The following is a 45,314-nucleotide window of genomic DNA, read 5'->3' as shown; positions in this document are numbered from 1 at the left end:
TCGCGACAACTCCTATATATTATCATAGGTGTTTTTCTCTGTCAACAACTTTTTTCATTTTTTGAAAATTGTTTCAGAGTTGTTTTTGTTGTCTCGCAACAACGTTTAATAATTTATCATAGATAGACTTCACCGTCAACCCCTTTTTTCAAAAAATATGGTATAATTTTTTCAATTATGATTAAGGAGGTTTTTATGCGTCTCGAACATTTATTAATGAATCATTTTGATATTTCTCGTAAGCAAATGAAAAAATTAATTTCTTCCGGGGAAGTTCTTATTGATTCTATCCCTGCAACTCATGTAAGTAATAATGTCGATCCACAACTTCAAGTTGTTACAGTTCAAGGGACTCGAATTGAGGACAACTCTCAAAAGTATTATTTGTTAAATAAACCTAAAGGTCTTATCTCTGCCACTACTGATCAGCAACTTCCTACTGTTATTGATTTATTTAAAAATGAAAATGTAGAAGGACTCTATCCTATCGGTCGTTTAGATAGAGATACCGAAGGGCTTTTAATCATCACGAATAACGGTCCATTAGGTTATCGACTATTAAATCCTGTTCAGCACATTGAAAAGGATTATTACGTTGAAGTAAACGGACCTTTAGATGATTCTTGTATTCAAAGATTTCACGATGGTATTGTTTTTCATGATGGGACCATTTGTAAATCTGCTACATTAACTATTCTTGAATCTTCACCTACATTTAGTAAAGCCTCCGTCATTATTTCAGAAGGAAAGTTTCATCAAATTAAAAAAATGTTTTTATGTGTTGGAGTTAAAGTTACTTTTTTAAAAAGAATTCGTTTTGGAGAATTTCTGTTAGATGAATCTCTTTCCCCTGGTGAGTATCGACCTTTCAATTCGTCCGAACTACAACTTTTAAAGCAATATTTTGATTAAATGAAAAAAAGCAAGCGATTTTTCTCGCTTGCCTTTTTTAGTCTAAGTTAGTTACTTGCACTTGAAGTTGCGTCTGCAGCACCATGACTTGGAGTATCTGATGAAGCTCCTGAAGTTGCATCTGCGCTTCCATGAGATCCATGTCCTCCAGCAGCTGGAGCATTTCCACCAACTAAACGTTGACCAGTTGTTTCTAAATACCAATCTAACCATGGTTGGAAGTTAAAGATAATTTCATTAATTCCTGCATATGAACCATCTGGATAGTACATTGCTTTATAGTTATGTGTATTAATTACACCTTCTGGTTGTCCAGGAACAATTGTACGAACGTACTCTTGATCACCATTACGTAATACACCTACAACCCACTCAACGTTTTTCATTCTTGCTGGTGGTAATGAAGCATGCACAGTTCCTAATCTGCTACCCGCTTGAACACGTACACGTTTACCAAACATTGTGCTTGGTTCTTGGTGAGCGTTATTATAATACAAGAATTGGTTGTTATCATCTGCATATGTTAACTCAAATGGCATTGCTTTTAAGAACATATCAATTTGGTTAACCGTTAAGATACCGTGGTCTAATTTAACATAAGTATCTCCTGAAACAGCGCCAACGATTTCTGCTGCTTTTTCTACCCAATCTGGATCGTCTGGGTCAACACCTTGAATAGTTGTTGCGATTGGATTTGTACAGTATAAATCTTCTGGAGCAATTGGTTTTGGTTTTTTCAATTTAGAAACGACCTCCACATATTTTACAAAGTTGTCTAAACAAGATTCTAAGAATTTCACAGTTCCTTCATTTGTGATATTTCCGTTTTCATCGAATGCTTCTTTAGCTTTTCCTAATAAGAATTCATTTCCTGGTAATGTATATGCATTCACACCTGGAGCATCTAAAATTTTACGTAAATGTACTTGCGCACGTGATGTTCCTTGATCGTGGTATGAAGCACCTACAATCATAACAGGTTTATTTTCGAATGGATGTACTTTAAATGATAACCATTCTAAAACGCTTTTTAGTGATGCTGTAATTGTATGATTGTGTTCTGGTGTTGCAATGATAACTCCATCCGCACGAGTAATTTTGTTATATAAATAACGTAATTGGAAACTGTCATCCCATTTTTCATCTTGATTAAATACTGGAACTTCATCGATTTCCAAAACTTCTAATTCAAATTTTAATTTAAATTGACGTTGAATGAATTGTAATAATTTACGGTTATATGATAGTTCAGCGTTTGAACCTACAAGTCCTACAAATTTCATAATGTATATTCCTCTCTTATTATGGTTTAAATATTTTCCCAATCAAAGTTTTCTGCTTCTTTGTGTAATAAATCTTGAGCACTTCTTAATTTTTGAGTGATTTTAACAAATAAACGGAAATCATCAAATAGGGCATCTAATTTTTTAATTGTATCTAAATCAATTAAATCACCTTTTTTATCAAATGCTTGAAGTGAGTGAGATAATAAAAATTCAGATCCTGGCATTACATTTGCTTTTAATTCTGGTGAGTCCAAAATTTGACGTAATTGTAATTGGGCACGTGAAGAACCTAATGTACCATAAGATGCTCCTGTAATCATAACTGGTTTATTTAATAATGGATGAATGCCATAAGATAACCATGCTAATGCGCTCATTAATACTGCTGGAATAGCGTGATCATATTCTGGAGTTCCAATAATTACTCCATCAGCAGCTTCAATTTTAGCAGCAATTTCTTTTACAAGTTCTGGAACTTGTTTGTTAGCTGGTTTATTGAATAATGGTAGATCTTTAATTTCCACTAATTCAATTTCAACTTTTTTTGCAAAATGTTTTTGCATATATTGTAATAAAGTACGGTTTGTAGAACGTTGTGAGTTTGTTCCAACAAGTGCAATAAATTTTGTCATAATAATTCCTTTCTATACATCTCAGATTAAACAAATTGAATTCCAGATGTATACATCATTTTTTGATTTTTTGTAATCACAAATGCTTCCAGTCCAGGTTGTTGTTCGATTTCTTCGATAATGTCATATGGATTTTGTCCAAATAAGCGAGTCGTCCATATTTCGCAATCTACTGATTTTTCTGCTACAATCGTTATGCTAGCAACTTCTGTTTCCATTGGATATCCTGTTTTTCTGTCAAAAATGTGATGATAGGTTTTTCCATCCACTACTAATTGACGTTCATAAATCCCTGAAGTTACAACAGATGCATCCGACACGGCAATAACTGCTACATGCTCGCCTCTATCTAATATAGGATTTTGAATTCCAATTCTCCAAGGTCTTTGAAAATTTGGATTTTCTCCAATCGTAAGAATATTTCCACCTAAATCAATAATCCCTGATTGAACACCTTGTTCTACCAAAAATTGTTTTAATTTATCAGCGATATATCCTTTTGCTAAAGCGCCCAAATCGATTCTCATTCCAACTTTGGCTAAATACACTTCCTGTTTCGAGTCATCTAATATAATATCCTCGGGATTCGTTATTTGTAATAAAGTTTGAATCTCTTCTTTTGAAGGAAGTTTAGCATCTGAAAAACCAATTCTCCACGTTTGAACTAATGGTCCAATCGCAATGTTGAGATGACTATTCGTTGCAATACTATGTTTCTTTCCTAACGCAATTAATTCAAATAATTCTGGATGTACTCGAACTGCTTTCTTTCCAGCTTGTAAATTAATCGCCATTAGTTCTGAATCAGCATCATTTGCACTAAAACGATTTTTATAAAGGTGCAACAGTTGCTCACTCTGTAACAATAAATTCTGTGCGTCCTCATGGAAAATCGTTAATGTAATAGACGCCCCCATTAATCGAAGACTGTGACTAACACTTTGCAAACAATTTCCTCTTTCCTTTTGCATTTACCACTAATATACCAAAACAATGGAGTTTTCTCAAGCTATTTAGCTCATTGACTCACATTGCTTCAAATAAAATAAGTACACATTTTCACAGCTGTTCCTCTAACTAAACAGAAAAACACCGCTATCGACAGTCCTTCAACTATCAATAACGGCGCTACTCTTTATTCATTCATTTTAGTTTGAGTAATAGAATCTAATAAATACTCTGCAAATTGTTCTGCTCCTTGATTATTTGGATGAATCTTATCTTCATAAAACCATTCAGTATGTTTTTTTGCTAATTCATACCAATCAATAATATGTACATTTGCATGGCGAGTTTTCGCTTCATGTAATTGCTGATTCACTTCATTATTCCATTTCACTGGAGCAAATATTGTCACAAAGTATAACTCTCGGTCTTCTCCAAGAATACGAATATATTCATCTATTTGTTTTTGAGAAAAAGTACCATTCGTTCCTAAAACTGTTACAACTCTATCAGACATTTTTCCTTTTGAAATTAAGTCTTGTAAAGTAGCAGGACTAGAATATAATTGTCTTCCGATTTTTCCATCGATAATAGCTTTAGGGAATAATTCTTGAACTTTATCTGCTGCTGCTAATAAAATCGAATCTCCTACAAATGTTACTGGCTCTTGAGCAATTCGTTCTTTCAATTCAATTTCTTTATTTGGATCTACTGTCGTACTTTCTTCTTGAGTTGTCTGTTCAATCAATTCTTGATTTCTTTTAATCACACTTTCCAATTGCTGTGCAACTAAATTTGTTTCCGTTGCAGATTGGAAAAATCCAACAAATGCTAACCCCATTAAAATAATATAAGTAAACGAAAAGGCCATTCCCATGATTTTTTTAACCGGAGGTAACTCCTTCACAGTAAAATGATGAATGCTCATCAAACTAAATGTTTGCCCAAATGGTACTAACCATTTTTTCGTTTCAAATACTTTATAAGTAATTTCAGCTAACACTACAATACATAGCATTTGAGCAACTAAAAGTATAAGATTTGATTCTTCACCACTTAGGAAATAAGGTGCAAACATATGCACAGGATAAAACCATAAATAATAAGAAAAACTTCTTCTTCCAAAAATGGTAAATCCTCTAAATCGCAAGAAATAATTTAATACAGAATTTTCATACAAAATGCTCCATAAAAACACAATAGAAACAATAGAGAATAATTGCATACCATATAGGTATGTTTCATCTTGTACTCCATTATAATTTAGTGCCATCCATCCCATTAAAAAAAGACTAACGAAGCCTAGCACTTGGACGACTAATGAAGCAGCTTTTCTGTTAGGTAAATGAAGAGATAACTGCCCTTCTGTAAAATAACTTAACACTCCTCCTAATAAGAACGAGAAAATTCTAGTTGAAATTGCATAATAGATATACGAAGGATCTCTTTGTATCAAATACATCACAGTCATTACTAGCGCTGAAAGAACACTTAAAATTAATAATATAACACTTTCTTGCATTCGTAATAAGTTTAATCGATTAAATATTTTTCTAATTCCAACAGCTATTAACATCAATTGTAAATAAAGGGATACATACCATAAATGAACAAATGGACTTGGATTAATCGATTGTACAAAGTAAGATTGTTGATTAATAATTTGATAGTAATTATTGAAAAATACTAACGACGATAATGACATCATTCGAATATTTTTTAACTGTTCCGGTAATGCAATAAATAAAAATGCAACCGTCCCAATAATCATAAACAACATTGGAAGCCATAATCGAGATAGTTTTGATGACAGATGCCATTCTACTGGTTTTTTATGGAATAAATGCTTATTATCTCGAAAGGCTAAGTAACCACCGATTACAAAGAATGCATTTACCGCAAAAAAACCACCTGGCAAATAATTTTGAAAAAAATAATATCCTATAATTGCAAGAATCATCATCCCTTTAAAACCATCAAGGGCTGCTACACGTTTATATTTAGAATTTTTTTGAGCTTCTTGCATCACATTTTGTTGAGCCACGTGAAATTTTCCATCCTTTAACTAGTATTCCTCTTCATTATATTCTCTGGAAAATTTTCCGTCAAACCTCTTTTGAAATATTTTTAAGATTTTTAACAAATCATAAAAGAGCTGAAGATTTTTCCTCAGCTCTTTTAATCAATTAGATTTTTTTAACGAATTCTGATTTTAATTTCATCGCACCGAAACCATCAATTTTGCAATCAATATTGTGGTCTCCTTCTACGATACGAATATTTTTCACACGTGTACCTTGCTTAATATCTTTTGGAGCACCTTTAACTTTTAAATCTTTAATAACTGTTACAGTATCTCCATTTTCTAAACGGTTTCCATTTGCATCAATGGCTACTACTCCATCTTCTTCAACTTCTTGTCCTGGCTCCCATTCATGAGCACATTCTGGACAAACTAATAATACACCATCTTCATATGTGTATTCTGAATTACATTTTGGACAATTTGGTAATGACATAATCGTCTCCTTTCTCGTTTTTTGTTTGTATCTATTTTACCTTCTTTTTCGAATCATGTCTAATGGTTTCACTGGTTCTGTTACTTTCATTTTACAAATCATCATTGCATGAGGAGCTGCTTCAATTTCTTCCCCATTTTCATCCCATAAAGTTGTTAATACTTCTTCATGATGACGCATTCCTGGTCCATAAAACTCAATATGGTCTCCAACTTTAAAGTTATTTCTTTGTTGGATCGTTGCAATTTGAGTTTCTGGATCATATTCCAACACTTGACCTACGAATGCATATTGCGGAATTTGACGACGAGCACCAAATAATTGCTCTTCTTCAGTAGGAATTTGATAATAGAATCCTGTTGCCAACTCACGTTGAGCTGCTTTCCATAATTCATCTACCCATTCTTGTTTACATACATAGTTATCTGGATCTTCACAATAACTATCTACTGCCGCACGATATACATTGGCTACTGTTGAAACATAGTGAATAGACTTCATACGTCCTTCAATTTTCAAGCTATCTACTCCAGCTTCAATTAAATCTGGCAAATTGTGAATCATTGATAAGTCAACTGCACTCATAGAGAATTTCTCTTCGATACCTTCTTCACCAGCGCCAACCATATTTTTCTCATTAGCAAATGGCATATCAAACAAACCATATTTCCAACGACATGATTGCGCACATCCACCACGGTTCGCATCACGACGTACCATGTGATTAGACAATACACAACGACCTGAATATGAAATACACATCGCACCATGAATAAATGCTTCAATTTCAACATCCACTTTTTCTTGCATTTCTTGAATTTCTGCCATAGAAACTTCACGTGCTAATACAACACGTTCTAAGCCTTCATCTTTCCAGAAGTTTAATGTTTCCCAGTTTGCTGCAGAAGCTTGTGTCGAAAGGTGAATTGGTAATCCTGGAGCTTCAGAAGCACAAATATCCATTAATGCCATATCACTGACAATCGCTGCATCAATTCCAAGGTCACGAACTGTACGGAAAAATTCACCCGCACCTTTTTCGTCTCCTTCGTGAGTCACCATGTTTGCTGCAATATATACTTTAGCATTATGACTATGCGCAAATTCAACGGCTTCTTTCATTTCTTCGAAATCAAAGTTTCCTGCACGACTTCTTAGTCCGTAAGCTTCTCCTCCTAAGAACACTGCATCTGCACCATATAAAATGGCTGTTTTTAATTTTTCAAGTGTTCCTGCTGGAGCAAGAACTTCTGGTTTTTTCAAAATTTTTCTTCCCATTCGTCTCTCTCCTATTTCACATCTTCTGGATTTAAAATATAAAATCCTGCATCTAAACCACGTTGTTCTGGATGAAGTTCTCTTACTTGCAATTCTAAGCTAGCACTCTTTTCAACTGTCCAAGTACCTGCTTCGATTTCTTTACGAGCATTATCAAATAATTGAACTACTTTAACAAAGTTTTCTCCAGGAGTTAATACTCCGTCAAATTTCCATTGAGGAACACCCATTTCAGCTAATTCTAATAAGTAAGGAGCTAAAGAAACATCATTATTGGCGAAAATATGTGTCCCATTAATATCTTGATAGATTGAATAATGAGAATCTTCATCTGCAGGTTCACTGACAAATAATCCACGTTTTTTCTCAACGCTTTCTTCTTTCTCAATATAGTTAAAATAATTTTGTAATAATGGACGTTTAGAATGATGGATACATGTTGCACCATAAACTAACACTTCAATTGGTACTTCTACTTGACTTGCTAAAATTTCCATTTCCGCTCTTGGAATTTCTCTAGCAATTACTGCACCAACTGCTCCACGTTTAGCCCAGAAATTAACTTGACGACTACTTGTGACTAACACAGCAGCATCGTAATAATAAGGTATAGAGTATTCTGGGTTCTTCATAATTTGAACAACTCCAGGATCTCCTACAGTTATCATATCTACGTTAATTGATTTTAAAAACTGTAAATATTCAGGAACTTTCGCAATTCCTTCATTATGGAAAATCGCATTAACCACTACATTTACTTTTTTTCCATAGCGATGTGCTAATTCTGTTAATTCTTTTTGTTCATCACGTGAAAATGACATTGGTAATCTTAAACCAAATAAGTCTTCACCAAAGCACAAAACATCTACTCCCGCTTCAAGTAATGCTTGCGCTTGTTGGATTGATTCAACTGTTGCAATCAGCTCTATCATTCCAAACGCCTCCTATTCTTTCAATAAAAATATACTGATATAGAGTAGCATAAATTTTAAAATATCGCCACTCAAAACCAGCAATCTAGAATGAGAACAGTTTTCAATTAGATTTTTTATAGAACGAGAACAAAAAAAATCCTCCCAAAAGGGAGGATTGAAAATCAATTTAATAAAAATTATTTTTCGATAGAAGCTACGATTCCAGCACCTACAGTACGTCCACCTTCACGGATAGAGAACTTAGTACCTTCTTCGATCGCAACTGGGTGAATTAATTCAACTTCCATAGTTACGTTGTCACCAGGCATTACCATTTCAGTACCTTCTGGTAACACACAAACACCAGTGATGTCTGTTGTACGGAAGTAGAATTGAGGACGGTAGTTAGAGAAGAATGGAGTGTGACGTCCACCTTCTTCTTTAGTTAATACGTAAACCTCAGCTTTGAATTTTGTATGTGGAGTGATTGTTCCTGGTTTAGAAAGAACTTGTCCACGTTCGATGTTGTCACGTGTAACACCACGTAATAATGTACCAATGTTATCCCCAGCTTCAGCGTAGTCTAACAATTTACGGAACATTTCAACACCTGTAACAGTTGTTTTAGAAGTTTCTTCAGAAATACCAACGATTTCTACTTCGTCACCAACACGAACTTGTCCACGTTCAACACGTCCTGTAGCTACAGTACCACGACCAGTGATTGAGAATACGTCTTCGACTGGCATCATGAATGGTTTGTCAGTGTCACGTTCTGGAGTTGGGATATATTCGTCAACAGCAGCCATTAATTCTAAGATTTTTTCTTCGTAAGCTGCATCGCCTTCTAAAGCGCGTAAAGCAGAACCAGAAACAACTGGAGTGTCATCTCCTGGGAAATCGTATTCTGATAATAAGTCACGAACTTCCATTTCTACTAATTCTAATAATTCTTCATCGTCAACCATGTCAACTTTGTTTAAGAATACAACGATGTAAGGAACACCTACTTGACGTGATAATAAGATGTGTTCACGTGTTTGAGGCATTGGACCGTCAGCTGCAGATACTACTAAGATAGCACCGTCCATTTGAGCAGCACCAGTGATCATGTTTTTAACGTAGTCCGCGTGTCCTGGGCAGTCAACGTGAGCATAGTGACGAGTGTCAGTTTCATACTCAACGTGAGCAGTGTTGATAGTGATACCACGTTCGCGTTCTTCTGGAGCTTTATCGATTGAACCGTAATCTTGAGCTTGTGCGAAACCTTTCTTAGCTAAAACAGTTGTGATAGCTGCAGTTAAAGTTGTTTTACCGTGGTCAACGTGGCCGATTGTACCAATGTTAACGTGTGGTTTTGAGCGGTCAAATTTTTCTTTTGCCATTTTAAATAATTCCTCCTAAATGTTTGAGTATTTTTGTTAGATTCTATAACAGTATCTACCGATTTGAATTATACCAAAGAATACCTATAAAAATCAACTGGTTACGCTAGGTAACCAGTTAACCTAGACTCTTCGATGTTATTGCGTTTATAGCGATTTATTATTCGCCATTTCCGCCATTTTTCTTAATGATTTCTTCTGCAATGCTCTTAGGAACATCTTCGTAGTGGTCGAATGTCATTGAGAACGTACCACGACCTTGTGTTGCAGAACGTAATGTAGTTGCGTAACCGAACATTTCTGATAAAGGAATCATACCTTTAACGATTTGTGCGTTACCTCGAACTTCAGAACCTTCAACGCGTCCACGACGAGCGTTAACGTGACCCATTACATCTCCGAAGTATTCTTCTGGAACTGTAATTTCTACAGCCATCATTGGTTCTAAGATAGATGGTTGTGCTTTCTTAGCAGCAGCTTTCAATGCCATTGAAGCAGCAACTTTGAAGGCAGTTTCTGATGAATCGACATCATGGTAGCTTCCATCATATAATTTAGCTTTGATGTCAACTAATGGATAACCAGCTAATACCCCGTTTTCCATAGCGTCTTTCAATCCTGCTTCTACAGCTGGGATGTATTCACGAGGAACTACCCCACCGACGATAGCATTCTCGAATTCGAATCCAGCGCCTTCTTCGTTAGGAGCAAATTCAATCCATACGTGACCGTATTGACCTTTACCACCTGATTGACGAACGAATTTACCTTCTGCTTGAGTAGAAGCACGGAATGTTTCACGGTAAGATACTTGAGGAGCACCTACGTTAGCTTCAACTTTGAATTCACGACGCATACGGTCTACGATAATGTCTAAGTGTAACTCACCCATACCAGCGATAACTGTTTCACCAGTTTCTTGGTTAGTGTAAGCACGGAATGTTGGGTCTTCTTCAGCAAGTTTTTGTAATGCAATACCCATTTTATCTTGGTCAGCTTTTGATTTTGGTTCAATCGCTACTTCGATAACTGGATCAGGGAATTCCATAGACTCTAAGATAACTTCTGCTTTTTCGTCACATAATGTGTCCCCAGTAGTTGTATCTTTAAGACCTACTGCTGCAGCGATATCTCCTGAGAATACTTCAGGAATTTCTTGACGTGAGTTAGCGTGCATTTGTAAGATACGTCCTACACGTTCACGTTTACCTTTAGTTGAGTTTTTAACGTATGAACCTGATTGTAAAGTACCAGAGTACACACGGAAGAATGTTAAACGACCTACGAATGGGTCAGTCATAACTTTAAATGCTAATGCTGAGAATGGTTCTTCGTCTGAAGAATGACGTTCTACTTCTGCATCAGTGTTAGGATCAATCCCTTTAATAGCTGGTACATCTAATGGTGATGGTAAGTAGTCAACTACTGCATCTAACATTAATTGTACCCCTTTGTTTTTGAAAGCTGATCCACATAATACTGGGTAGAATTCAGCAGCACATGTAGCTTTACGGATAGCTGCTTTTAATTCTTCTTGTGAAATTTCATCGCCTTCTAAATAGCGTTCCATTAATTCTTCATCAGTTTCAGCTACTGCTTCCACTAATTTTTCACGCCATTCTTCTGCTAAATCTTGTAAATCTTCAGGGATATCTGTTTCTTGGATATCAGTACCTAAGTCATTAGTATAGATTTCAGCTTTCATTTTAATTAAATCGATGATACCTGAAAACTCATCTTCAGCACCGATTGGTAATTGAATTGGGTGAGCATTTGCTTGTAAACGTTCATGAATTGTACGTACAGAATATAAGAAGTCTGCACCGATTTTATCCATTTTGTTAGCAAATACGATACGAGGAACACCATATGTTGTAGCTTGACGCCATACAGTTTCTGTTTGAGGTTCAACCCCAGACTGTGCATCAAGTACCGCAACAGCTCCATCTAATACACGTAGAGAACGTTCTACTTCAACTGTGAAGTCCACGTGCCCTGGAGTGTCGATGATGTTGATACGGTGACCTTTCCATTGTGCTGTTGTAGCAGCAGATGTAATAGTGATACCACGTTCTTGTTCTTGTTCCATCCAGTCCATTTGTGAAGCACCTTCGTGAGTTTCACCAATTTTATGGATTTTACCAGTGTAATAAAGTACACGCTCAGTTGTTGTAGTTTTACCTGCGTCAATGTGAGCCATGATACCGATATTACGCGTGTTTTCAAGAGTAAATTCTCTCTTTGCCATCTTCGTTCTACACCTCTTTATTTAATAGTTAATTTATGCATAGATTAAAAAGCCCGAAGGCTTTTTGAATCTTACCAACGATAGTGAGCAAACGCTTTGTTTGCTTCTGCCATTTTATGAGTATCTTCACGTTTTTTAACAGAAGCACCTGAGTTGTTCGCCGCATCCATGATTTCACGAGCTAAACGAACTTCCATAGTGTCTTCACCACGTAAGCGTGAGTAGTTTACTAACCAACGTAAACCTAATGTAGTACGACGGTCTGAACGAACTTCAACTGGTACTTGATAGTTAGAACCACCAACACGGCGAGCTTTAACTTCTAATACTGGCATAATGTTCTTCATAGCTTGATCGAACACTTCCATTGGATCATTTCCAGTTTGTTCTTTAACGATGTCAAATGCATTGTATAAAATTGTTGCTGCTTTACCACGTTTACCATCTACCATTAAACGGTTGATTAAACGAGTAACTAATTTTGAATTATAAATTGGATCAGGCAAAACATCACGTTTTGCGACAGGACCTTTACGAGGCATTTATAATCCTCCTTTCATCATTTTGAGTTATTAATTATTATTTTTATCTTGTTAACCTAAATTATTTTTTAGGACGTTTTGTACCGTATTTAGAACGACCTTGCATACGGTTGTTAACTCCAGCAGTGTCTAATGCACCACGGATGATGTGGTAACGTACCCCTGGTAAGTCTTTTACACGTCCACCACGAATTAATACTACGCTGTGTTCTTGTAAGTTGTGACCGATACCTGGAATGTACGCAGTTACTTCGATTAAGTTTGATAAACGTACACGGGCATATTTACGTAACGCTGAGTTAGGTTTTTTAGGTGTCATAGTACCTACACGAGTACATACACCACGTTTTTGTGGAGAGTTTGTATTCGTTTGTGATTTTTTAAAGCTGTTATATCCTTTACCTAACGCTGGAGAAGCTGATTTCTCAACTGCTGATTTACGAGGTTTACGGACTAATTGGTTAATTGTTGGCATTTAGCTCTTCCTCCTTCCCTATCGGGTTCTTCTTGGTCCACACATCCTGGTGGTCCATTTTTTTGTAAAAATTAAAAGACACATAAATGTCTCTCAGTGGCCTTTTTACCAGTCAGCACGACTGATATGATTTCTAATCAGGAATCAGGTATAAAAGCACCTTTGACATAGTACCATAATTATTCAACTTCGTCAACGGGTGTAGGCTATTTCTTTTTATAGTTTTTGTGTATATTTCGACTGCTCTCTTTTATTCATTTTATACAGACTGCCTATACTTCTTTTACAAAACAATAATGATTTTCCTTTGAAAGTGATGCATCATATCTAAAACCATCTAAATCAAAATTTTGTATTTCAGCTTTTTCTTGAACACGTTGACTCATCATCCACGCTGCCATTTTTCCTCTTGCTTTCTTCGAAATAGTAGAATGTTGTTTTAATACCCCTTCTTTTTTCTCAAAGAATTCAATATCTACCCAATCATATTGTTTTTTATTAAATAACGAAGAAAACTCACTACTTGCTAAGTTGATGATGCACTCTCCTTCTTCAAACGAAGTTACAATTCTTTCTTTCCAATATTTTTTTAGCGTTTCTCCTTCTACTTTCAAACTCATCGTTAAATCTAGACGATATGCCTTCACATATTCTTTTGGACTAATTGCACCATATAACGCTGAAAGAATTCGAATATGTTTCGCTGCATAATCTTGATGCTCTTTCCAATCGGCTACTTGTTTAAAACTGCGAAATGCTAATCCTTGATACAAATCCATCGCATAGTAAGTTATACTTTCTCGAAAGTTTTGGATTTTCAACCAATTTTCTTCTAATAAACTATCACTAACTTTCAGTAATTTCTTCAGTTCTTCCTTCGTATAGCTTTCTAATAAAGATACAATTTTCTGACTGTCCTCCGTTAGCACCCAATCTTTTGACAAAGGTGAATCTGTCGCCATTTCTTTTGCAGGTGACATAATTATTTTCATTAAATCATCCTTTCCTAGTTTTCTGGTTCTATTTTAACCTAAAAAAGGAGCAAGAAACAACTCTCGTAATTTCTTACTCCTTCATTCTTCGTTCTATTAGTTTAATTTCCAAATATCACGGTTGTAGTCTTCAATTGTACGGTCACTTGAGAAGAAACCTGCCATTGCAATGTTTGTAATTACTTTTGCAATCCAATTTTCACGATCGTGATAATCTACTAACATACGTTCTTTTGTTTGGATATAGTCTTCTAAGTCTAATAAAGTCATGAACCAGTCTTTATTGATTAGTTCATTGAATAATCTTTCTAAACGTTCTCTATTTCCTAATGAAACTAGAGAATCACTTACGATAAAGTCTACTAATGGACGAATCGCTTCTCTTTCATAATATGAGTATGAATGGTAATCACTATTTTCATAATGTTTAATAACAGTGTCGCTATCTTCACCAAAGACATAAATGTTTTCATCCCCTACTAATTCGTGGATTTCCACATTCGCTCCGTCTAATGTTCCTAATGTTAACGCACCATTTAACATGAATTTCATATTACCTGTTCCACTTGCTTCTTTTGAAGCTAATGAAATTTGTTCAGAAATATCTGCTGCAGGAATTAAGTGAGTTGCCGCAGTAACATTATAGTTTTCTACCATTACAACTTGTAAGTGTGGACTTACTTCTGGGTCATTCGCAATTAATTCAGATAAACATAAAATTAAATGAATAATGTCTTGTGCAATCACATATGCAGGAGCAGCTTTACCTCCAAAGATAATTGTAATTGGTTTTGCAGGAATGTTACCATTTTTAATATCTAAATATTTGTAAATAACATATAATGCATTCATTTGTTGACGTTTGTATTCATGCATACGTTTAATTTGAACGTCAAAAATTGAATCTTCTTTAACCGTTACACCTTGGTGTTCTTGTAAGAAGTGTTTCAAACGTAATTTATTGTTACGTTTAATACCTTTTAATGTTTCTTGGAATTCTAAATCATGTGTATGAGCTTTTAACGCTTCTAATTTCGTTGCATCATGACGGTATTCTTTTCCAATTGTACGATCTAATAATTTAGCTAATTCTGGGTTTGCATGCATTAACCAACGACGGAATGTAATCCCGTTTGTTTTGTTGTTAAATTTCTCTGGATAAATTTCATAGAAATTCTTCAATTCGCTTTGTTTTAAAATTTCTGTATGCAACGCAGCTACACCATTAACGCTATATCCATAGTGAATATCCATATTCGCCATATGAACACGATTATGTTCATCGATAATCGCTACACTAGTATCATCAAATTGATTTCTTACGCGAGCATCTAATTCTTTAATAATTGGCACTAAGTGTGGCACTACTTGTTCTAAGTAATGTAAAGGCCATTTTTCTAAAGCTTCTGCTAAAATTGTGTGGTTTGTATAAGCTGTCATTGAACGAACAATTTCAACTGCTTCATCAAATTCAATTCCACGTTCGCCTAATAAACGAATTAATTCAGGAATAACCATTGATGGGTGAGTATCATTAATTTGAACAGTAGCGTATTCTGCTAAGTCGTGTAAGTTACTACCTTTAGCAACTGCTTCATCTAATAATAATTGAGCTCCATTACTTACCATGAAGTATTGTTGGTAAATACGTAATAATTCACCTTGCTCATCACTATCATCTGGGTATAAGAATAATGTTAAGTTTTCTGCAATTTTTGTTTTGTCAAATGCGATTGAGTCATCATGAACTAATGATTCATCAATTGTATCTACATCAAATAAATGTAATTGGTTTTTATGAGATTGTTCATACCCTAAAACATCAATATTGAACATTTTTGATTTCAATGTAAAGTTTGCAAATGGCACTTCATATGAAACATCAGTTGGAACTAACCAGCTATATGGAGTTAACCATTGATTTGGTACTGCGTTTTGTTGATTATCTTTGAATTTTTGTTCAAATAAACCAAAGTGATAATTTAATCCAACCCCATCCCCTGGTAAACCAAGAGTTGCAATAGAATCTAAGAAGCAAGCTGCTAAACGACCTAATCCACCGTTTCCTAATGATGGTTCTAATTCAATTTCTTCGATTTCTGCTAAAGTATGACCTTCAGCTTCTAATTCTTCTTTTACTTCGTCATAAATTCCTAAATTGATTAAATTATTTGATAGTAATTTACCAATTAAAAATTCTGCAGAAATGTAATATACTTTTTTCTTTCCTTCATTTAATGATAATGCTGCACTTTTTTCTTTTGTATAATGTAATAAAGCTACATATACTTCTTCTTTCGAACATTCTCCTAATGATTTATGATAATTACTTTCTACATATTGTTTTAATGTTTGCATTTTTATCTCCTTCTATTTGTTAACCCTACAACTGTTCGTTTGAACGATCATATAACTCTGTAATTTCTAATAGGAAGCTTTCTACCTCTGGTGTAATATCTCCCTCTTGCATTCTCCACACCCAGTTTCCACCAAGAGTGCTTGGAATATTCATACGAGCTGTTGTATCTAATTGTAATAAATCTTGCATTGTGGCAATAGTCATTTTACTTACAGAACCATATAAACTTCTTAGCATTGCATAGCTAATTGGTTCATCAGTGCGATTTAAATAACGATTACAGAAATTACGTTCTTCCTCTGAAGCAGACTCATACCAGCCTAATACAGTATCATTATCATGAGTTCCTGTGTAAGAAACTGAATTCACTGGATAATAATGTGGTAAGTCTGTACTGCTTGTTTGAGCTCCCATAAAGCCAAATTCCAAAATTTTCATTCCAGGGAATCCTGTAGCTTCACGTAATTCGATTACAGCCTCATCCATAAATCCTAAGTCTTCCGCAATAATTGGTAAATCGCCAAGTTCATTTTTCACCGCTTCAAATAAGTCAAAACCTGGACCTTTTACCCATTCACCACCAGTAGCATCTGTTGCGCCTGCTGGAATTTCCCAATATGCTGCAAAACCACGGAAATGGTCAATTCTGACAACATCAAACAATTCAAAGCTTGCTTTCAATCGTTTAATCCACCAAGTAAAACCATCTAATTTCATCGCTCTCCAATTGTAAATTGGATTTCCCCATAATTGTCCTAATGGTGAGAATCCATCTGGTGGACATCCTGCTACACAAGCCGCATTGCCTACTTCATCTGTTTTGAAGTAATGTGGTGTTGCCCACATTTCAACGCTGTCTTCTGCAACATAAATTGGCATATCTCCAATAATTTGAATATAATGTTCATTCGCATATTGTTTCAATGCTTTCCATTGTTTATCAAATAAATATTGAGTCACACGGTGATACTCTAATTTATCTGCTAATTTTTCACGATAAGCAGCTAACGCTTCTGGATGACGACGTTTAATGTCTTCGTCAGTCCATTTTGTCCAACTCTTCATGTCAAAGCTTTCTTTAATCGCCATATATTCTGCAAATGGTTCTAACCAGTCTGCTTTTTCTTCCACAAAACGATGGTAATCTGACAAATCTTCTTTTTCTAAGAAACGTTGAACCACTTTTTCTAAAACAGGTCTTCTTCTTTCATAAATTAACGCATAATCAACAGTTGTTACATCATCTCCCCAATTACCCGTTAATTCTTCATTCGTCAATAATCCCTCTTGAACAAATTGATCAAAATCTAAGAAATGTGTATTCCCAGCAAATGCTGAAAATGATTGGTATGGAGAATCTCCATAACTCGTTGTTCCTAATGGTAAGATTTGCCAATAAGTTTGTTTACTACGTACTAGAAAATCAACAAAATCGTAAGCAGATTTCCCAAATGAACCAATTCCATATTTCCCTGGTAAAGATGAAATATGCATTAACACACCAGATTGTCTTTCTGTCATAAGTATTACTCCTCTTTTCTTTATCAATTTTTAGATACGTAGTTTTTTAAATTACGCAACCGTTTGCCTTAATACTATTAGAAAAAAAATAAAAATGCAAGTATTAATTTTAAAAAAATAAAAGTATTATTTACTTAAAAAGCCTAAATCCGATTATTTTTTACCTATTTATATAGTATTGGTATATAAAGCTATTATTATACTAAAATTGTAAACGCTAAATTTTTTTTATTTTTTTGCAAAAAAAGGCTTGCAAACGATTTCTGAAAGGGGTATACTAAAACCAGTTAAGAAATCGTTTGCGTTAACTGAATATATCTCAAGGGAGGAAAAAACAATGGCAAACACATGGCTTAAAAAATCATTCGTTGTCGGCTTAGCTGGTTTAGCATTAGCAGCTTGCGGCAGCAAATCATCAGACTCTTCAAAAGGAGGATCTTCTGAAAGTAAGAAAGAATTCACTTTATATAGTAACAAGAGTGAAATTCAAGATGCTTTAACAGCATACGCTAAAGAATGGGGCGACAAAAACGGAGTTACAGTAAACATTAAAACATGTTCTGGTTCATGTAAAATTTCAGATCAATTAAAAACTGAATTTACTGCTGGGACTGCTCCAGACGTATTCGTAATTGAAGGTCAAGCTGGATACGACTTATGGAAAGACAACCTACAACCACTTAAAGGTGACTGGATTGACAAAACAGAATTCGAATTCAAACAAGGAAACGATGTTTACGGATTCCCAGTAGCTGTTGAAGGTTACGGTTTAGCTTACAATAAAGAAGTATTATCTAAAGCTGGTATTGACCCTGCTTCATTAACTTCATTTGATGCAGTTCAAAAAGCAATGGATACATTAGAAAGCAAAAAAGATGAATTAGGTTTATCTACAGTAGTAGCAACTGCTACTAAAGAAGGTGAAACTTGGATCATGGGTATCCACGACTTCGCTGCTTACTTAAGTTCTGGTTTACCAAACGGAGACCGTACAGTTACTCAACAAGTAGTTAAAGGTGAAACTGACAAAGCTCGTTTATCTAACTATGCTGACTGGGTTGAATTATTATTCAAACATACTGAGAAAAAATTATTAACTGTTGGTACTCAAGAAGATATGGACTCTGCATTTGCTAGTGGTAAAGCAGCATTCTTACACCAAGGTAACTGGAAAGATCCTAACTTAAAACAATTAAACGCTAAATTCGAAATGGGATTCATTCCTTATCAAACTTTAGGAAAAGACAAAAATGCTGATGGATTATTCATCGGTGCTCCATCTTACTATGTAGTTAATAAAGACACTAAAGCTTTAGATTCAATCAACAAATTCTTCTCTGACTTAGTTGATACTAAAGAAGGTCAAGACTACACAGTAAACAAAGCTAACATGATTTCAGCATTCTCTACATCTAAAGAAATGCCAAGCGCTCCATTATCTAAATTCTTAGCTGAATGGGTTGCTGCTAAAAAACCTGTTTACTCATTCGATAACCCATACTTCATGCCTGACAACTTCTTAATGGGTAAATTAGGACCAATCTTTGGACAATACGCTCAAGGTTCAATCGACAAAGCTAAATTCCAAGAATTGATCACAAATCAAATCAAAGAAGTACCAAGCTTACTTCAAAAATAACAATTAAGTATGTAACACAGGCCCACAACTACTTACAACGGTCGTTGTGGGTTTGCTGTTATTAATACCTCAGCAATACATAAAAGGAGGAACCCTAACATGTCTAAGAATAAAAAAGCTCTTAGTCGTGACGATCGCGCAAGACGTACGTTTTACTGGCTTGTGCTACCGGCATTTATCATTTTTGCACTCGTAATTATTGTACCTTTCTTCTTAGGTTTCTATTATTCCCTAACAGACTGGAAGAGTGTTACTCAAACTAAAATTAACTTTGTTGGATTAAAAAACTTTACAGACAGCTTTGCTGATACTCGTTTCCAATATTCATTAATGATTACTGTTATTTTCGCATTATTTAACGTAGTCGTTGTAAACTTCGTATCATTTGGTTTAGCTTTACTAGTGTCTAGTAAAATTAAATTAAGTCAAATCTTCCGTGCAGGTTTCTTTATTCCTAACCTTATCGGGGGACTTGTATTAGGGTATATCTGGCAATTCATTTATAACTCAGTATTCCCTGCTTTAGGTTCAGCTATTGGTAGTCAATTCTTAGTAGAAAATCTATTTTTAGGTGACGTTAAATTAGCTGTACTTGCTTTAATTATCACTAACACATGGCAATATGCTGGTTATATTATGATGATTTACTTTGCTGCATTACAAAATGTACCTTCAAGTTTAGTAGAATCTGCTTCTCTTGATGGAGCTAATGCTTTCCAAAGATTAAAACATATTATTATTCCAATGGTAATGCCTGCATTTACGGTATCACTATTCTTAACAATTACAAACTCATTTAAAATTTTCGATGTAAACTTCTCACTTACTGGTGGTGGACCATCTCTATTATGGCATGATAAAGCTATCCAAAGTACAGAGTTTATTACAATGAACATTTATAACACTGCTTCAGGAGATAACTTAATGGCACAAGGTCAAGCTCGTGCAGTTATTTTATTCTTCATCTTAGTAGTGATTAGTATTGTTCAAACAACAATCACTAAACGGAAGGAGATTGACTTATAATGAAAAACCAAAAAATCGGCTTATTACTTTTAGAAATTTTTGGAGCTGTTTTATTCTTATTATTCTTAAGCCCAATCTTTTTATTAGTGATTAACTCAGCTAAAAGTTCTGCTGAAATCTTAGCTAGTCCATTATCATGGCCTGCAAGTTTCGGTCAACTTTGGACAAATGCGGTAACAATTTGGAACAATCCTTCCATTAAATACCCATCATCATTTTTTGCTTCAACAATTATTACAGTCATTTCATTAGTAACGATTACTCTATTCTCAGCATTAGCTGCTTGGGGATTAGTTCGTTATCGTTCTAAATTATCAACTGTTGTATTCTTTATCTTTGTAGCATCAATGGTAATTCCTTTCCAAGTTGTAATGTATCCATTAGTAACTTGGTTCAAAATTTTAAGTGATACAATTACAAATCCTTTATTCGGATTTAGCTTATTACGTACTTATCCTGGTATCATCTTTGCTTACACTGGATTTGGGATGTCTCTATCTGTATTCATGTTCCACGGCTTCATTAAAGGTGTTCCACTTGAAATCGAAGAAGCTGCTGAATTAGATGGATGTAATAAAATGCAAACATTCTTCTATGTTGTATTACCAATTTTAAAACCAATCTATGTAACAATTTTAATCTTAAATGGTATTTGGATTTGGAATGACTTCTTATTACCATTACTTTTATTAGGTAAAGGAAATGCAATTCAAACACTTCCAATCGCAGTATCTAACTTTGCAGGATCATTTACAAAACAATGGGATATGATTTTAACATCAACTCTATTAATTATGTTACCAGTCATCATCCTATTCTTAATTGCTCAAAAACATATCATGAAAGGTATGGTTGACGGAGCTATCAAATCTTAAGATGATTTTTACTCTGGGCTGGTTAACATTGTTTTCCTGCCCAGATTTTTTTATAACTAAAGAAAAAGGAGGATTTAAATGGCTGTCACTATCAAAGATGTTGCTCGACTGGCTGAAGTATCACCTTCAACTGTTACCCGTGTCATTCAAGATAAATCCAGTATTAGTGAAGCAACTAAAAAAAGAGTGCGCCAAGCAATGGAGACTCTTAATTACCATCCTAATTTCAATGCTCGAAGCTTGGCTAGCAATAAAACTAATGTCATCGGTGTCGTTCTACCAAGAGATACGGATGCATTTTATCAAAACTCTTTCTTCCCAGAAGTTATTCGAGGGATTTCTCAAATTGCCGCAGATCATCATTACTTGATTCAGTTATGTACAGGCAAAGACGACGAACAACGTTTAAAAATTTTAAAAGACACCATTTTAGGGAGACGTGTTGACGGGATTATATTTCTTTACGGGGAAACAGATGATCCATTAGTGGAATTAGCAATTGAACAAGAATTCCCAAGTGTCGTTATCGGAAAATCTTTATCACCTTTTATTTCATTCGTCGATAATAATAATGAAAAAGCTGGTTATGATGCAACAGAATATATGATTCAAGAAGGTTGTTCTTCTATTGCATTTATTAGCGGACGTCATCAATTATTTGTTTCTCAAGACCGTTTAATTGGTTACCAAAAAGCACTTGAACATTATGCTATTCCTATTAAAGAAGGATTAATCTCTCACGTTGGGGAATTTACGAGAGAACGTGGATATCAAACCATGAAGAGTATTATTGAGCGAGAAACAATCGATGGAGTGGTAACAACTGATGCTTTAATTACAGAAGGAGCTCTTAGATACTTAAACGAGAATCAAATTTCTATTCCAGTTCTAACATTTGATTCAAATCCACCACTACTTCCAATGACTGCATATGTTAATATTCATACATTAGAACTTGGTAGAAGCGCCTTTCAAATGTTATTAAAAGTGATTGATTCGTATAACGATAAACAAATGATGTGTTATCGTACATTCGTTGAACATTCTATCATTAGATTATAAAAAGAAAGCAAGCCACCCAAAGCTTGCTTTCTTCTTTTTCTTAAAATAATAATGAAATCAATGTTAAAATGGCTAATCCACCTTGTTTTAATAGAATCATTTTATCACTCGTTACACTAGCATATAATGCTACTAAAATGATATACGCCAATAAAAGAATAAGCCAAGTAATACTCGGCACTACAAAAATTGCAATCAAAATTAAAAATCTAATTAATATATTGATTCCTGTTTTTCTTCACCTTTTTTGTTATAGCGTCCATCTAATAAACTAATATTTAGGCTTTCCAGTACCTTCAATTTTTTCTCTGCTCACAGCAAATATTCGACTTTATGCCCTACTTTTTGAAACAAAAGCCCGTACGTTGTTCCTATGGCGAAAAGTCCTACTATGCATATTTTCAAAATTCCTTCATTCTCGCTTCTATTCTCCATCCGATAATCCAAGCAAGAACCAGAAGATAATTCTCCACAGCACCGATTAAATTTACCATTTGATGCATCTTTAGATAATGGACAAAATGATTGCCGCCAATGCCGATTCCTCCTAGGATTAGAGCAAGTAAAATGGACTTTAAATAGGTCCAATTGTAATTCCTATATGCCGTAATCAATATAACCAAAACGGCAATATTCCAAAATCCAATTTCTCTTTGCCAACCTATAGAAATGCCATATGCAGAGTTCCTTCCCATATATTCCGGAGCAAAAATCTGTAGTATTGCCGCTCCTGATATCGCTATGATAAGAAAGATAAACAATACCCGCAAAAATAGATTCATTTTTTTATGATACATTGACTGTTCCTTATTCATTCCTTTGCCCCCTCTACTAAGACCTTGCTGATAAAATACATGGTTCCTGATTTTGCCCCTAGAGACTTTTCCAGCATATCAATGTATACCTCTACATCTCTTTCACCAAAAAAACCATAATCAAACATATGTTGACTCATAACAAGGAGCATCTTCACTCGCTCTTCAATATGTGTACACAAAAATATCCCCTGTGCTATACCTTCTTTAACAATCTCTGCAAGAATTGGTACTGCCACCTCTACAATTTTCTTGCAAATTTTATCATGCATAATAATATTTTCTTTTCTTTCCAAAACATCAGTGATAACCGCTTCCTCTTTATCAGGACGAAAGGCATTCACAACCGCAACTAACTTTTCCGGTATTGAAAGATCTGCCATAAGGATCTCTTTGGCTGCAGTACTGTTCTTATTTATCATCATTTCAATAACCGCTTCCAGCGTTGCCTCTTTACTTTCAAAATAATAATAGTAAGTTCCTTTTGCTATACCGGCCTTAGCCACAATCTCATCAATACTTGTATTCTCATATCCTTTTTCTATGAACATATGATAGGCAAGATTTAGAAGTTCCTGTTTTCTTTTTTCACCTTTTTTCATTTCTGTCTCCTTTTTTTGACTAATGGTCGGTTTTATTCTAAAACGTTTCTTACTGACTGTCAAGTTTTTTCGACTATTAGTCGATAATTTAAAAGAATCCTTCTACTATTTCAAAAGAAATTAAAAAAACATCTAATTGTTAAACAACTAGATGAAGATCAAAATCTTCCTCCTTGCAGACGTTTAAATAAGGCTCCCATATTCTTGTAATAATTGCCTTTTTAAGGTTAATAAGTGTGGACATTGTAAACAATTCTACCACGTAAAGACAATGCGAAGCTGAGTAATCTTCTGCTCGTGCAGGAATTGAGCTTAATAAGGAGATTTTTTTGAAACAAATGATGTGTTATCGAACATTTGTTGAACATTCTATTATTCGATTATAAAAAGAAAGCAAGCCATTCAAAGCTTGCTTTCTTCTTTTTTCTTAAAATAATAATGTTATCAATGTTAAAATAGCTAATCCGCCTTGTTTCAAGAGAATCATTTTATCACTTGTTAAACTACCATATAATGCTACTAAAATGATATACACTAATAAAAGAATAAGCCAAGTAATACTCGGAACTACAAAAATTGCAATAAGAATTAAAACTCCAATTAATCCATTGTACACTCCTTGATTTTTAAATAATGTAGTTACTGACGGACGTCTTAATTCTTCTTCCTTCATTTTAAAAACTCTTGCGGTATTGAAAGATGTTGTCTCCATTGTTTCCAAGTAGAAAATATAAAAGAATTCCAAAGCTACTAATGTTCCTAAGATTGTTGTTAGAATTGACATAATTCATTCCTCCAAAATATATTATATAATATATTAAACATTACGATATCCATTGTCAATCATTCTGTTTTTTTGATAAAATAGTATCAATTCTAAAACTACAGGAGCTTTTTTATGGAAACTGATACCCCTGAGAGATTATGCTATTTTATTTATTCAACTTAAAAACTCGTAAATAAATACATTACCCCCGTATCATTTAACATACATTCAATTTATTATTTTAGAAATTTTGTGGAAAAATAAAAAACTGATTATTCATGGACATCCTACTACTATTAAGCGCCAACGGAAAGAGATTGCATCATCAATTAGAACAACATTTATAATTTTATTTCTCTAACGAGGAAGGCTTTGATTTCGAAAAAGCAAAAGAAATTTTAGCATTAAACAATCAATTAAAAGAAACTATAGAAAATTTTATTACAAATAAGGAGGAAGACGATAAACTTTATTATGTTAAAAAAAACTGCTGTTAATTTATTAGATGGACCTATTTTACGTTCTATTATTGCCTTTGCAATTCCCATCTTAATTTCAAATCTTTTTCAACAATTGTATAATACTGCAGATATTATGATTGTCGGTCGTTATTTAGGGCCCAATGCTCTTGCGGGTGTTGGTGCGACTGCTGCCATTTTCGAACTTGTTATAGGTTTTGCTCTTGGTGTTGGAAATGGCATGGGTGTTGTCATCGCTCGTTGTTTTGGTGCACAAGATATGACACAATTAAAACGTGCGGTTGCTTCAACCTTAATCATTGGATTAGGACTGAGCTTCTTAGTTTCAACAATCGGTCACTTTGGAATGTATCCTTTATTACAATTTCTAGGGACACCTTCTGAAATCATTGATTTATCTTACCAGTATATTCATATGATTGTTTTATGTGTTGGAGTTACATTCGCTTATAATCTCTGTGCTGGGTTACTTCGTGCCGTTGGGGATAGTCAGGCTGCATTATATTTTTTAATATTTTCTGCTATTGTAAATATTGTGTTAGACATCTTCTTTATTACTCAATTACACTTAGGTGTGCAATCAGCAGGTTTGGCTACCATTATTTCTCAAGGACTTTCTGCTATTCTTTGTTTCTTTTATATTCGAAAAAGAGCAAATTTCTTATTGCCACAGCGAAAACATTTTACTTGGGATAAAGAATTATATCTTGATTTATTAGGACAAGGTCTGGCAATGGGACTAATGACTTCGATTGTTTCTATCGGAACGGTCACATTACAAACTTCGATTAATGCACTTGGAGCAACGATTATTAGTGCTCAAACTTCTGCTAGAAGAATTATGTCATTTTCAATGCTACCTGTTTCAGCGATTGCATCATCCTTAACGACCTTTACTTCTCAAAACTTAGGAGCAAATCGTCCTCACAGAATTCAACGTGGCATTTATTTAGGAAGTATGGTTGCGATTATATGGACAATTTTTGTTGCGATTACATTGTTTTTTGCAAGTCCTGCATTAAATGAACTAATTTCTGGTTCAACTGATCCAGAGTTAATTTCTAATGCGTCACTCTATAATCGAATTAGTGCTACTTTCTATCCAGTACTAGCCGTTTTACTAGTGTTACGTAATAGTTTACAAGGATTAGGACAAAAAGTTACCCCGTTAATTTCAAGTTTCATTGAATTATTTGGAAAAATATTATTTGTTCTATTCATTATTCCATCAACGGGATATATGGGAGTCATATTCTGTGAACCACTTATTTGGGTTCCAATGACGATTCAATTGTATTATTCCTACAAACATCAACCGATTATTCAATCATTAAAAAACGCATCTCATTCATAGAAGAGATGCGTTTTTATATGGTTATTTATCCGGAATTACTTTAAACAAATAATACGTAATAAATACCGTTAATAAAGCTAGACCGATTTTTACATAAATAATTGGGGCAAAATAAATAGAAATCCCCATTAAAATGTAAATATAAATAATAATTTTCTTTTTACGAGATCGTGCAATGGATTTTGTTTCTAAATAATCCGATACATAAATTCGGTATAATTTTGTATTCGCAAACCATTCCTCAAATCTTTTAGAACTTTTTGAAAAACAAAATACTGTTAATAATAAAAATGGTGTCGTTGGTAAAACAGGAAGTACAATTCCTATAATTCCTAACGCTAATGAAATCCATGCTACAACAAAATAAAATCCTCTCATATTTCCTCCTTAATTCATTCGTTCTAATACAGCCACTGTTTCCACATGTTCAGCATTGTCCAAACTTACATATACCCAACATGTTCAAATATTTTAGCCTTGTCATGCACATAAATATACTTTTATAATTAACTCTTACTTTTTTATTTAAAATAATGTAATTTTTTTCTTCCATTAATTCCTCTTAAATCAGTGGCAAGTTTTGTACCTAATATTTCATATACTCTAATGTTGTTTTTCTGATTTGTTCAATATATCTACCTTCCATCCACCGATAGTACCTTTGTCTCCAGCTTTAAAAGTATGATATAAAATACGCATTTTTATCTGCCATTGCGCTTTATAATCAAATAAACTCACAATAAAATCTCTTGAATCCACTATCGGTTCACTCTGACTTAAATTATAATATAACTATCGTTTTACGAGTTTATAGAATTCAGCTCTCCTTTTCTCCACCTGTTTTTCTTTCCCTTTATATATAGCACCTCTATTCCAGTTGTTTTCAATTTTTACATAATCCAATTTATAAACAATTATCTCAAAAATTTTACCATCTATCTCTTGTATCAATTTCATGAATTCTAAAAAATATCTCTCATTAAAATCTAACGCTGTAACAGAATTTATTCTTTCGATAATTTGAGAGATGTTCTCCAAAAGTATTATCTTTGTTTTCTTTACATCCGTTTTATATAATTTCTTTATAGCGTATAAACTAACATCCCACCAATGTTCCGTTAACAAATCTATCTTAATTCCTTTATCAAATGCATCTATACCACATTCAGGTGCCATCATTATTAATGATGAATACATAGTTGAAATTTTATCAAGATTGTTTTCAATGAAAGTTCTTACCAATTTACGATTACCAATGTACAAAATATCACATAATTCTGTTATTTCATGGCTATAACCCCAGCTATCCTTTGCCTTTTCAGTCAATTTATTCAAATCAACAGAATTGATGATTCTTCTCGCTTTTTTTATATCATAATTACCTACAAGGTCCATAATTGGTTGTATAGTATGCCAATCTCTAGGCTGACAATTCACAATAACTTCAGAAAATTCCTTTTCCGGAATCACCGATACTATCAACTCGGCAGATTTCTTTTCCATACTTGTAGTTCTATGCCTACCCAACAAGCTAAAACCACATATATATGCCAAGAATTTAAAGTCAAATAAATAAATTGCCTGTGACATATCTTTTATAAAGTATTCTGAATATACAGGAATCAATTTTTGAACCTTAGTATGGATATACTCTGGATTAGTATGCATTACAGAACAAAGAAAGCATGTTATATCTTCAATATTTGAAATTGAAGCTGACTCACAAAATTTATCGATAGCATCCTCCAACATTTTTCCTACAAGCAAATATTCCTCTTTAGTAAGCGAGCAAGTCAACCGATTATATAAATTTCCCCAAGAATATAGTTTAGGGTTTGTTTCTATTAACATTGATTCCTGTAGACATGCCCAATTAATTCTTCTAGCAATTTTTCTATGCAGATTCATATCTACATTTCTCAAAGTATTTATCAAATTTGAATATGCATATGCCGTTTCATTATCTGAATTTTGAATCCAGTCAAGAAACAACTCATTGTATTTGTAAAAATAATATCTCCCGTTTCTTTCATATTGCAAATCAAAAACTTTTTCAATAAAATAAGCTATTTCCATCCGTTCCTGAGAAGAATTAATACAACTTATATCATCTAAAGTAGAAACTATCATTTTCTCAGTAATGAAAAATTTGCTTGCACTATAAAACAAATTATAACTACTCATGCCATTACACAACCAAACAAGCCCCAGTGGAGAAATTTCTTTTTTAATAAAACTCTCTTCAATAAAACGTAGTAAAATTTTCTTTTTATTTTCTTTACTATCTTTGAAAAATAATGCAATAATCACTTTTGCGCTTTCCATATGAACAATCCTGACATCATCTTCAGAAAGCAAAATCATTTTATTTACTAAGTAATACAAATCTTCTTTACTCCAAATTAACGAAGCATCAAACTTTTTTAATTCGTTACATACCCAACTGAAGTCAACACTGTGATCTAATCTTAATATTTGAAAAACTGCAATCGTTGCTGCCAATAGATTACGGTTATTGTATGAGCAAAATGTTTGATAACGCTCCTTCATGTTTTTCCAGCCACCTCGCAATATATAGTTAAACTGCCAAGGAGTTATTGCATCATTTGCAAGTTTCAAACGTCGTTCAATCGGCTGATCCAAAAAGTTAATTCCAACACTCTTGTCATACTTGTGTACGATTGAACTTATTTTCTCTTTTTTCTTTAAAAAATCAGTGTATATAAGCGCAACTGCTTCTTTATTAGTTAATAATATTGTATCCTGCTTAACAACTGATGAAATTGTCTTTGCTAACAAGACTTTTACATTTAATCCTGCTCGTCTCTTTAATTCATCGACTACCTTTTCCGACAATTGCTGTGCGTCATCAATTAAGTACAAAGATAATTCGCCATTATCTCTAATACCAGTTACATCAATATCTTCTATTGCCTTACATTCATAAACTTTCCAATTATTTTTGTAAAAATCATAAGCCACTTGATAAATACATATAGATTTTCCACAGCCAGTTTCACCTTCCAACACCGTGTAGTCCACAATTGATAATTGTTGTTTTATTTTCTCAACTTGTGGAAAACGAGGACAAGCTTCAACATCTGCTGGAGTTAATCGATATCCCATAATTGCATGTGACAAATCTCGTTGATAAGAAAAATCTAACTCTTTCCAAATTTCTGTATTAACTGGTTCATAAAACGTTTCTTTTGTTTTTTGTAGACCATCAATTATTCTTAATATTTCTTCTATATGTCCACGCGCTTTTTCATGATAAAAACGTAAATTAGCAGCAGTAAAAAATTGATTTGTTTTTCCGATATTGCAGGCTGGACAAGAAGGCAAATAATTTTCAATTGAATCTACAATAAAACCTTTTTCATTTAACTCGATAAGATATTCCCTTACTTCATCATCAATTTTTTCTCGCTGATTAGAAGGAATAATATGATCTATATGCATATCACGTTGCTGAATTGTTCTCCCACAATACACGCACTTTTCTTTATACGACTTAAACATAGCTGCACGTAAATACGAACTATCTTTTCTATATGGGTGAAACATTTCATCAACCTCCAATCAATAACTCTAAACAAGAAATTTCAAATCATTTTTACTTGATACAAATTTTTTAATCATATGAAAATATTTCAACGCTACCTTTATCACCTTTTCTTTGTCGAATACTATTACCCATTTTATAATCACTTTATACAGATATATTTCTTATCTAACTTATCTATAAATCCCATCTCTTTTTCTTCTTCAAAACTTAGAGCAGTTATATCTGCAGGATAAAACGTTTTTTGCTCTATGAATTCTATAATTTCATTTACACTTTTTTGAATATCATAAGAGAAGGTTGAATATAATAACAAAACATCAATATCTTCTGAATATTTATCTGGTTTCAATATGGAACCAAAAATATAAGACTTGTCAAAAAAGCAAAACAAATCTATATTTTTTTTAATTAAATTAATTGCTTCTATTTTATTTAATTTCATTGATATATCCATAAAACTCATCCATTGTAAGTAATTTAACTTCAAAATTATCAGCTAAGTTTAATGCTTCTCTTGATATACAGCATGACCCATTCCAATTATGTAAATTTACAATTACATAATTAGGTTTTGGCGACATGCAAGATAAAAATGTCCTACTTAAGCAATATTCATAAACAAAAACTATGTTAATGTCATTCACTTTAATTTCTCTTAATGAATCTTGGTTAACATATGTAAAATTTATATTTCGAGATCTTAAATATTTCAAAGCAAAATTTAAACTTTCTAATCTAACACCCGTTTTTCTAAAACAACTCTTATCATAATATAGCTGCCTTACTCTAGGAGTATCATCCATAAATATTTTTTCTCTATTTTTCAGTAATATATATGGTCTATCTATCCCTAGCATAACTTCGTCTATTAAATTTTCTTTTCTCAATACTTTTATCAGTTCTTCCATCGACTCTGTGGATGGAAGAATATAATCGGTTACTGGCATGATTCCAAAAATAGAGTTAATTTCCTGTGGAAAAAGCACCTCTCTCAACTTTTCTCCATCATCTCTGGTAATTTTAAATTCATCAACATGAGTTATAAACTTTTGAATCAATTCTAAATTTGAATATTCCTTATACGAATGCTGCTGAAATAAAGTACGATTATTTTCAAATAATAATTTTAGCTTTTCATTGTTTGATAATATTTGAGGCTCAAATTTATCCCATAAAAACTTATTACCACTCAGGTAGTAACTTTTATATATGCTATAGTTCTCACTCAAAAGAGGAACAACTTTTTCTTTAAGTTGATCAAAAGAGCTCAGTTCTACAGAAAAAAAATTTTCTAATTCATTTCTTCTAATCTCTTTCCATTGCTTAACAATGTTTTCATCTATAAAACCAGTTTTATCAAATATCTTATGACAATTAGGGCATAAGACTATCAAGTTTTCATATGAATTATCTTCTGTTTCACAATATGCACCGATATGTGCTTTTTCCATGATATCACTATTCTTTATAAATAATTCTGCTCGACAATCTGGATTCATACATCTTCCCATAGATTCTGCCCATAATCTACGTTTTACATTTTCAACAATTGCTTTTCTATTCATTTTCTAACCTCAGTTTATTTATATGGAAATTTGTCGCCAAAATTTATTTAATCATATGAAAATACTTCAATGCATCCAAAATAGCTTTTTCTTTTTCAATTGGGCACTGTAGAACTTTCTGATTCTCGTTCTTTGAAATATTATAGTGTTCCCTAACTTCTAAACCATGCTTTTTCTTAGCTTGTGCAATATACAAAGTAGATACTTTAAACCCAAACTTTTCCAAAACATAGTTTTGAATTTGTTTATAGGTTGCTTTACTCTCGGCACTTGTTAATTCCATATCATCTATCGGAAGTTCTACACTAATATATTTCTTTGAATCTAGTTTGGAAAGCAACACAATTGTCTCAATCGCTGTCGTCATTGGGAACATATCCACTGGTTGAGCATATTGCGCCTGATACCCTTCTTCTTGAAATAATGCTAAATCCCGTGCTAATGTCGCAGGATTACAGCTCACATAAACAATTTTTCTAGCTTTTGTTTGAACAGCTGCATCAATAAAAGCTCCATCTAATCCTTTTCTTGGCGGATCGACTACAATCACATCTGGTTGCAATCCTAAATCTACCCATGTTGGCATAACTTTTTCAGCTGCCCCCACTTCAAATATTACATTGTCAATCTGATTATTTTTTGCATTTTCTTTCGCCATTTGAATAGCATCCGGTACAATTTCCATGGCATAAACTTTTTTAGCACGTTTGGCAAAAGCTAAACTCATTGTTCCGATTCCACAGTAAGCATCGACTACTGTTTCATCTCCAGTTAATCCAGCAGCTTGAATCGCTTCATGATACAATACTTCTGTTTGAATCGTATTGACTTGAAAAAATGAACGTGAACTAATCGTAAAGATAAATTCCATTAATTTTTCTTGAAAAGCATCTTCTCCAAATAATACTTTCTTTTGAGAACCCATAATGACATTCGATTGATGGGGTTGAATATTTTGGACAATCGACACCACTTCTGGTAATTGCTGGGTAATTTGCTCTACAACTGCCTCTTTTTGAACAAACTTCTCTGTACGAGTGACTAAAATAATCATCACTTGAGAAGTACGCAATCCTCTACGTACAATAATATGACGTAAATCACCAGTATGTTTCTCTTCATCATAAGCTTCAATTGCATATTTTCGTAAAATATCTCTGACTACTAAAATAATACGATCAATTTCTGGATCTTGAATGTGAAAATCTTCCATTGGAACTAAGTCGTGTGAGTTTTTCTTGAAAAATCCTGTCGTTAATAAGCCATCTACCATTCTGACAGGGATTTGCGCTTTATTCCGATATCCAAATGGATGTTCCATTCCAATTGTTGGACGAACTTCTAACTCTGGCATTTTCGCAATTGTATTCATGACATGTTTCACTTGTTTTTGTTTAAACGCTAATTGAGCTTTATATTTCATATGTTGTAAAGGCATTGTTCCGACTCGAGTTCCATTTGGATCAACTAATGGAATACGGTCAGGACTCGTAGATAGCCATTCTACAACTTTGGCATAGCCAAATTTTTTCCCAATTTTTAAAACATGCGCTACTACTTTTTCTCCTGGCAAAGCATTTTCAATAAAAAGAGGAAATCCATCGACTTTCGCAACGCCCATTCCTTCATACGTTAAATCATCAATTTGTACTTCTATTCGATCATTTTTTTTCATCTCTATCCTCACTCACTACTATTTGTCTGACTTATTATAGCTTATTTTTGGATAATTTTATAGTCAAGTGAGAAATTCAAATAAAAAAATAGACTTTCCACTGCCGTCCTTTATACTACAGTGCAAAAGTCTATTCCGTATACTATACCGCTTTTCTTGTTAGTTTTGCTAAAAAGATTTCTTTTCGTGTTGGATTTAATACAATTAAGTTTACTAAGAATAACCCTACTAACCAAGCTAATGCTACACCAATTGTTTCAAAACTTAACTCAAAACTTTCTTTTGTAAAGAAGTCTACGTAAACACCCATAAATGTATAATGAGCAATTTTTGAAGCAGTCTCATTTAATCCAGAGAATAATGGTAAGAATGAAATTGCCATCATAGGAACTAAACCATTCACTTGCGCTTGAGATTGAGTATTAGAGAGTGAAGCAATTAATAAGTTTAATAAAACAATACATAGTCCCACAACAATCGCTACTACAAAATATTCTCCCGAATGTTTTCCAAAGTCTGCATTTACAATCATTGGGAAACTTACAATTGTTACAAGCCCAACAACGACTGGGTAAAATAGTGCAGATAATAAATATTCTCCATTTCTAACACCGCTAAGTAATAAAGATTTCAAGTTTTTCTTTTCCTTATCTTCTGCAATTGTTAAAGAAGTTAAACTTCCTAGTGAAACTGAAAATGCTAATGATAAACACATGAATACCATGTACGAAGAATGTAGCCCATCCTCATTCATAAATTGGTTATATAACACTAACAATCCATACGGTAATAAAATAGTTGCTAATAAAACGCTGTTACTTAATAATACTTGTGTGCGTAGCCAAATTAAGGCAGTTAATCGTTTAATCATTTAATTTCTCTCCTGTCAATTGAATAAATATTTCTTCTAACGTTGGTTCACATGAGTGAATCGCAACAACTTGTACTAAATCTGTTCGTCCTAATTCTTCAAATGTAATTTCTGTTTGTGTTTCATCTACGAATGTTAATTGAACTTTTTTCTCGTGATTATATTTTTGGATAATCGAAGAAGGTGTGCCATATTCAATTAAATGTCCTCGATTCAACAAACTTAAACGGTCACATAATAATGTTGCTTCGTTCATATCGTGTGTTGTTAAGAAAATCGTAGTTCCTGCTTCTTTCAGATCTAATAATAATTCATGGATTTTCTTAGAAGTAGTTGGATCTAATCCGCTTGTTGGCTCATCTAAAAATAATACTTGTGGTTTATTAATTAAAGCTCTTGCTAGAAACATTCTTTGTTTCATTCCTGTCGATAATTTCTCAGCTGCTAAATTTTTACTATCGTATAAATCGACTTGTTTTAACACTTCGTCTACACGTGAATTTGGTTTCCCATATAATTTCGCATAAGCTTGTAAATTTTTATATAGGCTTAGTTTTTCATAAAATCCACTCGTATCACTCACTAATCCAATTTGTTCTAAATCTGCTGGAGTTAGCTTCTCAGATACTTTTCCTAACAATTCTGTTTGCCCGCTATCAGCATTTAATTGCCCTGTTAAAATTTTAATCATTGTTGTTTTCCCTGAACCAGATGGTCCTAAGAATCCGAAAATTTCTCCTTTATTTACTTCAAACGAAATCTCTTCTAAAGCTACTTTTTGTCCAAATTTTTTTGTTACATTTTTTACTACAATCATGTTTATCCCCTCTTTACTGTTTTCCTAACTGATGAATTCATTATAAAAAATTTCTCTTTGTTGCAGTAGTGTCTTGAGTCACTATGTACCATGACTTTCGTCACGATTCTTCATGACTTTTAGCATCTTATAATGGCTGTAATCCTAATAAAGCTACAATGATACAAATGATAAAGAAAACTCCCCCTAACACGCTTGAGAATGCTACTTTGTATGTTCCTTTTGCCGTACGATTTTCTTGTACATATTGAACAATTTCCTTACGATACATTCCTAATAAAATTACAGAAGCAACTGCTGCAATAGACATAATCGTTAAACTAATCGTTTCTGCTTGTGCTTCTCCAACCATACTAGTCATAAAAGTTCCTAAAATAAGATTGAAACCAAAGTTATTTAAAATATGGAAGAAAACAGCCCATCCAAAACTATATTCAATTGCGATATACGCTAATATAATTCCTACTAAGAAAGCGAACACTCCTTGAACAAAATTCATATGGAAAAATCCAAATACAATTGCTGAAAAAATAATACTGAACACTTTGCCATATTTTTGTAATCGATAAGCAATTCCACCACGCATCACTAATTCTTCAACTAGCGGTCCCATAAATGCTGCATATAAGAAATACATACTTGAATGATGTCCAACAGTTGCTAATTCAACTTCTTTTTTAGCACTGAAACCAATCACATTCAAAGCTACTTCAAAAACATTCGCTACTTGATTAAAGACAAATTGGCATCCTAATAATAAAATAATAATAATAGCCACTTGTTTAAGGCTCAATGTTTGACGATGAGTTTTAACAGTTGGTAGAAATGCAATCTTTTGCTTTTTATAAAATACTAAAATTGCAATTGCTGAACCGAAAATATTTCCTGCATCTGTAATATTTCGAACTAGCTCTTCCGTTACAAAGTCTAATGGAAGAATCCTTAATACTTCCGCTACAATCGAAAAACCTATCACAATTCCCATAAAAATTCCTAAATATACTAACAATTGTTTAAAGATTTGTTTGATGCTCTCCTTTACCTCTTGTTTCTGACTGATCAATTTCTCTTCTACTTGTAATTTATATTCATTTGTCATTTAATATTCCTCATTTCTTATCTCTCTTACTGATGAATTCATTATAGAAAAATTCTGTTTTTCTCAGTAGTGCCTAGAGTCACTACCTACCATGACTTTCGTCACGACTTCTCATGCAAATCGTCACATAAAAAAAGCATACCGAAATCGGTATGCCTTTCTTTTCATTTAGGGCTGCTGCCGTCCTTTATACTACAGTGTAAAAGTCTATTCCGTATACTATACCGCTTTTCTTGTTAGTTTTGCTAAAAACATTTCTTTTCGTGTTGGATTTAATACAATTAAGTTTACTAAGAATAACCCTAATAACCAAGCTAACGGTACGCCAACCGTTTCAAAACTTAACTCAAAACTCTCTTTTGTAAAGAAGTCTACATAAACTCCCATAAATGTATAGTGAGCAATTTTTGAAATATTCTCATTTAACCCAGAGAACAATGGTAAGAATGAAATAGCCATCATCGGTACTAAACCATTCACTTGTGCTTGTGATTGAGTATTAGAAAGAGAGGCAATCAATAAGTTTAATAAAACAATACATAGTCCTACAACAATCGCTACTACATAATATTCACCTGAATGTTTTCCAAAGTCTGCATCTACGATCATTGGGAAACTTACAATTGTTACAAGCCCAACAACGACTGGATAAAATAGTGCAGATAATAAATATTCTCCATTTCTAACACCACTGAGTAATAAAGATTTCAAGTTTTTCTTTTCTTTATCTTCTGCAATGGTTAAAGAAGTTAAACTTCCTAGTGAAACTGAGAATGCTAATGATAAACACATGAATACCATGTACGAAGAATGTAGTCCATCTGCATTCATAAATTGGTTATATAACACTAACAATCCATAAGGTAATAAAATCGTTACTAATAAAGTGGTGTTACTTAATAATACTTGTGTGCGTAGCCAAATTAAGGCAGTTAATCGTTTAATCATTTAATTTCTCTCCTGTCAATTGAATAAATATTTCTTCTAAAGTTGGTTCACATGAGTGAATCGCTACAACTTGTGTTAAATCTGTTTGTCCTAATTCTTCAAAAGTAATTTGTATTTTTGTTTCATCTGCGAATGTTAATTGAACTTTTTTCTCGTGATTATATTTTTGAATAATCGAAGAAGGTGTTCCGTATTCAATTAAATGTCCTCGATTCAGTAAACTTAGACGATCACATAATAATGTTGCTTCGTTCATATCGTGTGTTGTTAAGAAAATCGTTGTTCCTGCTTCTTTCAGTTCTAATAATAATTCATGGATTTTCTTAGAAGTCGTTGGATCTAATCCGCTAGTTGGCTCATCTAAAAATAATACTTGTGGCTTATTAATTAATGCTCTTGCTAGAAACATTCTTTGTTTCATTCCTGTTGATAATTTCTCTGCTGCTAATTTTTTACTATCATATAAATCAACTTGTTTTAAGACTTCATCTACTCGTGAATTTGGTTTTCCATATAATTTTGCATAAGCTTGTAAATTTTTATAAAGGCTTAGTTTTTCATAAAATCCACTCGTATCACTTACTAATCCGATTTGTTCTAAATCTGCTGGCGTTAATTTCTCAGATACTTTTCCTAACAATTCTGTTTGTCCGCTATCGGCATTTAATTGTCCCGTTAAAATTTTAATCATTGTTGTTTTACCTGAACCAGATGGCCCTAGAAATCCGAAAATCTCTCCTTTATTCACTTCAAAAGAAATCTCTTCTAAAGCTACTTTTTGACCAAATTTTTTTGTAACATTTTTTACGTTAATCATGTTTATCCCCTCTTTACTAATTTCCTAACTGATGAATTCATTATAGAAAAATTTTCTTTGTTGCAGTAGTGCCTTGAGTCACTACCTACCATGACTTTAGTCACGACTTCTCATGCCAATCGTCACGACAAAAAAGCATACCGAAATCGGTATGCCATCCCTATTATTTATCAAACTTTTTTTACCACAATATGCCTCTATACGCCATTATAACCAATACAGCATACAGTAATTCAAACCCTATGAAGAGTTTTTTCATTTTTACACACACCGCTACATATTCTCGAATAAACGCTGATGGAATATAATAACTTGCAGTAGAGCAACCTAGGCCATCACCCTGCATTCCAATTTGACGAGCATACGTACTTGTACGAAAGACATGATAGTCATTTGTTACAAATAAAAATCGAGGTTTTTCAACTAATTGCTCTCCTATCTCTTTAGAGAACAGTAGGTTTTCATAAGTTGTTGTAGATTTTTCTTCTAATAAAATAGCTTCTTTTGGTACATCTGTATTTTCAACTAAATAATTATAGATTGCTTGTGCTTCAGATATTTTTTCATCCCTACCTTGTCCACCACTGGCAATGAGTTGAATATAAGGATTTTTTGATTGATGAAATGCCTTAACAGCTTTATCAATTCTTCTTTTCAATAAAGGAGTGACCCTTTCCCCATTTAACAAACCGGCACCATGAATAATAATAAAATCATAATGCTTTTTCTTCGGCAACCATAAATAGACAAACGAGTACATCATAAATCCTACAAATGCAAAGCCAAAAATAATATAAGAATAAATGATAAACATTAATAGAATATCAATCCAAGGATTGTAAAAGAAAAATTCATTTTTTACGAGTCCCACTCGAATCCACATAAAAACAAAGAAAAATAAAATCACAATCCCCATAATTGAGGATAAAAGATTCGCTTTAGAAAAACCTTCTTTTTTCAACAAAATAAATCCATTAACGATTAAAAATACACCACTTAAAAGAATCAGAACAGGGATGAGTAAAATCCCCAATATCATCAAAAAATGAAGATTTTCATATCCAAAACTAAAAAAGAAATTTGCAATGGATAAATAAAGGAAAAATACCTCAATCACTAATAAAGCTGGATTCCATAAACTGCGATTATCCTTCCACATCGAAAAAAGTAAGGCAACTAATACGATAATCGTAACTCCATAAAAAAACATATTTATCTACTTTCTTACTCTGCTAAAATTTTTTCAAAATCAAAAACTTCACCTTTTTGTTTGTCACTTAAAATCAAAGCAATCACTATTCCTACTAAAGCTGGAACTCCCCACCCTAACGATAAAGTAGAAAACGGTAATTGATTCATCACATTAGATAATGCGGATAATTTTAAGGTATCTCCTAAAACTGTTAAAACTGAAACTAAGACTGTTAGTCCAACTGTTAACTGCATGCCAATTTTAGAAAGTGGAACAAATTTATTTAAAATAATTAATACCACCATAATAATCGTAATTGGATATAAAATTAACAGTACAGGAATCGAAAACTTAATGACAGTATTTAACCCTAAATTAGAAATTCCAAATCCAATTAAAGAGAAGACTGTTGCATATACTTTATAAGAATATTTAGGGAATAACTCTTCAAAGAACTCTCCAGTTGAAACAATTAATCCAACGGTTGTTGTAAAGCACGTTAAAATAACCATTGCGCCTAAAAATACTTGTCCAAATACTCCGAAAATATCTTTTGAAGCAGCAGCTAAAATATAAGATCCTTTGTTCACTGCTTTATCTGCCAATACATCTGCAGGTACTGTAAAATGATTTCCTAGATTTGCTAATCCTAAATATAAAATACTAAATCCTACAGCCGTTACTAAACCTACTCCAATAATTGTTTTTGTAAATTCTTCTTTTGAAGAGAAATGGAATTTTTTCAATGTATTTACTGCTACTACACAGAAAGCAACTGAAGCTAATGCATCTAATGTATTGTATCCTTCAATAAATCCAGTTCCAAACGAACCACCATTTTGATAAGCCGTTGCTGCTTGCATTGGTGCTACTCCTGCATATTTAATCGCTCCTAATAATACTAGTACTAAAATTAATCCCGCAAATAATGGCGTTAAAATTTTCCCAATACTATTTAAAATATTAGAACGGTTAATCGCAATCCAATAGGCTGCAGCAAAATATAACACTGTATAAATAAACAATGATAAAGTTCCTGAAATCCCCATTGAAGCTAACGCTGACTCGAATGGCTGAATACTAATCGAATACGAAACCGTTGCTGTTCTTGGAATCGCAAAGAATGGTCCAATTGATAAATATAAAATAGCTAAAAAAGCTACCGCAAATACCGCATGAACTTTAGTTTCTAATTCATGTTTAAAACTTCCATTACTTGTGGCACCGACAATTAATGTAATAATGGGAATCCCCACACCTGACAAAATAAATCCCGCAATTGCTGGCCCGAAATACTCACCAGAAAATAATCCTAATGAAGGAGGAAAAATTAAATTTCCTGCTCCAAAAAAGAAACCAAATAATAATAAACCTGTTAACAAGCCCTTCTTCATCTTACATTCTCCTTTTCTTTCTCATATATACGAAAGAGCACGTTGTAAAGCAACGTACTCTCCCTACAATAACTGTGTTCTCTATTGATTATGAAACAAATGAACCATTTGGCATTTCTTGAGGTGCTAATACTACTTGTAATACTCCATCTTTTTCTGCCGATAAGATCATTCCTTGACTAATTTGTCCTCTCATCTTACGTGGTTTTAAATTTGCGACAATCACTACTTTTTTACCGATAAACTCTTCTGGATTTGGATACCATTGAGCGATACCTGATAGAATTTGACGGTGTCCGCCAGCATCTCCTGCATCTAATCGGAATTGTAATAATTTATCTGCGCCTTCCACTGGTTTGCAGTCAATGACTTCTGCGACTTTTAATTCTAATTTATCAAAGTCATCATATTTAATCGATTCTTTTTCAGATGTCAATTCTACTTCTTCTGGATTCCATTCTGTTGCTACTTCTTCTTTAACAGTTCCACCCATTTTACCTTGAATATAAGCAACTTCTTCTTCCATATCTAAACGTGGGAAGATTGGTTGCCCTTTTTCAACAACTTTTGTGCCAGTTGGAATCACTCCAATTGTATGAAGTGATGGATAATCACGTAAAGCTTCGTCTTGAATTCCTAATTGTGCTAAGATTTCTCCTGGTGTTTGTGTTAAGAATGGTTGTAAAGCTACCGCAATAATACGTAAGCTTTCTGCTAAATAACTCATTGTACGAGCTAATTCTTCTTGACGCGCTTCATCTTTTACAGCTGCCCATGGAGTTGTTTCATCAATATATTTATTTGTACGAGAAACAAATTTCCAAATCGCAGATAATGCGACTGAGAATTGCATTTCTTCCATCGCAGCTTCAACTTCTTCAATCATCACTTTTGAAGCTTCTACTAACTCATGATCGAAGCTTGAAACAGGAGTTGAATAAGCTGGAATTGTTCCATCAAAATATTTATTAATCATCGCTACTGTACGGTTTAATAAGTTTCCTAAGTCATTTGCTAAGTCATAATTAATACGTTCTACAAATGATTCTGGTGTGAAAATACCGTCTGAACCAAATGGTACTTCACGTAATAAATAGTAACGTAAAGCGTCTAGACCATAACGTTCAATTAATGTATTAGGGTCAACGACATTTCCTTTAGATTTAGACATTTTACCGTCTTTCATTAATAACCAACCATGTGCAAAAATTTTCTTCGGTAATGGTAAATCTAATGCCATTAACATAATTGGCCAATAAATTGTATGGAAACGAACGATTTCTTTTCCGATAAAGTGTACATCTGCTGGCCAATAACGATTGAATAATGTCTCATCATCACTTCCATAGCCTAAAGCTGTAATATAGTTTGATAAAGCATCAATCCACACATAAATGACATGTTTTGGATCATTTGGTACTGGAATTCCCCAGTCAAATGATGTACGAGAAACGGCTAAATCTTCTAAACCTGGTTTAATGAAGTTATTAATCATTTCATTTTTACGTGATTCTGGTTGAATAAATTCTGGATGTTCTTCATAGTATTGTAATAAGCGATCTGCATATTTACTCATTCTGAAGAAATAAGATTCTTCCTTCACTAATTGGACTTCATGACCACTTGGAGCTACTCCTCCAATCATTTTTCCATCTGCATCACGATAAACTTCGACTAATTGAGATTCTGTAAAGTATTCTTCATCACTAACAGAATACCAACCTTCATATTCCCCTAAATAAATATCTCCATTATCCACTAATTTTTGGAAAATTTTCTGTACAGATTTTTTATGACGAGGTTGAGTTGTACGAATAAAATCATCATAAGAAACATCTAATTTTTTCCATAAATCTTGGATACCAAAAATAATATTATCGACAAATTCAATCTCACTCACACCTGCTTCTTGAGCTTTTTGTTGAATTTTTTGTCCATGTTCATCTGTTCCTGTTAAGAAATAAGTATCATAACCTTGTAATTTTTTATAACGAATCATCGCATCACTTGCAACAGTTGTATATGCATGTCCGATATGTAATTGTCCACTTGGGTAATAAATTGGTGTTGTTAAATAAAAAGTTTTCTTATCTTCCGCCATTTGGCAGTATCCCCCTTAAACTTATAGATAGTGTTATTTTACCATAACGATTCCTAGAATTAAACCACTAACTCTTTTATGAGCAAGTCATTATGCTACATCTTTTTTGGATGAAAAAGTCCAAAATCTTTGCCCGATATAATTCAATCCGACAAATAAAACCATTCCTACCAATAAAGCAACATTTCCTTGTATGTTCATAGTAACTCCAGAAAGTAGCCATGTAACAAGCGGCTTCGCTAATCCATAAGCAAGAACGTAGCAAATGGTAATATTCACGATAAATTTCCACACAGTATGCCAATCATGCCCTTTTTGCTGGAAAGTATATCGCTTATTCAGCAGGTAACTCACAATACTACCCACAATATAATTCATTGCACTTGAAATCCAATAACTCCAAGCTAATACATTGAAGCAAAAAAACATAATCGCTGTTCCAATAAGTGTATTGACAACCCCTACTAATATAAATTTTAAAAAAGTCGCATCAAAAAATGATGATAAAATTTTTTTCAAAATTTTTCCTCCTATAAAAAATAGGAGCGCTACGCACTCCCACTTTCTAACTTTTTATGGATGACAAAGGATTATAATTCATCCTCTTCTTCATCATAATCGCTATCTAATTCTTCATCACTAATAATAGATAAATCTTCATCTGCACTAACGTCTTCATCTAAGTCTTCGTCAGCACCTAATTCACTTAAATCTGAACGATATGCATCTAATTCTGTTTCTTCTTCATCATCTACATCATCGTCTAAGTCAATCACATCATCATCTTCTTCGTCTTCTAACAAGCCATCTTCATCTTCTGGATCATCATCATTGTAATCGATAAGATCTTCTTCAGTTCCAAAGGCATTAACTTTTTTACGTTTTTTACGACGTTTTTTCAAGTCTTCATCATCCATTGATGAAACAATTTCTTCATCGATTGAATCAATTGGATACCATGAACGCAAGCCCCAACGATTTTCTCCAAGTGAAATGAAGCTTCCATCAATATTTAAATCTGTATAAAAACGAGCCATGCGTGCTTCTAATTGCTCATCGCTTAACTCCATATATGATTGAACTTCTACTAATAATTGATTAAAGTCCATAACTTCTTGTTTTGTTTCCAAGATAGCATGTGCTACTTCAACCATTGATAATTCATTTTTGTTGATTCCATCCAGTGCTTTTAATTCCAAAGGATACACTTCCTTTCCCCATATTCCTTAACAGTATAGCACACAAAAGCTATAGAACGCTACTATTGCACAATGTTTTCTTTAAGAATTTCCATATTTACTGTAAATTCTCCTAAATTTTCTCCTAATTGAGATAATTGGTACTCAAAGGAAATTTGTTTCCAATCAGAAGAAACTTCTACACTCTTCGTTTTAATCTCAAATAAAATTTCTTGTCCTTGCGCTAATTGATAACGACCCTTTGTTTTCTTTTGATGTTGGAACAGTAATTGACTAGCTACTTCACCTTTACGGAATAATTGAACTTCTCCATTAGACACTAATAAATCCACTTTTGTCATCGTTTCTTTTTCTTGATAAGACAATGATAATTGTTCGTTTTCAACTTTCCATTCCATGAATTCAATTGGTGCTTCTAATTTTGTTTGCAGGGTTTCTCCGGCTTGAATTATTTTTGTGTAAACTCGAATCATTTTAACACCTCCAATCATTCTTTATGAAAAGAGAGAAGGAGTGAATAAGAAGTCGGAAATTCCGTTTTCTATTCACCCCCAGTGATTATTTGACTTAACGCATCGTAGAATAGGCTATTCTACTACGTTTCAGTTCTCTCAGTTATTAATATTTTGCTAATTCTTCTTGTAATAATTGGTTTACAACTCCAGGATTTGCTTTTCCTTTTGTTTGTTTCATAATTTGACCTACTAAGAATCCAACTGCACGATCTTTACCATTTTTGAAGTCTTCAATCGATTGTGCGTTATTAGCTAACACATCTTGAATAATTGGTAATAATTGTGATGGATCACTTAATTGAATCATACCATGTTTTTCAACCACTTGACGAGCAGTTCCGCCTTCTTCAGCTAATAACAAGAATACTTTCTTCGCTAATTTAGAGCTGATTGTTCCGTCTCCAATTAATTGAATCATTTCTGCTAAACTTTCTGGTGTTAATAATAAATCTTGTAATTCTAATTTTTTACTATTTAAGTGAGCAGAAATATCTCCCATCAACCAGTTAGAAGCTAATTTTGGATCACTACCTGCTGCAACTGTTGCATCAAAGAAATCTGACATTTCTTTTGATAAAGTTAAGACCATTGCATCATATTCTGGTAATCCAAACTCACGAATATAACGTTCACGACGAACGGTTGGCATTTCAGGAATTGATTGACGAACTTCTTCTACCCATTCATCTGAAATTTCTAAGTTTGGTAAATCTGGTTCTGGGAAGTAACGGTAGTCACTTGAGCCTTCTTTCACACGCATTAGAATAGTTTGACCATTTGATTCATCAAAACGTCTTGTTTCTTGACCGATAACACCACCGCTACGTAATACTTGAGCTTGACGCACTTCTTCAAAGGCTAAACCTTTACGAACATTGTTAAATGAGTTTAAGTTTTTCAACTCTGTTTTTGTACCGAATTTTTCTT

General features: G+C 33.4%; 41 protein-coding genes and 1 pseudogene. 6 read left to right on the top strand and 36 right to left on the bottom strand.

Translation table 11 applies throughout. The features are described from left to right. Window positions 1-195: 195 nt before the first annotated feature. Window positions 196-912, top strand: coding sequence for a pseudouridine synthase (locus tag RWZ86_RS02420; RefSeq protein WP_314679721.1), 717 nt, complete (start codon window positions 196-198; stop codon window positions 910-912). A gap of 47 nt (window positions 913-959) precedes the next feature. On the opposite strand, the gene RWZ86_RS02415 is transcribed toward RWZ86_RS02420, so the two are convergent. From RWZ86_RS02415 to malQ, 14 genes are all read right to left on the bottom strand, one after another. Further along, window positions 960-2,195 carry an NAD(P)H-dependent oxidoreductase gene (locus tag RWZ86_RS02415; protein WP_314679718.1) on the bottom strand — a complete coding sequence of 412 codons (1,236 nt, stop codon included), beginning with the start codon at window positions 2,193-2,195 and terminating at the stop codon, window positions 960-962. A gap of 26 nt (window positions 2,196-2,221) precedes the next feature. Beyond that, entirely contained in the window at window positions 2,222-2,830 is a 609-nt protein-coding gene (locus RWZ86_RS02410) for an NADPH-dependent FMN reductase (protein WP_314113142.1), read from the bottom strand. Window positions 2,831-2,856: 26 nt separating this feature from the next. Then, window positions 2,857-3,777 carry an FAD:protein FMN transferase gene (locus RWZ86_RS02405; RefSeq protein WP_314679716.1) on the bottom strand — a complete coding sequence of 307 codons (921 nt, stop codon included), beginning with the start codon at window positions 3,775-3,777 and terminating at the stop codon, window positions 2,857-2,859. 188 nt (window positions 3,778-3,965) lie between these two features. Next, complete coding sequence (locus RWZ86_RS02400; protein WP_314679714.1) at window positions 3,966-5,819, bottom strand: acyltransferase family protein; 1,854 nt, start codon at window positions 5,817-5,819, stop codon at window positions 3,966-3,968. Window positions 5,820-5,961: 142 nt separating this feature from the next. Further along, the gene (locus tag RWZ86_RS02395) at window positions 5,962-6,294 is read right to left on the bottom strand and encodes a zinc ribbon domain-containing protein YjdM (RefSeq protein ID WP_314679712.1); all 333 of its coding nucleotides are present in this window, start codon (window positions 6,292-6,294) and stop codon (window positions 5,962-5,964) included. 36 nt (window positions 6,295-6,330) lie between these two features. Next, complete coding sequence (locus RWZ86_RS02390; protein WP_314679710.1) at window positions 6,331-7,572, bottom strand: U32 family peptidase; 1,242 nt, start codon at window positions 7,570-7,572, stop codon at window positions 6,331-6,333. An 11-nt stretch (window positions 7,573-7,583) separates the two neighbouring features. Beyond that, window positions 7,584-8,504 (bottom strand): peptidase U32 family protein, encoded by a 921-nt coding sequence (locus RWZ86_RS02385; RefSeq protein WP_314679708.1) that lies wholly within the window; start codon window positions 8,502-8,504, stop codon window positions 7,584-7,586. A gap of 179 nt (window positions 8,505-8,683) precedes the next feature. Beyond that, a complete protein-coding gene (gene tuf, locus RWZ86_RS02380) occupies window positions 8,684-9,871 on the bottom strand; it encodes an elongation factor Tu (RefSeq protein ID WP_314679706.1) in 1,188 nt (395 codons plus the stop codon). A gap of 160 nt (window positions 9,872-10,031) precedes the next feature. Continuing rightward, window positions 10,032-12,119, bottom strand: coding sequence for an elongation factor G (fusA, locus tag RWZ86_RS02375; protein WP_006703606.1), 2,088 nt, complete (start codon window positions 12,117-12,119; stop codon window positions 10,032-10,034). A gap of 71 nt (window positions 12,120-12,190) precedes the next feature. Next, entirely contained in the window at window positions 12,191-12,661 is a 471-nt protein-coding gene (gene rpsG / locus RWZ86_RS02370) for a 30S ribosomal protein S7 (RefSeq protein WP_006703607.1), read from the bottom strand. Between the two features lie 61 nt (window positions 12,662-12,722). Further along, the gene (gene rpsL / locus RWZ86_RS02365) at window positions 12,723-13,136 is read right to left on the bottom strand and encodes a 30S ribosomal protein S12 (protein WP_005607493.1); all 414 of its coding nucleotides are present in this window, start codon (window positions 13,134-13,136) and stop codon (window positions 12,723-12,725) included. 272 nt (window positions 13,137-13,408) lie between these two features. Beyond that, complete coding sequence (gene yaaA, locus RWZ86_RS02360; protein ID WP_314679703.1) at window positions 13,409-14,128, bottom strand: peroxide stress protein YaaA; 720 nt, start codon at window positions 14,126-14,128, stop codon at window positions 13,409-13,411. A gap of 96 nt (window positions 14,129-14,224) precedes the next feature. Then, window positions 14,225-16,486 (bottom strand): glycogen/starch/alpha-glucan phosphorylase, encoded by a 2,262-nt coding sequence (locus tag RWZ86_RS02355; RefSeq protein ID WP_314679701.1) that lies wholly within the window; start codon window positions 16,484-16,486, stop codon window positions 14,225-14,227. Between the two features lie 25 nt (window positions 16,487-16,511). Then, complete coding sequence (malQ, locus tag RWZ86_RS02350) at window positions 16,512-18,014, bottom strand: 4-alpha-glucanotransferase (protein WP_314679724.1); 1,503 nt, start codon at window positions 18,012-18,014, stop codon at window positions 16,512-16,514. 331 nt (window positions 18,015-18,345) lie between these two features. Between malQ and RWZ86_RS02345 the strand changes: the two genes are divergently transcribed. From RWZ86_RS02345 to RWZ86_RS02330, 4 genes are all read left to right on the top strand, one after another. Beyond that, on the top strand, window positions 18,346-19,647 hold the full coding sequence (locus RWZ86_RS02345; protein ID WP_314113162.1) for an extracellular solute-binding protein: 1,302 nt from the start codon (window positions 18,346-18,348) through the stop codon (window positions 19,645-19,647). A 99-nt stretch (window positions 19,648-19,746) separates the two neighbouring features. After that, a complete protein-coding gene (locus tag RWZ86_RS02340) occupies window positions 19,747-20,673 on the top strand; it encodes a sugar ABC transporter permease (protein WP_314679699.1) in 927 nt (308 codons plus the stop codon). Next, window positions 20,673-21,548, top strand: a complete 876-nt coding sequence (locus tag RWZ86_RS02335; RefSeq protein ID WP_314113165.1) for a carbohydrate ABC transporter permease — start codon at window positions 20,673-20,675, stop codon at window positions 21,546-21,548. The genes RWZ86_RS02340 and RWZ86_RS02335 overlap by 1 nt, the downstream gene beginning before the upstream one ends. A gap of 78 nt (window positions 21,549-21,626) precedes the next feature. Next, complete coding sequence (locus RWZ86_RS02330; RefSeq protein WP_314679697.1) at window positions 21,627-22,610, top strand: LacI family DNA-binding transcriptional regulator; 984 nt, start codon at window positions 21,627-21,629, stop codon at window positions 22,608-22,610. 40 nt (window positions 22,611-22,650) lie between these two features. On the opposite strand, the gene RWZ86_RS02325 is transcribed toward RWZ86_RS02330, so the two are convergent. The 4 genes from RWZ86_RS02325 to RWZ86_RS02310 form a co-directional block, all read right to left on the bottom strand. Further along, complete coding sequence (locus RWZ86_RS02325) at window positions 22,651-22,824, bottom strand: DUF1304 family protein (RefSeq protein WP_399544726.1); 174 nt, start codon at window positions 22,822-22,824, stop codon at window positions 22,651-22,653. Between the two features lie 187 nt (window positions 22,825-23,011). Further along, the gene (locus tag RWZ86_RS02320; protein WP_314679722.1) at window positions 23,012-23,392 is read right to left on the bottom strand and encodes a hypothetical protein; all 381 of its coding nucleotides are present in this window, start codon (window positions 23,390-23,392) and stop codon (window positions 23,012-23,014) included. A 29-nt stretch (window positions 23,393-23,421) separates the two neighbouring features. Further along, window positions 23,422-24,027, bottom strand: coding sequence for a TetR/AcrR family transcriptional regulator (locus RWZ86_RS02315; protein WP_314679695.1), 606 nt, complete (start codon window positions 24,025-24,027; stop codon window positions 23,422-23,424). Window positions 24,028-24,454: 427 nt separating this feature from the next. Next, window positions 24,455-24,811 carry a DUF1304 family protein gene (locus tag RWZ86_RS02310; protein WP_314679693.1) on the bottom strand — a complete coding sequence of 119 codons (357 nt, stop codon included), beginning with the start codon at window positions 24,809-24,811 and terminating at the stop codon, window positions 24,455-24,457. Between the two features lie 456 nt (window positions 24,812-25,267). Between RWZ86_RS02310 and RWZ86_RS02305 the strand changes: the two genes are divergently transcribed. Then, a complete protein-coding gene (locus tag RWZ86_RS02305) occupies window positions 25,268-26,626 on the top strand; it encodes an MATE family efflux transporter (protein ID WP_314679691.1) in 1,359 nt (452 codons plus the stop codon). 21 nt (window positions 26,627-26,647) lie between these two features. On the opposite strand, the gene RWZ86_RS02300 is transcribed toward RWZ86_RS02305, so the two are convergent. The 18 genes and pseudogenes from RWZ86_RS02300 to RWZ86_RS02215 form a co-directional block, all read right to left on the bottom strand. Then, a complete protein-coding gene (locus tag RWZ86_RS02300) occupies window positions 26,648-27,004 on the bottom strand; it encodes a YbaN family protein (protein WP_314679689.1) in 357 nt (118 codons plus the stop codon). Window positions 27,005-27,229: 225 nt separating this feature from the next. After that, on the bottom strand, window positions 27,230-27,364 hold the full coding sequence (locus RWZ86_RS02295) for a hypothetical protein (protein ID WP_314679687.1): 135 nt from the start codon (window positions 27,362-27,364) through the stop codon (window positions 27,230-27,232). A 54-nt stretch (window positions 27,365-27,418) separates the two neighbouring features. Beyond that, window positions 27,419-30,193, bottom strand: a complete 2,775-nt coding sequence (locus tag RWZ86_RS02290) for an HNH endonuclease signature motif containing protein (protein WP_314679685.1) — start codon at window positions 30,191-30,193, stop codon at window positions 27,419-27,421. Between the two features lie 140 nt (window positions 30,194-30,333). Continuing rightward, the gene (locus RWZ86_RS02285) at window positions 30,334-30,648 is read right to left on the bottom strand and encodes a hypothetical protein (protein WP_314679684.1); all 315 of its coding nucleotides are present in this window, start codon (window positions 30,646-30,648) and stop codon (window positions 30,334-30,336) included. Beyond that, window positions 30,623-31,759, bottom strand: coding sequence for an HNH endonuclease signature motif containing protein (locus RWZ86_RS02280; protein WP_314679682.1), 1,137 nt, complete (start codon window positions 31,757-31,759; stop codon window positions 30,623-30,625). Before RWZ86_RS02280 ends, RWZ86_RS02285 begins: the two co-directional genes overlap by 26 nt. Before the next feature lie 43 nt (window positions 31,760-31,802). Then, window positions 31,803-33,434, bottom strand: coding sequence for a 23S rRNA (uracil(1939)-C(5))-methyltransferase RlmD (gene rlmD, locus RWZ86_RS02275; RefSeq protein ID WP_314679680.1), 1,632 nt, complete (start codon window positions 33,432-33,434; stop codon window positions 31,803-31,805). A gap of 142 nt (window positions 33,435-33,576) precedes the next feature. Then, the gene (locus RWZ86_RS02270) at window positions 33,577-34,305 is read right to left on the bottom strand and encodes an ABC transporter permease (protein WP_314679678.1); all 729 of its coding nucleotides are present in this window, start codon (window positions 34,303-34,305) and stop codon (window positions 33,577-33,579) included. After that, the gene (locus RWZ86_RS02265) at window positions 34,298-35,122 is read right to left on the bottom strand and encodes an ABC transporter ATP-binding protein (protein ID WP_314679676.1); all 825 of its coding nucleotides are present in this window, start codon (window positions 35,120-35,122) and stop codon (window positions 34,298-34,300) included. Before RWZ86_RS02265 ends, RWZ86_RS02270 begins: the two co-directional genes overlap by 8 nt. 127 nt (window positions 35,123-35,249) lie before the next feature. Next, window positions 35,250-36,221: a CPBP family intramembrane glutamic endopeptidase gene (locus RWZ86_RS02260; protein ID WP_314679674.1), complete on the bottom strand. Its 972-nt coding sequence runs from the start codon at window positions 36,219-36,221 to the stop codon at window positions 35,250-35,252. A 219-nt stretch (window positions 36,222-36,440) separates the two neighbouring features. Next, window positions 36,441-37,169, bottom strand: a complete 729-nt coding sequence (locus tag RWZ86_RS02255) for an ABC transporter permease (RefSeq protein ID WP_314679672.1) — start codon at window positions 37,167-37,169, stop codon at window positions 36,441-36,443. Then, on the bottom strand, window positions 37,162-37,986 hold the full coding sequence (locus tag RWZ86_RS02250; RefSeq protein WP_314679671.1) for an ABC transporter ATP-binding protein: 825 nt from the start codon (window positions 37,984-37,986) through the stop codon (window positions 37,162-37,164). The genes RWZ86_RS02255 and RWZ86_RS02250 overlap by 8 nt, the downstream gene beginning before the upstream one ends. 181 nt (window positions 37,987-38,167) lie before the next feature. After that, the gene (locus tag RWZ86_RS02245) at window positions 38,168-39,196 is read right to left on the bottom strand and encodes a YdcF family protein (protein WP_314679670.1); all 1,029 of its coding nucleotides are present in this window, start codon (window positions 39,194-39,196) and stop codon (window positions 38,168-38,170) included. 14 nt (window positions 39,197-39,210) lie between these two features. After that, a complete protein-coding gene (gene brnQ, locus RWZ86_RS02240) occupies window positions 39,211-40,572 on the bottom strand; it encodes a branched-chain amino acid transport system II carrier protein (protein WP_314679668.1) in 1,362 nt (453 codons plus the stop codon). A gap of 88 nt (window positions 40,573-40,660) precedes the next feature. After that, window positions 40,661-42,673, bottom strand: coding sequence for a methionine--tRNA ligase (gene metG, locus RWZ86_RS02235; protein WP_314679666.1), 2,013 nt, complete (start codon window positions 42,671-42,673; stop codon window positions 40,661-40,663). 90 nt (window positions 42,674-42,763) lie between these two features. After that, window positions 42,764-43,192 (bottom strand): GtrA family protein, encoded by a 429-nt coding sequence (locus tag RWZ86_RS02230; RefSeq protein ID WP_314679664.1) that lies wholly within the window; start codon window positions 43,190-43,192, stop codon window positions 42,764-42,766. Window positions 43,193-43,263: 71 nt separating this feature from the next. Further along, window positions 43,264-43,872, bottom strand: coding sequence for a DNA-directed RNA polymerase subunit delta (gene rpoE, locus RWZ86_RS02225; protein WP_314679662.1), 609 nt, complete (start codon window positions 43,870-43,872; stop codon window positions 43,264-43,266). A 62-nt stretch (window positions 43,873-43,934) separates the two neighbouring features. After that, on the bottom strand, window positions 43,935-44,345 hold the full coding sequence (locus RWZ86_RS02220) for a DUF1934 domain-containing protein (RefSeq protein WP_314679660.1): 411 nt from the start codon (window positions 44,343-44,345) through the stop codon (window positions 43,935-43,937). 145 nt (window positions 44,346-44,490) lie between these two features. Beyond that, window positions 44,491-45,314: pseudogene (locus RWZ86_RS02215) on the bottom strand (Asp-tRNA(Asn)/Glu-tRNA(Gln) amidotransferase GatCAB subunit B); the annotation flags it as partial.

It is taken from the genome of uncultured Granulicatella sp., from assembly GCF_963545075.1.
Classification (GTDB): domain Bacteria; phylum Bacillota; class Bacilli; order Lactobacillales; family Aerococcaceae; genus Granulicatella.
This window is presented reverse-complemented; position numbering and strand designations above follow the sequence as displayed.

Bases quoted from the DNA above. Each gene is read 5' to 3' on its own strand.
- RWZ86_RS02420 (WP_314679721.1), top strand. From the start codon at position 196: ATGCGTCTCGAACATTTATTAATGAATCATTTTGATATTTCTCGTAAG.
- RWZ86_RS02415 (WP_314679718.1), bottom strand. From the start codon at position 2,195: ATGAAATTTGTAGGACTTGTAGGTTCAAACGCTGAACTATCATATAAC.
- RWZ86_RS02410 (WP_314113142.1), bottom strand. From the start codon at position 2,830: ATGACAAAATTTATTGCACTTGTTGGAACAAACTCACAACGTTCTACA.
- RWZ86_RS02395 (WP_314679712.1), bottom strand. From the start codon at position 6,294: ATGTCATTACCAAATTGTCCAAAATGTAATTCAGAATACACATATGAA.
- RWZ86_RS02390 (WP_314679710.1), bottom strand. From the start codon at position 7,572: ATGGGAAGAAAAATTTTGAAAAAACCAGAAGTTCTTGCTCCAGCAGGA.
- RWZ86_RS02385 (WP_314679708.1), bottom strand. From the start codon at position 8,504: ATGATAGAGCTGATTGCAACAGTTGAATCAATCCAACAAGCGCAAGCA.
- tuf (WP_314679706.1), bottom strand. From the start codon at position 9,871: ATGGCAAAAGAAAAATTTGACCGCTCAAAACCACACGTTAACATTGGT.
- fusA (WP_006703606.1), bottom strand. From the start codon at position 12,119: ATGGCAAAGAGAGAATTTACTCTTGAAAACACGCGTAATATCGGTATC.
- rpsG (WP_006703607.1), bottom strand. From the start codon at position 12,661: ATGCCTCGTAAAGGTCCTGTCGCAAAACGTGATGTTTTGCCTGATCCA.
- rpsL (WP_005607493.1), bottom strand. From the start codon at position 13,136: ATGCCAACAATTAACCAATTAGTCCGTAAACCTCGTAAATCAGCAGTT.
- yaaA (WP_314679703.1), bottom strand. From the start codon at position 14,128: ATGAAAATAATTATGTCACCTGCAAAAGAAATGGCGACAGATTCACCT.
- RWZ86_RS02355 (WP_314679701.1), bottom strand. From the start codon at position 16,486: ATGCAAACATTAAAACAATATGTAGAAAGTAATTATCATAAATCATTA.
- RWZ86_RS02345 (WP_314113162.1), top strand. From the start codon at position 18,346: ATGGCAAACACATGGCTTAAAAAATCATTCGTTGTCGGCTTAGCTGGT.
- RWZ86_RS02340 (WP_314679699.1), top strand. From the start codon at position 19,747: ATGTCTAAGAATAAAAAAGCTCTTAGTCGTGACGATCGCGCAAGACGT.
- RWZ86_RS02335 (WP_314113165.1), top strand. From the start codon at position 20,673: ATGAAAAACCAAAAAATCGGCTTATTACTTTTAGAAATTTTTGGAGCT.
- RWZ86_RS02330 (WP_314679697.1), top strand. From the start codon at position 21,627: ATGGCTGTCACTATCAAAGATGTTGCTCGACTGGCTGAAGTATCACCT.
- RWZ86_RS02320 (WP_314679722.1), bottom strand. From the start codon at position 23,392: ATGAATCTATTTTTGCGGGTATTGTTTATCTTTCTTATCATAGCGATA.
- RWZ86_RS02315 (WP_314679695.1), bottom strand. From the start codon at position 24,027: ATGAAAAAAGGTGAAAAAAGAAAACAGGAACTTCTAAATCTTGCCTAT.
- RWZ86_RS02310 (WP_314679693.1), bottom strand. From the start codon at position 24,811: ATGTCAATTCTAACAACAATCTTAGGAACATTAGTAGCTTTGGAATTC.
- RWZ86_RS02305 (WP_314679691.1), top strand. From the start codon at position 25,268: ATGTTAAAAAAAACTGCTGTTAATTTATTAGATGGACCTATTTTACGT.
- RWZ86_RS02300 (WP_314679689.1), bottom strand. From the start codon at position 27,004: ATGAGAGGATTTTATTTTGTTGTAGCATGGATTTCATTAGCGTTAGGA.
- RWZ86_RS02290 (WP_314679685.1), bottom strand. From the start codon at position 30,193: ATGTTTCACCCATATAGAAAAGATAGTTCGTATTTACGTGCAGCTATG.
- RWZ86_RS02285 (WP_314679684.1), bottom strand. From the start codon at position 30,648: ATGGATATATCAATGAAATTAAATAAAATAGAAGCAATTAATTTAATT.
- RWZ86_RS02280 (WP_314679682.1), bottom strand. From the start codon at position 31,759: ATGAATAGAAAAGCAATTGTTGAAAATGTAAAACGTAGATTATGGGCA.
- rlmD (WP_314679680.1), bottom strand. From the start codon at position 33,434: ATGAAAAAAAATGATCGAATAGAAGTACAAATTGATGATTTAACGTAT.
- RWZ86_RS02270 (WP_314679678.1), bottom strand. From the start codon at position 34,305: ATGATTAAACGATTAACTGCCTTAATTTGGCTACGCACACAAGTATTA.
- RWZ86_RS02265 (WP_314679676.1), bottom strand. From the start codon at position 35,122: ATGATTGTAGTAAAAAATGTAACAAAAAAATTTGGACAAAAAGTAGCT.
- RWZ86_RS02260 (WP_314679674.1), bottom strand. From the start codon at position 36,221: ATGACAAATGAATATAAATTACAAGTAGAAGAGAAATTGATCAGTCAG.
- RWZ86_RS02255 (WP_314679672.1), bottom strand. From the start codon at position 37,169: ATGATTAAACGATTAACTGCCTTAATTTGGCTACGCACACAAGTATTA.
- RWZ86_RS02250 (WP_314679671.1), bottom strand. From the start codon at position 37,986: ATGATTAACGTAAAAAATGTTACAAAAAAATTTGGTCAAAAAGTAGCT.
- RWZ86_RS02245 (WP_314679670.1), bottom strand. From the start codon at position 39,196: ATGTTTTTTTATGGAGTTACGATTATCGTATTAGTTGCCTTACTTTTT.
- brnQ (WP_314679668.1), bottom strand. From the start codon at position 40,572: ATGAAGAAGGGCTTGTTAACAGGTTTATTATTATTTGGTTTCTTTTTT.
- metG (WP_314679666.1), bottom strand. From the start codon at position 42,673: ATGGCGGAAGATAAGAAAACTTTTTATTTAACAACACCAATTTATTAC.
- RWZ86_RS02220 (WP_314679660.1), bottom strand. From the start codon at position 44,345: ATGATTCGAGTTTACACAAAAATAATTCAAGCCGGAGAAACCCTGCAA.